We start from the raw sequence: 57,671 nt of genomic DNA, 5'->3' as shown, positions 1-57,671 counted from the left end.
CTATCGCGTCGAGACGATCGAGGAAGGTCTGACCGCACGGGTTGTCGCCAGGCGCATCGGCTTGCGGGCCGCGACTGCGTGGCAGGGTATCCTGCCGCCGGTCCATACGTCGCCGAAGCTGCCGGGACCGCCGGAGGCGATCTGGCTCGACCTGCCGATGGGACCAAACGCGGAGGCTGCCGAAACCCGCCTGCGGATCGCGGCCGTAGCGCGACCGTGGCGAAGCCAGCTCGTCTTCGCTTCGCCCGATGTCGCGGGCTTCGACCTGCGCGCGCAGATCGACAGGCCGGCGACGATGGGCCGGCTGGAGGAGCCTGCGCAGCCTGGCCGCAGCGGCGTAATCGACCGCGTGACGCGCATTCGCGTGCGGCTGCATGGCGGCTCGCTGCAATCGGTGGCGGTTGCGGACATGCTCAACGGCGCCAACGCCGCTGCGATCGAAACCGCGGTCGGTTGGGAAGTTCTCCAGTTCGCCGGTGCAGAGGAAATCGCGCCGGGACTGTGGGAGGTCGGGGACTTGTTGCGCGGGCAACTCGGCACCGAGGATGCGCTGGCATCCGGGGCCCCGGCAGGCGCGCGGTTCGTGCTTCTCGACCGGGCGGTCGTGGCGGCGGGTTTGCAGTCGAGCGAGATCGGCCGCGAACTCAACTGGCGATGCGTGCCCGCCGGATACGATTTGTCCGACCGCTACGCGACAAGCGCCATCGTCAGCGGCGGAATGCGGGCGCTGTTGCCGCTTTCGCCCTGCCATTTGCGCTGCGAGCGGGCGGGCGAGGTGGTGACCTTCGCCTGGACGCGGCGCGGGCGGATCGATGCCGATAGCTGGCTGGCTGCGGACATCCCGCTTGGCGAGGCCGAAGAACGCTATCTGGCGACGCTTCTGGACGGAAGCGAGGTCGTCGGCGAGGCCGAGACGGTGCTGCCGCGCTGGCCGGTCGATGCGTCATTGGTCGAGGGACGCTCCCTGCTTCGGTTGCGCGTCAGCCAGATCAGCCTTGTGGCCGGTCCCGGCATGGTCGCGACACGCGATTTTCACTTCAACACGTAGAGGATGGAAAAGATGGACTTCGAAAAACCCTGGTACTCTTCGCGCACGAACTGGGCCTCGATCATCACCGTGGCGAGCGCCGGTGCGGCAGCCCTTGGCGTGCCGGTCGATGCGGTCGACAGCGCCGCGCTTACCGACACGGTCCTGCTGGCGGTGGCAGCGATCTCGGGACTGGTCGCCATCTTCGGCCGGCTTGCGGCGACGACCCGCATCAGATGAGCTGAAACCTAGGGCCGCGTTGTTCATTTGATGTTCAGCCCGTCTGTAATAGAACGTCACACATGAAGAACATTCGCTTCCCGACCCTGGCATTGGCAGCATCGATGGCGCTTGGCGCAGTCTTGCCGGCATCCGCGCTGCCGATGTCGTCCGCCGCCCCTGCGACACCGCAGCGCATTCTGCTCGTCCAGGGCGATTGCTACGCGGTCGGCCAGCAGATCGCGGCCGAAAACGGCGGAACGCTCGCCAAGGCGACGCCCGAGGACCGCGGCGGCCAGCAGGTGTGCGTGATCGTGGTGCTGGTGCCCGGTCAGGACGGGCAGCGACCCCGTCGTGCCGAATTCGTCGTGCCGATGTAGTCTGCGGCTGCGATTCGTCAAAAATCGGACCAAGGGACGGGACTGAACCATGCGCATTCTGGTCGTCGAGGACGATAAGGACCTCAACCGGCAGGTCAGCGACGCGCTGGTCGACGCCGGCTATGTGGTCGACCGTGCATTCGACGGCGAGGAGGGGCATTTCCTCGGCGATACCGAACCTTATGACGCGGTCATCCTCGATATCGGCCTGCCGCAGATGGACGGAATCTCGGTCGTCGAGCGCTGGCGTCGCGACGGGCGCAAGATGCCCGTCCTGATGCTGACGGCGCGCGACCGCTGGAGCGACAAGGTGGCCGGCATCGATGCCGGCGCCGACGACTACGTCGCAAAGCCTTTCCATATCGAGGAAGTCCTGGCGCGATTGCGCGCGCTCATTCGCCGTGCGGCAGGGCATGCCTCGTCGGAAATTTCGTGCGGACCGTTGCGCCTCGATACCAAGTCGTCAAAGGCCGATCTCGGCGGTGTGCCTCTGCGCCTGACATCGCACGAATTCCGGCTGCTCGCCTATCTCATGCACCATATGGGCGACGTCGTCTCGCGCACCGAACTGGTCGAGCATCTCTACGACCAGGATTTCGACCGCGACTCCAATACGATCGAGGTGTTCGTCGGACGTCTGCGGAAGAAGCTCGGCGTCGACATGATCGAGACGGTCCGCGGGATGGGCTACCGCATGCGCGAGCCCGCGCCATGAGGCGTCGCGGATCACCGCGCCCATGATGTCAAGGCGGCTGCGCTTCGGTTCGCTGACCGTCCGCGTCATCGCATTTTCGACGCTCTGGGCGCTGCTGACGCTCGTCATCATCGCGACCGTGATCTCGACCCTTTTCCGGCAGGCGAGCGAGCGCGGGTTTGAAAGCCTTCTGTCCGCGCACCTGTTCAACCTCATCAGCACGGTCAGCGTTACCGAGGATGGCTGGCTGCAGGGCAATCCGAATCTCGGCGACCTGCGGTTCACGATCCCGCGCTCGGGCTGGTACTGGTCTGTCGAGCCCGTATCCGAGGGCTTGCGCGGGTCGCTGCGCTCGATCTCGATGGTCGAGACGGTCGAGACACCGTCGACCGACGAGGTGCCGTTCGATTCCGAATTCCAGCGTCGCTATGTCGAGATGGGGCTCGACGAGGAATTCGTCGACGTCTTCGAGAGCGAATTCGTGCTCGACGATGCCGAGCGTGTCGCGCGTTTTCGGGTGATGGGCAACCGGTCGGACCTCGAGGCGGAGATCGCCGATTTCGAGCGGCAGCTCTACATCTATCTGGCCCTTTTCGGTTTCGGCATGATCGCGATCAACGCGATCGCCATTTGGCTCGGCCTGCGACCGCTCTCGCGGGTGCGTCGCGCTCTCGCCGAAATCCGTTCCGGCAGCGCGCAAAGGCTGGACGGCAGCTTCCCGGCCGAGATCGCGCCGCTTGCCGACGAAACCAACGCGCTGATCGAAAGCAATCGTCGCATCGTCGAACGATCGCGAACGCAGGTCGGCAATCTGGCTCATTCGCTGAAGACGCCCCTGGCGGTCCTTCTCAACGAAGGCGCGGCGATGGGCGGGCAAAAGGGCGGGCTCATCGTCGACCAGGCAACCGCGATGCAGTCCCAGGTCGAGCACTATCTGCAGCGCGCGCGCGTCGCCGCACAACGTGACAGCGTGCTTTTCCGGACCCCGGTCGTGGCGACGCTCGAACGCCTCGTTCGGGTTCTCTCCAAGCTCAACCGGCATCTCGACATCTCCCTCGACGCTCCCGACGACGAAATCGTCTTCAGCGGCGAGAAGGAGGATTTCGAGGAACTGGTCGGCAATCTTCTCGAAAACGCTACCAAGTGGGGGCGTTCCGCTGTGACGGTTTCCGTGCGGCGCGATGGCGACGACAGGAAGCCGGGCTTCGTGCTGACGATCGAGGATGACGGGCCGGGCATTCCCGAGGACCAGGCGCGGCTTGCGATGAAGCGGGGGCAGCGGCTCGACGAAACCAAGCCCGGCACAGGGCTCGGCCTGGCGATCGTGGCCGATCTCGTCAAGGAGTATGGCGGTTCGTTCGAGCTTGGGCGATCCGGGGAAGGGGGGCTGCGGGCAGTGATCCGTTTGCAACGCCAGCGCGACGAACTTGCCGATTGAAAGCCCTGCCGATGACAAAGTTCGGCCAAGACCCTAGCTTAGGTCTCGCTCTGAATCGACGCGGACTTCGCGTTCAGCATGGGACGTTTCAGCTTAAATGATCATCAGGTTCGCAGGAATTTTGGCCGCAGGACTTTTGGTGTCGGGGTGCATGTCGGCGCCCTCGACCGGCGGTTCGGCGCTGATCGGAGCGTTTGCCGGCCCGACGGGCGCGGGCAGCGCGCAGCCGATGTCGGCAAGCATCGCCGAGGCGATGGCGGGAGGATTGATCGGTCGAACCCTCGGCGAGGACCTCGACCGCGCCGACCGCCAGCGGGCACTCGAGGCCGAATATCGCGCGCTCGAATACACCGCATCCGGCCAGCCGGTCGCCTGGCAGGGCGGCGCACGCCTGTCAGGACAGGTGGTCGCGGCGCCGCCGTACCGGGTCGGCTCGCAGAACTGCCGGCAATACACCCATACGGTCGTTCAAAATGGCGCCGAGCGCGTTGGTCGCGGCACGGCGTGCCGGAACGAAAACGGAAGCTGGACGCCGCTCGCCTGACCGGGCGATACGAAAGGCCGCATCCCGGCGCGATTGGCAATCGACCTGACTGCCGATAGGAACGGGCATGGTTTTCTGGATCACCGCCGCAGCGTTGACCTTCGGGGTATGCCTCGTGCTGCTCGCGCCGCTGGCGCGCGGCCGAACCGATGCGGCTGACAGCCGCGTCCACGAGATCGAGGTCTACAAGGACCAGCTTCTCGAAATCGAACGCGACATGGCGCGCGGACTGATCACTTCGGGCGAAGCGGAACTGGCGCGCGCGGAGATCGGCCGCAAGATCATCCGCCTCTCCGATGCGCGCGACGCCGGCGTGGTGGGAGGAAAGCCCCGGGCGGTCGGAAGCTGGATTGGGGCGATCGCCATCCTGTCGCTGCCCCTCGTCAGTTGGGGGCTATATGCCGCCACCGGTTCGCCGGGCTATCCCGGCCAGCCATTGCAGGCGCGTCTCCAGTCCGACCCGACGCAGGCGTCCGTCGATGAGCTGATCGCGCGGGCCGAAGCGCACCTGGCCGCCAATCCGGACGACGCGCGTGGCTGGGACGTGCTGGCGCCGATCTACATGCGGCTCGGCCGCTATGGCGATGCGGCGACCGCGTTTGCCAGTGCCTCGCGCCTCGACGAGCCGACGGCGGCGCGTCTTGCCGGAGAAGGCGAGGCGCTTGCGGCATCGGCCGGAGGACAGATCACGGCCGATGCGCTGGAACGGTTCGAACGGGCGCTGGCGCTTTCGCCGGACGATGTGCGCAGCCGCTATTTCGTCGCGCTGGCCGCCGATCAGGCCGGCAATGGCGAGCAAGCCCGGCAGATGTGGCAGGACATGCGCGCAGACCTCCCGCAGGAATCCCCCTGGCACGGGGTCATCGTCGCGGCGATCGAAAATGAGGGAACGGACGCTTCGCCCGGCGCCGAGGCCGAGGCGATCGAAACCATGGTCGCAGGCCTTGCAGCCCGGCTCGAGGCCAACGCGAACGATGTCGACGGATGGCAGCAACTGATCCGCTCCTACATGGTACTGGAAAGGCCGCAGGACGCGCAGGCGGCGCTCGATCGCGCGCGCGCGGCGTTCGGACCCGGGTCGCCCGAGGCCGGTCACCTGGTGGCCTACGGCCTGTCGCTCGGCCTCGAAGTGGAGCAGTGAGATGGCGATCACGCGCAAGCAGAAACGACTGGCGGTAATCGGCGGCGCGTTCGGGTTCCTCGCGCTGGCGACGACGCTGACCTTCGTCGCGCTCGGCTCGAAGGCTTCCTACTTCTACACGCCCGCGGACGTGGCCGAAAAGGGCGTGGCCGCCGGCGAGCGCATCCGGCTCGGCGGCCTCGTCGCAACGGGCTCGATCGCCCGGGATGGCGGCACCGACGTCAGTTTCGCGGTGACCGACCGGATCGAAACGGTGACCGTTTCCTATAGCGGCATCCTTCCCGACCTGTTCCGCGAGGAGCAGGGCGTCATCGCCGAGGGCGCGTTCGACGCATCCGGGCACTTTGTTGCCGACACCGTGCTCGCGCGCCACGACGAGAACTACATGCCGCGCGAAGTCGCCGACAGCATGAAGGCGCGCGGCATTTGGCAGGACGGGGAGTAGGCGCGACATGATCGTCGAGATCGGACATTTCGCACTCGTCCTCGCCTTCGCGCTGTCGCTCGTGCTCTCGGTCGCGCCGCTGGTCGGAGCGAGGATCGGCGACGCGCGGCTGATGGGCATTGCCGAGCCAGCATCGATCTCGATCCTGGCGCTGATAGCTTTGTCGTTTGCCGCACTGACCGTGGCCTATGTCCAGTCCGACTTCTCGGTCGCGAATGTCTGGGAGAATTCGCACTCGGCCAAGCCGATGCTCTACAAGATCACCGGGGTGTGGGGGAACCACGAAGGCTCGATGCTGCTGTGGATCCTGATCCTCGCGGCATTCGCGGCGCTGGTCGCGATTTTCGGGCGGAACCTTCCCGCAACACTCCGCGCCAATGTCCTTGCCGTCCAGGGCATGATCGCAGCCGCTTTCCTGCTCTTCGTCCTGGCAAGCTCCAACCCGTTCGAGCGGATCAATCCGCCGCCGATCGAAGGGCAGGACCTGAATCCGATCCTTCAGGACATCGGCCTCGCGATCCATCCGCCGCTGCTCTATCTCGGCTATGTCGGCTTTTCGATCTGCTTCTCCTTCGCGGTCGCCGCCCTCATCGAGGGGCGCATCGACGCGGCCTGGGCACGCTGGGTACGACCGTGGACGCTGGCCGCGTGGGCGGCGCTGACCGGCGGCATCGCGATGGGCTCCTACTGGGCGTATTATGAGCTCGGCTGGGGCGGCTACTGGTTCTGGGACCCGGTGGAGAATGCCTCGTTCCTGCCCTGGCTCTCCGGCACCGCCTTGCTGCACTCGGCCATCGTCATGGAAAAGCGTTCGGCGCTGAAAATCTGGACGGTGCTGCTCGCCATCCTCACCTTCTCGCTCTCGCTTCTCGGCACCTTCCTCGTTCGATCGGGCGTGCTGACTTCCGTACATGCTTTCGCGACCGACCCGACGCGCGGCGTCTTCATCCTGATGATCCTGATCGCCTTCATCGGCGGTTCGCTGGCGCTTTTCGCATTTCGGGCCTCTACGCTCACCGCCGGCGGCGTCTTTCATCCGATCTCGCGGGAAGGGGGGCTGGTTCTCAACAATCTCTTCCTGACCACCGCAGCGGCGACCGTCCTGGTCGGCACGCTCTGGCCGCTCCTCGTCGAGGCCGTTTCGGGCGAGAAGATTTCCGTGGGCGCACCGTTCTTCAACATGACCTTCGGCCCCTTGATCGTGCCGCTCCTGTTGGCCGTGCCCTTCGGTCCGCTCCTCGCCTGGAAACGCGGGGATCTCCTCGCGGTCAGCCAACGCCTGTTCGCCGCCTTCGGCGTGTCGCTGGCCATCGCCCTTGCCACCTTCTTCATCGTCGACCGCGTCAGCGCGCTTGCGGCCTTCGGCATCGCGGTGGCGTTCTGGCTGGTCTTCGGCGCGATCACCGATCTGGCGCTGAAATCGGGCGTCGGCAAGGTGTCCGCCCCCGTCGCGCTGCGCCGCTTCATCGGATTGCCGCGCTCGGTCTTCGGGACCGCGCTCGCCCATGCGGGTCTTGGGCTGACGACGCTCGGCATCGTTGCGGTAAGCGCGCTGGAGGTCGAGCGGATCGCGGTCATGCAGCCAGGGGACGCAATGGACGTCGCCGGCTACGAACTGCGCTTCGACGGCATTTTTCCGTTCGAGGGGCCGAACTACACGGAAGAGCAGGGCCGCTTCACCTATTCGGACCGATCGGGCCGCGAGCGCGGCGAGATCGTCTCGGCCAAGCGCTTCTATCCGGCGCGCCAGATGCCGACGACGGAGGCCGGCATCGCCTCGCGCGGCTTCAGCCAGCTTTACGTCGCGCTCGGCGACCGGGCGCCCGATGGCGGCATCGTCGTCAGGGCATGGTGGAAACCGCAGGTGCTGTTCATCTGGATCGGCTGCGTCGCGATGATGCTGGGCGGCGCGATCTCGCTGCTCGACCGGCGCTTGCGTGTCGGCGCACCCGCCGCGCGCCGTGCCACGCCGGCCCGACCCGCCGTCGAGCCGGCAGAATGATCGCGCGCCTCCTCGTCATCCTCTGGCTGGCGCTCGGGACGGTCGCCGCACATGCGGTGCTCGCGCCCAACGAGATGCTCGACGATCCCGCACTCGAGGCGCGCGCGCGTGCGCTCTCGGCCGAACTTCGCTGCATGGTCTGCCAGAACCAGTCGATCGACGATTCGGATGCCGAACTGGCGCGCGATCTGCGGGTGCTGGTGCGCGAGCGCATTGCCGCCGGCGACAGCGACGAGGCGGTAATGGAATACGTCGTCTCGCGCTACGGCGAGTTCGTCCTGCTGCGGCCGACCTTCACGGCGCGCAATGCGCTGCTTTGGGGAATGCCGGTGATCCTGCTCGTTGCCGGCGGGGCATTCCTGATCCTTTCGTCGCGCCGGCGCCGGATCTCGACGCCCGGCCTCAGCGAGGAAGAAAGCCGCAAGCTCGACGGCATCCTCGGCCGCCAGGACTGACATTACGAAAGTTTCATGCCGGGGAAATGGCGCCGTAATGTCGCCGGGCCTATCTCTTGTCCATCAGGCGCAATCGCGCTGTTCTCGCTTCACGAGGCTCATCATGGACACCAATCGACCTTCTCCGATCAAGACCCGCAAGCGCCGGCTCTTCGCCACCGCCGCTTCGCTCGCGCTCGCCGGCGCCATCGGCTTCGGCGCCGTGACCACCGGTACGCTGCCCGTTAGTGCCGAAGCTGTGCGCGTCGAGACCACGCAGCAGAATCCCGGCTTCGCCGATGTCGTCGAGCGCGTTTCGCCGGCCGTCGTTTCCGTGCGCGTCGATTCGCAGGCTGCGCCGGTTTCCGATCGCGGCCAGGGAATGCCTTTCAGCGCGCCAGGCTTCGAGGACCTTCCCCAGGATCACCCGCTCAACCGCTTCTTCCGCGAATTCCGCGGCGAGGACGGTCGCTCGGAGGGCCGTCGCAGCGGTCCGCGCGATCGTGCCGAGCGCGCCCGTCCCTCCTCGCAGGGTTCCGGGTTCTTCATCTCGGCCGACGGCTATCTCGTAACCAACAATCACGTCATTCGCGGCGGGTCGGCCTATACGGTCGTGCTTGACGACGGGACCGAGCTTTCCGCCGAACTCGTCGGCTCCGATCCGCGCACCGACCTTGCCGTGCTGAAGGTCGATGAAGATCGCGAGTTCACCTACGTTGCCTTCGCCGACGACAACGATGTTCGCGTGGGCGAATGGGTCGTCGCGGTCGGCAATCCGTTCGGGCTGGGCGGCTCCGTGACGGCCGGCATCGTCTCGGCGCGTGGCCGCGACATCGGCGCCGGCCCCTATGACGATTTCCTGCAGATCGACGCCGCCGTCAATCGCGGCAACTCCGGTGGACCGGCCTTCAACCTCAATGGCGAGGTCGTCGGCATCAACACCGCGATCTTCTCGCCCTCGGGCGGCAATGTCGGCATTGCGTTCGCCATTCCCTCGTCGACGGCCGAGACCGTCGTTTCGAGCCTCATCGAAAACGGTGCCGTGACGCGCGGCTGGCTCGGCGTGCAGATTCAGCCCGTCACCGACGAGATCGCCGAATCGCTCGGCCTCGAGAATGCGACCGGCGCGCTGATCAGCCAGCCGCAGGCCGATGGTCCCGCCGTCGCCGCCGGCATCCAGTCCGGCGATGTCGTGACGGCCGTCAACGGTCAGGCGGTCGCATCGCCGCGCGAACTCGCCCGCCTCGTCGGCAACCTGACGCCCGGCAACACCGTGACCGTGGACATCTGGCGCAATGGCGAGACCCAGCAGGTCGAGGTTGAACTCGGCACCCTGCCTGGCGACGACCAGCTCGCCGCGGCGACGCCTTCCGGCGAAGCTCCGACAGGCGACGTCGCACTGACGGATTTCGGCCTGACGGTCATTCCGTCGGAAGACGGCAACGGGCTTCTGGTCACCGATGTCGATCCCGATAGCGCAGCCGCCGAGCGCGGCATCGAGCCGGGCGACGTGATTGCCGCCGTTAACTCGCAGCCCGTCAAGTCGTCGCGGGATGTCGCCAGCGCCGTTTCGTCGGCCGAACAGGCAGGGCGCAGTGCCGTTCTCCTTCAGGTCAGCCGCGACAATTCCAACCGCTTCGTCGCGCTGCCCATCTCGCAGGGCTGATCCGCGCGAAGACCAGGTCCAAGCCAAAGCGCCGCTTCAAATGCTCCGAGGCGACGCGATGGCTGGACGTCGGGCCGGTTGACGTCCAAGACTGGCGGCCGGTTCCGGCGGCGGCGGGTCCCCATCACCCGCCGCCGCTTTCTTATCTGGAGTGATGCGTGCCGATGAAACTTCTGGTTATCGAGGACGATCGCGAAGCGGCCGAATATCTGGAGAAGGCATTCGATGAAGCCGGCCATCTCGCCCACATCGCCGCCGATGGCGAGACCGGCTACACGCTGGCGAGTTCGGGCGAATACGACGTGCTCGTCGTCGATCGGATGCTGCCGCGCCGCGATGGCCTGTCCGTCGTCGCCGCATTGCGCGCGCGCGGGAACGATACCCCGGTCCTGATCCTGTCGGCGCTGGGGGAGGTCGATGACCGAGTGACGGGCCTTAGGGCCGGCGGCGACGACTATTTGACCAAGCCCTACGCCTTTTCCGAACTCCTCGCCCGGGTGGAAGTCCTGAAGAAGCGCGGCGGCTCGAAGGATGTCGAGACGGTCTACCGCGTCGGCGATCTGGAGCTCGACCGCCTGTCCCACTCGGTCAAGCGCGCAGGCAAGGAGATCGTGCTCCAGCCGCGCGAATTCCGGCTGCTCGAATATCTGATGCGCCATGCCGGACAGGTCGTGACGCGCACCATGCTGCTCGAAAATGTCTGGGACTATCATTTCGATCCGCAGACCAATGTCATCGACGTTCACATCTCGCGCCTCCGCTCGAAGATCGAGAAGGAATTCGATACCCCCGTCCTGCACACGGTGCGCGGCGCCGGCTATATGCTGAAAGCCTGATGCTGGGCTCGATCTCCGCGCTGATGAAGACGACGGCGGCGCGGCTTTCCGCGCTCTATCTTCTGCTGTTCGCGATCTGCGCGGTCGGCCTGGTGTTTTACATGGGCTCGCTGACGATGCGCATGCTGACGGGCCAGATCCAGGACACGGTCTCCGAAGAGGTGCTGAGCCTCGGGCGCGCCTACCAGCGCGGCGGGCTGACGACGCTGGTGCGCGTGGTGGAAGGCAGGTCGCGCCAGCCCGGCGCCTATCTCTACATCATAGCGGACCCGACCGGCCGTATCCTCGGCGGCAACGTGCAGAGCCTCGAGCCGCAGGTGCTCGGCGCGGAAGGCTGGACCGAGCGGCCCTTTTCCTATGAGCGCTACGGCGAGCCCGAAACGCGCACGGCCGACGTGCCCACCGCCCGAGAGGGCCCGCACATGGCAATGGCCGTCGTGGTGCGCCTGCCCAACCAGATGATCCTGCTGGTCGGTCGCGATCTCGGCGAACCCGAGCGCTTCGGCAATGTGATCCGCCGGGCGCTGATCGTCGCCTTCGGCATGATGGGCCTCGGCGCGCTCGCCATCTGGTTCCTCGTCGGCCGGCGCGCTTTGAAGCGGATCGACAACATTTCCGATGCGAGCCGGCGCATCATGGGCGGCGACCTGTCCGGCCGCCTGCCGGTGGCCGGCGCAGGCGACGAGTTCGACCGGCTGTCGCAGAACCTGAACGAGATGCTGGCCCGGATCGGCGCGCTCAACGAGGGGCTGAAACAGGTTTCCGACAATATCGCGCACGATCTGAAGACGCCGCTGACGCGCCTGCGCAACCGGGCCGAGGCGGCGCTTGCCAGGGGCAACGAGCCACAGCATCGCGCAGCGCTGGAAGCGACGATCGCCGAATCCGACCAACTCATCCGCACCTTCAACGCGATCCTGATGATCAGCCGGCTGGAATCGGGCTACTCGGCCGAGAATACGGCCGTGATCGACCTGTCGGCGATCGTCGCCGACGTCGTGGAACTCTACGAGCCGGCCGCCGACGAAGTGGGCGTCGCGCTCGCTGCCGACGCACCCGCCGGCTTGGTCATTTCCGGCAATCGCGAACTCATCGGCCAGTCGCTGTCGAACATCGTCGACAATGCGATCAAATACTCCGCAGGGTTCGGCGAACATCCTCGCGTGCGCGTGGCGGCGAAGCGCAGCGGAGGCGAGATCGTCGTTTCGATTTGCGACACGGGACCGGGCATTCCGCCCGAGGACCGCGCAAGGGCGACGGAGCGTTTCGTCCGTCTGGAGCAGAGCCGTTCCCAGCCCGGCTCGGGTCTCGGCCTCAGCCTAGCCAAGGCCGTCATGACCTTTCACGGCGGACGGCTTGAATTGTCGGGCGAAAACCCTGGATTATGCGTCTCCATGATCTTCCCGGCAGGCGATTCCCCAGCTCCATGACAAAAAACGACGCAAACGGCCCGACCACACTCCAGGCATTCGGGCGCGCGTCGCTGAAACCGCTTCGCCCCGACAATGCCGCCGAACTGGTCGCGGACTTCATCGAGACGGCGCGCCAGGACGAATGTGCAGCGCTGGCCGATGCGCTCGAGGCCGACAAGGATGTGTCCGCCTTCCTCGGCGCAGCGTTCGACCTCTCGCCATTCTTGCGCGACGCGGCGCGCCGTCGGCCCGCGATCCTCCAGAGCCTCGTCACCACACCGCTCGACAAACGGCTGGCGGCGATCATCGAGGAAATCGGCGCGTCGGCCTCGCTGGCGGACAATGAGACGACGCTGATGAAGGCGCTGCGGCTTCTGAAAAGCGAGGCGCATGCCCTGCTTGCGCTGGCCGCCCTTGCCGGCATCCATTCCGCCGAGACGACGGTGGCGCAGCTCAGCGATCTGGCCGATGCCTGCATCGGCGCGGCGATCGACTTCCTTCTGGTCGAGACGCATGACCGCGGCGCGATCAAATTGCCGGACCGGACGAAACCGGGCAGAGGGTCGGGCCTCGTCGTTCTCGGCATGGGCAAGCTCGGCGCGCACGAGCTGAACTTCTCGTCGGACATCGATTTGATCCTGTTCGTCGATGTCGAAGCCGAGGCGATTCTCGATCCGCTCGATGCGACGGATCTTTTCTCGCGGCTCGCGCGCCGGCTCGTACGGATATTGCAGGACAGAACCGAGCACGGATACGTCTTCCGCACCGACCTGCGGCTGCGCCCCGATCCGGGCTCGACGCCGCTTGCGATCCCGACCGAGGCGGCGCTGAACTACTATGAGGGACGCGGTCAGAATTGGGAGCGCGCGGCGATGATCAAGGCACGCCCGCTCGCCGGCGACATCGCGGCGGGCGAGGCCTTCCTTGCCGAGCTGACCCCCTATATCTGGCGCAAATACATGGACTTTGCGGCGATTGCCGACGTCCATTCGATCAAGCGCCAGATCCACGCGCACAAGGGTCATGGCGAGATCGCGGTCAAGGGTCACAACGTCAAGCTGGGGCGCGGCGGCATTCGCGAGATCGAATTCTTCGTCCAGACCCAGCAATTGATCGCCGGCGGACGGTTCCAGGAACTGCGCGGCCGCCAGACGGTGGCGATGCTCGCCGTCCTCGCCGAGCGCGGCTGGATCGGCGCGGAGGCGCGCGATGCGCTCGCGAAACAATACTGGTTCCTGCGCGACGTGGAGCACGCGATCCAGATGGTCGCCGACGAGCAGAGCCATGTGCTGCCCGAAGACGATGACGGTCTGCGCCGCATCGCGCTGATGCTCGGCTTCGAAGACGAGACGAAATTTTCCGAGACGTTCCGCGCCTCGCTGCAACTCGTCGAAAAGCACTATGCGGCCTTGTTCGAAACCGCGCCGCAACTGTCGCGCGGGGTCGGCAATCTGGTCTTCACCGGAGATGTCGACGATCCCGACACGCTGCAGACGCTTTCCGAACTGGGTTTCGAGCGGCCGAGCGACATTGCGCGGCTGATCCGCACCTGGCATTTCGGCCGCTATCGCGCAACGCAATCGGCCGAGGCGCGTGAGCGCCTGACGGAGCTGACGCCGGCGCTGCTGGAAGCTTTCGGGCAGACCAAGCGCGCCGACGAGGCGATCCTGCGTTTCGACGAGTTCCTGAAGGGGCTGCCCGCCGGCATCCAGCTCTTCTCGCTGTTCCAGTCGAACCCGTCGCTCCTGAAGCTGCTGGCGACGATCATGGGCGCCGCGCCGCGCCTCGCCCAGATCATCACCCGCCGTCCGCACGTCTTCGACGGGCTGCTCGATCCGGGGCTCCTCTCCGAACTGCCCAACAAGGCCTATCTCGCCGAGCGCCTGGACGGGTTCCTGACGGGCGTCGAACTGCATGAGGAGCTGCTCGACCGTCTGCGCATCTTCGCGGCAGAGCAGAAATTCCTGATCGGCATCCGGCTTCTCTCCGGCGCCATCGACCATCGCCGCGCCGGCAAGGCCTTTTCCGACCTCGCCGACCTGACGATCGGCAGTGCGCTGGAGGCGGTGCAGGCGGAATTCGCGATCCGGCACGGCGCGATGGCCGGCGGCAAGGTCTGCATCGTCGGCATGGGCAAGCTCGGCAGCCGGGAGCTGACGGCAGGCTCCGACGTCGACCTGATCCTGCTCTACGACCATGACGAAGACGCCGAGGAATCCGATGGCGAAAAGCCGCTTGCGCCGGCGCATTACTTTACCCGGCTGACTCAGCGCCTGATCGCAGCCGTCTCGGCGCCCACCGCGGAAGGGGTGCTTTACGAGCTCGACTTGCGCCTGCGCCCCTCCGGAAACAAAGGGCCGGTCGCAACCCATATCGACGCTTTCGCGAAATATCAGCGCGAGGAAGCATGGACCTGGGAGCACATGGCGCTGACGCGGGCCCGCGCCGTCGCCGGCGACCCGGACCTGATCGCCGTCGCCAACGCGCATGTCGCGGACGTGCTGGCGACGAAGCACGATGCCGGCAAGGTCCGCGCGGACGCGGGCGAGATGCGCAAGCTCATCGCCAGCGAAAAGCCGCCGCGCGACGTCTGGGATGTGAAGCTGGTTTCGGGCGGGCTGATCGACCTCGAATTCATTGCGCAGGTGGCCACGCTGACCGGCCGCGTGGATGGCGATGAGCACACGGCTTCGACCGTCGAGACGTTGCAGCGCCTGTCACCGGATTTTTGCGATCCGACCGCACGCGACGAACTCGTCGCCGCCCACGAGCTCTACGCGTCGCTGACGCAGATATTGCGGCTGTGCCTGACCGGTCCGTTCGAGCCGGACGACGTGCCGCCGGGCCTCGCCGACCTTCTGCTCCGCACCACCGACCTGCCGGACCTGAAGGTGCTGGAGGCGCATCTGAAGGACACGTCGAAGACGGTGTCTGGGCATTTCAGGAAGCTGATCGGGAAATGATCGGATCGTCGGTGGCGTAGCGGCGGAACTGGACGGACCTGGACCTCTGTGACAAGCACAGACGTGACGGCCGCAATGGATAGACCAACTCGACTTCCGATCGTGTGCTACGTCTCCACCGTCACCTCTGTGCTTGTCACAGAGGTCCAGGCCTCGACATCTCCACCGCGCAATGTCGCGTCACCTTACGCCGCCTGCTTGACCGGCACCTGCTCGCGGGCAGGGATGCGGACCGAGACGATGGTGCCGACGCCCTCGTTCGAGCGGATCTTCAGCGCGCCGCCATGAAGTTCGGCCAGCGAGCGCGAGATGGCGAGGCCGAGGCCGGAACCGGTGTGGTTCTTGGAGAACTGGTTCTGCACCTGCTCGAACGGGCGGCCGAGCTTCTTCAGCGCGTCCTTGGGGATGCCGCAGCCCGTATCCTCGATGCTGATGACGACCGAATTGCCGATCTTGCGGGCGCGCATCGAGATGTTGCCGCCTTCGCCGGTGAACTTCACGGCGTTGGACAGAAGATTGAGCATGATCTGCTTGACCGCGCGGCGATCGGCGAAGAGCTCCATCGTGTTGGAGATCTTGGTCTCGACATTGATCTGCTTTTTCGCTGCCTGCAGCGCGACGACGCGGATCGCCTCGTCGATGAGCGGGTTGAGTTCGATGCCTTCGCGGTCGATCGAGAACTGGCCGGCTTCGATCTTGGACATGTCGAGAATGTCGTTAATGACGCCGAGGAGGTAGGTGCCCGATCCGTGGATGTCGCGGATGTACTCCTCGTACTTGTCGGAGCCCAGCGGGCCGAAGAGGCGCGTCGACATCAGTTCGGAGAAGCCGATGATGGCGTTGAGCGGCGTGCGCAATTCGTGCGACATGTTGGCAAGGAATTCGGACTTGGCGCGGTTGGCGGCCTCGGCGCGTTCCGTTTCCTTCATGTATTCGCGGTTGAGCTCGACGAGTTCGCGCGTGCGCTCGCCTTCGGCCTTTCGGGCAAGCGACAGGTCGTGGATCGTCGCCATCAGGCGACGCTCGGAATCGACCAGCTTTTCCTGGTTCTGCTTGATCGGCGTAATGTCGGTGCCGACCGAAACTGTGCCGCCGTCGCGGGTGCGCAGTTCGTTGACCTGCAGCCAGCGCCCATCGCCGAGCTGGCGCTCATAGGTCGCGCCGCCGGCAAGGCCGCTGGAATTGGCAAGCTTGCGCTCATGCGCGAAGGCCGTCATGCGCTTGGCGATCGTCTCGCGGCTGGTGCCGGGGAAGACGTCGGCATCCGACAAACCGTGATCCTTCTGGAACTTCGAGTTGCACATGATGAGATGCTGGTTGGCATCCCACAGGACGAAGGATTCGTTGATGTTCTCGATGGCGGTGCGCAGGCGAAGATCGGCCGTTTCCGAACGCTGGGCGAGGTGCCGCTGCTCGGTGATGTCGACGGCGATGCCGACGAGGTGGATATCGGCGGCGTCGGGATCGTTGACCTGCGCCTTCGCCCTGATCCAGACCCAGCCGCCGCTGGCATGGCGCATGCGGAAGATCTGGTCGAACTGGTCGGTTTCGCCTTCGGCGACGCGCTGCGCGATCGCCATCAGGTCGCCGTCCTCGGGATGGATGATCTCGGAAATGGAGCCGAAGGACAGCATGCCTTCGCAGGGCTCATAGCCCAGCATCTCGTACATCGAGCGCGACCAGTGCATGCGCCCGCGGGCGAGGTCCCAGTCCCAAATGCCACAACGCCCGCGCGTCAGCGCCATGTCGTTGCGAAGATTGGCTTCCTCATAGATGCGGTCGGCAGCTTCCGCGCGCGCGGCCTGCGTGAAATAGGCGTAGAGGACGACGAGAAGGACGCCGGCCGTCAGCACGAACAGCGTTACGTTGAGCGCCAGCGACTTGCGCCATTCCTCAAGTACGGTGTCGCGCGAGATGAGGGCGAATGCCGCGCCGGTGCGCCCTTCGAGAAGCTCGGCGGCGGCGAACCAGCTTTCCCCGGCGACGGTGACTTCCAGCACGCCGGCGCGCTGGCCGAACATGAAGAGTGGCTGGCCGTCGACGACCAGATTTTCGAGCGACTGGCCGACGAGCTGCTGCTGGCCGGTCGTGGCAACGATCTCGAACTCGGCATCCGTGATCATCAGAACCTGTTCGTCGGCGATGACGGAGTGGCGCGTCGTATCGCGCAGCACGGCTTCCGAGATCAGCTTGTCCGGCGCGCTCTCGCCATGGCTGGTCCGCATCGCGTGATAGACCTGGCTGGCGGTGAGGCCCAGAAGGCCCTTCGACGTCGCTTCGAGGTCTTCCTTCCAGGCAAAGAGCGACAGCGAGCGCATCGCCGCGATGAGGAGCAGGAAGCAGATGACGAGGGTGGGGATCGAACGGCGCAGATAGGGTTCGGCGGCCAGAAGCCGCTTATAGGCCGGCGCGGCAATGAAGCGCGCATGACCCGCGAGGCGAACCTTCTTCTGGCGCGGCCTGCGCCAGGTAAAGAGTTGCCCTGCGGCCGCGCCCCACGCGTCCGTTAGTGCCATTGATGGCTCCCCGAATTTCGAACCTTGCGAATCGATCCGGCAACGCCGCACTTCCGAATCGTCTATAAGGAATCAGAGCCGATTCGCGCTGTCCAGAGCATCGGACCAAATCTTGCTGAAATGTTGACGGATCGCACGACGCTGCGTCCTTTTGGACTCAATCGCCGGCCGCGCCTCTATCCGAGCGTGCGTTCGACGATGTCCTTCAAATCCGTCGAGAGGCCGGGAACCGCAGCGATGCGCGCGAGTTCGGCGCGGGCATGACCTTGCCGGCCAGGCTCGAGCGAGCGCCATGAGCGAAAGGCGGTCGCAAGCCGCGCAGCAACTTGCGGATTGCGCTTTTCGACCTCGATGATGCGGTCGGCGAAGAAGCGGTAGCCGGCGCCGTCGGCCCGGTGGAAGCCGGTCTGGTTGGAACTGGCGAAGGTGCCGATGAGGGAACGGACGCGATTGGGGTTGCCGATCGAGAAGGCACCGTGCGCCGTCAGTCCCTCGACGCGGGACAGCGCGGCCTCGCCCGGAATGGTCGCCTGGATCTGGAACCACTTGTCGAGCACCAGCGGGTTGTCGCCGTAGCGCGCTTCGAAATCGGCGAGCGCGGCCACGGTCTGCGTTTCCGTCGGGAAGCGATGCGCGAGGACGGCAAGCGCCGCGGCGCGTTCGGTCATGTTGGTCGCATCGCGATACTGGCTGGCCGCCAGTTCGGGCGTGCCCTGCGCTGCCGAGGCGTAGTCGAGGAGGACATTCCGCAGGGCGCGCCGGCCGGCGCTTTCCGCGTCCGGCGAGAATGAATCATCGCCTTGAAGATCGCCGTAAAGTGCCTCGAATGCTTCACGATTTGCCGCCGCGATGATGTCGACGAGTGTGTTGCGTGCGACATGGATCGCGTCGGGATCGATGTTCGAGCCGATCTCTCGGGCAACATCCGCCTCGCTCGGCGGCGTCAGCGCAAGCGCGCGATAGGCGGGCTCAAGGGCGTCGTCGGCCGCGATGGCGCCAAGCACTTCGGCAAGCCGACCGGCCATGTTGCTTTGCGGGGCGGGGGCTTTGCTCGTCTCGATCAAATGATCGGACAGGAGACCGTTCAGCGCCTGCCAGCGCGCGACGAGGTCGCTGTCGTGCCGGGCAAGAAACAGCCGGTCCTCGACGCTCTGCTCGCTCGCCAGCGTGATCGGTGCGGAAAAACCGCGGTTGAGAGAAATTGCGGGGCGCTCGGAAAGGCCGGTGAAACGGACCGTCTGCCGCCGCTTCTTCAGGTGGATCACGCCGTCGGCAAAGCTCGTCGCATCGACGGGTGCAGCATCGAGGTCGCTGCCATCCTTTCCGACGAGGCCGATGGCGAGCGGAATGTGCATGACGCGCTTGCGGCTTTCCAGCGGCGTCGGCGGAACCGACTGCTCGATGTCGAGCGAAAGTTCCCCGCGCGTCTCGTCATAGGCGGTGGAGACGCTAACATGCGGCGTGCCGGCCTGGTGATACCAGAGCGCGAACTGCGAGAGGTCGCGGCCCGAGACGTCCTCGAACACTTTGAGAAAATCCTCGATCGTCGCCGCGTCGCCGTCATGGCGTTCGAAATAGAGGTCCATGCCTTTTCGGAACGTCTCCGCGCCGAGGATGGTGCGGATCATCCGCACGACTTCCGAACCTTTTTCGTAGACGGTCGCCGTGTAGAAATTGTTGATCTCGCGGTAGCGGCGCGGGCGCACCGGATGGGCGAGCGGACCCTGGTCCTCGGGAAACTGCAGCGACTTCAGCGTGCGCACCTCGGCGATGCGCTTGACCGCGCGCGAGCGCATGTCGGAGGAGAATTCATGGTCGCGGAAAACGGTCAGCCCTTCCTTGAGGCAGAGCTGGAACCAGTCGCGGCAAGTGATTCTGTTGCCGGTCCAATTGTGGAAATATTCATGCGCGATGATCGCCTCGATATTGGCGAAATCGGCGTCGGTCGCGGTCTCCTCGTCGGCAAGGACGTATTTGTCGTTGAATATGTTGAGACCCTTGTTCTCCATCGCGCCCATATTGAAATCGGAGACGGCGACGATGTTGAAGACGTCGAGATCATATTCGAGGCCGAAGACTTCCTCGTCCCACGACATCGAGCGCTTGAGCGCGTCCATCGCGTAGGTCGCGCGCGCTTCCTTGCCCTTCTCGACATAGATGCCGAGCTCGACGGTGCGGCCCGAACGGGTGGTGAAACTGTCCGTGATGCGCCCCAGATCGCCGGCGACGAGCGCGAACAGATAGGACGGCTTGAGATGCGGGTCGTGCCAGACGGCATAGTGCCAGCCATCGGCAAGTTCGCCGCCTTCGACCGGATTGCCGTTAGAAAGAAGGATCGGCGCGGATGACTTTGGCGCCTCCACGCGCACCGTATAGACGGACATGACGTCCGGCCGGTCGAGAAAATAGGTGATGCGGCGAAATCCTTCCGCCTCGCATTGCGTGCAATAGACGCCGTTCGACAGGTAAAGCCCCATCAGCGCCGAATTGGCCTCGGGAGCGAGTTCCGTCTCGATGACGAGCGAAAACGATCCTTTCGGCAAGCGGGCGATGGTCAGACGGTCGGGCGTCGCCTCGAAACCTCCCGCCGGCAGTTGCGTGCCGTCCAGCGTCAACGACAGAAGCTTCAGCCCGTCGCCGTCGAGCACGAGCGGCGCGTCGAGCGCGGCATCCTCGCGCCGTTCGATGGAAAGCGTGACTGTCACGAGCGTGTGGTGTGGGTCGAGCCGGAAGGTGAGGTCGGTCGCGCGGATGGCGTAGTCGCTCGGGCGATAGTCCTCGAGACGGTAGACCTTGCCGGTGTCGATCGTCATGCTTTGCCCCTGGATGCGCGGAAACGGATTGCCGCACTCCGCGAGAATTGATCTGCTGGCCGGTCTTTACACGATGCTGGCCCTCGACAAAACTGTCGGTCCGCGCCAGTTCACTGGCATTCTCCCAAACGATCCGGAAAGTTTTCAATGAACGTGATGACGCCGAAGTTCGGAATGGGTGCGCCCGTCCGTCGCCTCGAGGACGATGCCTTCATCCGGGGGCAGGGCCGCTATACCGACGATTTGACGCGCGACGGCGTGCTGCATGGATATGTCCTCCGCTCGCCGATTGCCCGGGGCAGGTTCACCATTGCCTCGACGGAGGCGGCGCTCGGCGGCGACGGCGTCAGGCTTGTGCTGACCGGCGCGGATGTCGCCCATCTCGGCGCGCTGAAGTCCGGCGCCATGCAGAAGCAGCCCGACGGCACGCGCGCGCCGACCCGCGACATCCCGATCCTGTGCGCTGATGAAGTCGCCTATGTCGGCGATGCCGTCGCTTTCATCGTTGCGGACAGCCGTGCGCAGGCGCAGGACGCGGCCGATCTCTTGGAAGTCGATTTCGAGCCGGAGGATGCCGTCGCCGACATCGCGGCCGCCCTAGCGGATGATGCCCCGCAGGTCTGGAGCGAGCGCGGAGGCAACGTCGCCTTCGAATACAGGCTGGGCGAGGCCGATGCAGCCGATGCCGCCTTCGCGAAGGCCGCCAACGTCTCGCGGATCGAGTTCCGCAACAATCGCCTGGTTTCCAACTACATGGAACCGCGCTCGGCGCTGGGCGAATGGGTGGAAGGCGAGGATCGCTTCACGCTGACGACGGGATCGCAGGGCGTCCATTCGATGCGCCGGGTGCTGTGCGACCAGGTCTTCAACATCGGCCATGACAAGCTGCGCGTGGTCACGCCCGATGTCGGTGGCGGTTTCGGCACCAAGATGTTCACCTACCGCGAATATGCGCTGGTTCTGGAGGCGGCCAAGCGTCTCGGTCGCCCGGTCAAGTGGACCAGCGACCGGACCGAACATTTCCTGACCGACGCCCATGGCCGCGACAATCTCGCCGTCGCCGAGATGGCGATGGACGGGGAAGGACGCTTCCTGGCCCTGCGCGTGAAGACCGAGGCCAATATCGGTGCCTATTGCTCACAGGTCGGCCCATTCATCCCCTGGGTCGGCGCCACGATGTCGACGGGCGTCTACGACATCCGGGCGCTCGACGTGGTCATCCAGGGCATCTACACGAATACCACGCCCGTCGACGCCTATCGCGGCGCAGGCCGCCCCGAGGCGGCATTCCAGCTCGAAAAGCTCGTCGACCAGTGCGCGCGCGACCTGAAGCTGTCGGCGCCCGAAATCCGCCGGCGCAATTTCATCCGCCCCGAACAGTTCCCTTACACCACGCCGACGGGGCGCAAATACGATGTCGGCGAGTTCGATGGTCATCTGACGACCGCGCTGGAGCGTGCCGAATGGGACGGTTTCGACGCCCGCAACGAGGAGGCGAAGACGAAGGGCCGCATTCGCGGAATCGGTCTTGCGACCTATGTCGAGGCCTGTGCCTTCGCCGGCTCCGAGCCCGCTCATGTCGAACTCGACGCGGATGGAAACGTCACGCTTTCGATCGGCACCCAGTCGAACGGGCAGGGCCACGCGACGGCCTATGCGCAGTTCGTCGCCGAAAAGCTCAACGTCGACATTTCGCGGATCACGGTTCATCAGGGCGACACGGACCGGCTGGAGAAGGGCGGCGGCACGGGCGGCTCGCGCTCGATCCCGCTCGGCGGTGTCTCGGCCGCACGTGCCGGTGAGGACCTTGCCGAAAAGCTGAAGCGCATCGCGGCCGACGAACTCGAAGCCTCGCCCGCCGATATCGAGCTCGTCGACGGCACCGCGAAGATCGTCGGAACGGACCGGGTGATCGACTTCGCGGGCATCGCGCGCGCGGCGAAAAACGAGTCCGATCTCAAGGGCTTCGGCGAGTTCGTTCAGGACGAGGCGACCTATCCCAACGGCAGCCATGTCTGCGAGGTCGAGATCGACCCGGAGACCGGCGCGACGCAGGTCGTGCGCTACACGATCGTCGACGATTTTGGCGCGACCGTGAACCCGATCCTGCTGGCCGGCCAGGTCCATGGCGGCGTCGTGCAGGGGATCGGCCAGGCACTGTGCGAAGAGGCGGTCTATGGCGAGGACGGCCAGCTCGTCACGGCCAGCTTCATGGACTACGCCGTGCCGCGCGCCGACGATTTCCCGAACTTCCACTTCGAGACGCGCAACGTACCCTCGACCACCAACGCGCTCGGGATCAAGGGCGCGGGCGAGGCGGGGACGATCGGCGCCACGCCGGCCGCGCTGAATGCGGTGACGGACGCACTCTGGCGCGCCTACGGAATCGGACACATCGAGATGCCTGCTACGCCACAGCGTGTATGGCAGGCGATTCAGGACACGAAATAGGTTAACTGGATAATCGATTTCCGAATCGGCGCGGCGGCAACGTCGCCGCGCATTTTTATGGCAAGCGGGCGGATGAACAGACAAGAGGTGGAAGCCCTTTACGCGGACAGGAATCCGCTGACCGGCATTCTGCTCAAGGTCATCTCCGTCGCAACCTTCGTGGCGATGGCCTCGCTGATAAAGGCGGCGGGGCGGGTGCCGGCGGGCGAGATCGTCTTCTTCCGGTCCGCTTTCGCCATCCTTCCGATCCTGATCCTGCTTGCCTGGCGGCACGAACTGCGCTCGGCACTGAAGACCACGCGCCCCGTAAGCCACGTCGCGCGCGGTCTGGTGGGCGTGACGTCGATGGGGCTCGGCTTCTTCGCACTGACGCGATTGCCGCTGCCCGAGGCGATCACGCTCAACTATGCGCAGCCGCTTCTGGTCGTCGTCTTCTCGGCCCTTTTCATGGGCGAAGTCGTGCGCCTGTTCCGCTGGAGCGCCGTCGTCGTCGGGCTGATCGGCGTCGTCATCATCTCCTGGCCGAAGCTGACGCTCTTCACCGACGGTTCAACGATGGGCAATGACGAGGCGCTGGGCGTCACGGCGGCCTTGCTGGCGGCGGGCGTCTCGGCCATCGCCATGCTTCTGGTTCGCCGCCTCGTCCATACCGAGAAGACCGCGACGATCGTCCTCTGGTTCTCGCTGACGTCGACGGTCGCCGCGCTCGGCACCATTCCGTTCGGCTGGGTTCCGCTGACCGGCGGACAGGCGGCTTGTCTCATCGGCTCCGGCATTTGCGGCGGCGTCGGCCAGATCCTGATGACCGAAAGCTATCGCCACGCGCCGATGTCGACGATCGCGCCTTTCGAATACACGTCCATGATCCTCGGCATCGCCGTCGGCTTCTTCATCTTCGGCGATCTGCCGACGATCTACACGCTGGTCGGGGGCACCATCGTCGTCGGCGCCGGGCTCTTCATCATCTGGCGCGAGCAGCGGCTCGGTCTCAAGCGCGGCCAGGCCCGCAAGGTCACCCCGCCGGCCTGACGCCGTCAGCGCGGCGACACTTCCCCAAGCTTTGCCTTGATCTCCAGAAGATCGCGCCAGGCGAGCTTCTTGTGCGGCGGATTGCGCAGGAGATAATCGGGATCGAAAGTCGACAGTGCCGTGATCGATCCCTCGCCGATCTTGCACTGCCACCATTTGCCCCTGACCCGCACGATGCTTTCGGGCGAGCGCGACATGACCTTCGTCGCCAGATCGCCGAGCGGAACCAGCAGCTTCGGCTGGACGAGTTCGATCTGCCGTTCGAGAAACGGGCGGCAGATTTCGATCTCGATGGCCGTCGGCGCGCGATTTCCCGGCGGACGCCACGGAATGACATGCGCGAGATAGGCATTGGAGCGGTCGAGCCCGATCGCGGCCATCATGCGGTCGAGCAATTGCCCAGACCGCCCGACATAGGGCCGGCCCTCGATGTCCTCGTCGCGACCGGGTGCGTCTCCGATGAAGAGGATGTCGGCGGCAACGTCGCCTTCGCCGAAAACGAGGCTCTTGGCCGTCAGCGCCAGATTGCAGCCGTCGAAGCCCTGCATTGTCTCGCGAAGCGCCTCCAATGACATGGCTTCGCGGGCAAGAAGCCGCGCGCGTTCGCTCTGTCCCTCGTCGGGAACGCTCGTTTGTGCGCGGGAGGGTGCGGCAGGCGTGGGGCGGTCAGCCGCACGCGCAGCGCGCAGTTGAGGCGCCGAAACTTCGGTCGCGCTTGCTGGAATGACCGGCTGCTCGGTCGCCGCAAAGCGGTCCACGGCCTCGTCCATCAATGCGTCGTCCACGCCGCTGTCGGCATAGAAGAGCAGGAGCTCGCGCAGGTTGATCGTGTCGGCCATGCCTTCTCTATACCGATCGGCAGGCAGGTGGCCAAGCGCGCGATTATTTGACGTTTACGTCAACGGAATATAGATTGCGCGCTACGGCCTGTCGCATGGCGTGAGTTATGGTTTCGCTTAGGAAACCGATGCGATAAGCACGCATTATGACATCAGGCAGCGTCGCGGACGACGCAACCGACGGACAAGCGGGTGGGAGATCGACATGAGTGAAGTTGAACGCGAGAGCATGGAATTCGACGTCGTGATCGTGGGCGCCGGCCCCGCCGGTCTCGCCGCTTCGATCCGCTTGAAGCAGCTCAATCCCGATCTTTCCGTCGTCGTCCTGGAGAAGGGCGCCGAGGTCGGCGCGCATATCCTCTCGGGCGCCGTGGTCGACCCGATCGGCATCGACAGGCTCCTGCCCGAATGGCGTGCGGAAAGCGATCATCCGTTCAAGACGCCGGTGACGGACGACCAGTTCCTCCTGCTCGGCCCGGCAGGTTCGATCCGCATCCCGAATTTCCTGATGCCGCCCCTGATGAACAATCACGGCAACTACGCGGTCTCGCTCGGCAATGTCTGCCGCTGGCTCGCCGGCCACGCCGAGGCGCTGGGTGTCGAAATCTATCCGGGCTTCGCCGCTGCCGACCTCATCTACAATGACGAAGGCGCCGTCACCGGCGTCCTCACCGGCGACATGGGCGTCGAGCGTGACGGCACGCATGGCCCGTCCTACGCGCCCGGCATGGCGCTCCTCGGCAAATACGTTCTGATCGGCGAGGGCGTGCGCGGTTCGCTGGCCAAGAAGCTGATCGAGAAATTCGAGCTTTCGAAGGACGCGCAGCCGCAGAAATTCGGCATCGGCCTGAAGGAACTCTGGCAGGTTGCGCCGGAAAAGCACAAGCCCGGCCTCGTCCAGCACTCCTTCGGCTGGCCGCTGAACTCGAAGACGGGCGGCGGCTCGTTCCTTTATCACCTCGAGGACAACCAGGTCGCAGTCGGCTTCGTGGTTCACCTGAACTACAAGAACCCGTATCTCTCGCCCTTCGAGGAATTCCAGCGCTTCAAGACGCATCCGGCGATCCGCGACACGTTCGACGGCGCCAAGCGCGTCTCCTACGGCGCGCGCGCGATCACCGAGGGTGGCTACCAGTCGGTGCCGAAGCTGACCTTCCCGGGCGGCGCGCTGATCGGCTGCTCGGCCGGCTTCGTCAACGTGCCGCGCATCAAGGGTTCGCACAATGCGGTTCTGTCGGGCATGCTCGCGGCCGAAAAGGTCGCGGAGGCGCTTGCCGGCGGCCGCTCCCATGACGAGATCGCTGCCTACGAGGCCGAATGGCGTGGTAGCGACATCGGCAAGGATCTGAAACGGGTGCGCAACGTCAAGCCGCTCTGGTCGAAGTTCGGCACCTGGATCGGCGTCGGCCTCGGCGGGCTCGACATGTGGACGAACCAGCTCTTCGGCTTCTCCTTCTTCGGCACGCAGTCGCACGGCAAGCCGGACTATGCGGCGCTGGAGCCGGCCGACAAGCACACGCCGATCGCCTATCCCAAGCCCGACGGCGTCCTCACCTTCGACCGCCTGTCCTCGGTGTTCCTGTCGAACACCAACCACGAGGAAAGCCAGCCGATCCACCTCCAGGTGAAGGACCCGGAACTGCAGAAGCGTTCGGAATACATGGTCTTTTCCGGCCCCTCGACGCGCTACTGCCCGGCCGGTGTCTATGAATGGGTCGACGCGGACGGCAACGGCCTGACCGGCGGCCCGGCCTCGCCGACCAAGGGCGGTGAAGTCTCGCATTCGGAGCCCGACGCGCGCTTCGTCATCAACGCGCAGAACTGCGTCCACTGCAAGACCTGCGACATCAAGGACCCCAACCAGAACATCAACTGGGTGCCCCCGCAGGGCGGTGAGGGGCCGGTCTATCCGAATATGTGAGCAGGGAGTGAATGGTGAATGGTGAATAGTGAATGGGAGTTGATCGGCTTTTGGCCTTGACGTTGCCGAGTAGCCGAAACGACTACATTCACCATTCACCATTCACCATTCACCATTCACCATTCACCGCCATGCCTGCAACACCTCCGCCTCCGGCTCCTGCGACAGGATGGAAAACTCCACCAGCACCGGTAGGTGATCCGATCCGACCGCCGGCAGCGCTTGCGCCTTACCGACGACCACGCCGCCCTTGGCCATGATCTGGTCGATCGGGAGCCCGATCCAGGGCCGCAAGGCATCCGGCAATCGCCGGTCGAGATAGGTGGGGCCGATGCCGCGCACGATGTGAAGCCCGCCGAGTTCGGCGGTGCGGCGCACAGTCTGGCTCCACGGCACGGCGTTGAAGTCGCCGGCGAGGATCGCGCTGTCGGCAAGGTTCGGCAGATCGTCCTCGATGCGCGACAGGTGCCAGGACTGGCCGAACGGCCACGGCCAGCCGAGATGCATCGCGACGACGCTTGCGCGCCGCCCCGCGAAATCGACCTCGACATTGGCGAACGACCCGCGATCGCCGCAGGCGTCGGCCGGGTTGGAGACGAATGGCCGGCGCGACAGGATGGCCACGCCGCCGATATGCGTCGGCGGCGGGCAGACGATGCGGTGGGGATAGGTGGCGTCGAGAACCGACAAACGCTCGGCCCAAAGGTCCGAGACCTCGGTGAGCGTCACGATATCGGGCCGGTGCTCCCCGATCGCGGAAAGCACGAGCTCGGGCCTGTCATTGTCATAGCGAAGGTTGAGATGCATCAGCCGGAAGACGGGCATCGACGCTGAGTCGAGATCGGCGACCAGTCCCGCCTTGCGTGCCGATGCGTCCGAAAAGCCGCCGAGCGTCGTCCAGATCGCGCCAATGCCGAGCAGCAACGCGAAAGCCGCTTCCGGCCAGTAACGCAGGGCGGTCAGCGGCAGGATTCCCATGATCAGCAAGGCCGCAAGGTGAATGCGGAAATGCGAGAAGGAATCGAACGCCGGATGAAGGCGTCCCAGAAAGCCGAAGATCAGCGCCCCCGCAATGCCGAGGACGCTGCCGAGCGCGACGAGCCTGAGAAGAAGCGACCAGTCGATCCGCATGTCCTTCCTACTGGAACGCCGTCTCGGAAAAACTGCGCAGCTTGCGCGAATGAAGCTTTTCCGGTGCCATCTCGGCGAGCTTTTCGAGTGCCCGGATGCCGATCGTCAGATGCTGGGCGACCTGGCGCTTGTAGAAATCGGTCGCCATGCCGGGCAGCTTCAGTTCACCATGCAGCGGCTTGTCGGAGACGCACAGCAGCGTCCCGTAGGGCACGCGGAAGCGGAAGCCGTTCGCCGCGATCGTCGCCGATTCCATGTCGAGCGCGATGGCGCGGCTTTGCGACAGGCGCTGCACCGGACCGCGCTGTTCGCGCAGTTCCCAGTTGCGGTTGTCGATCGTGGCGACGGTGCCGGTGCGCATGATGCGCTTCAGCTCATAGCCGGACAGCCCGGTCACTTCCGCAACGGCTTCCTGCAGCGCGACCTGGATTTCGGCAAGCGCCGGGATCGGCACCCAGACGGGAAGGTCGTCGTCGAGCACGTGATCCTCGCGCACATAGGCGTGGGCGAGGACGTAGTCCCCCAGCGCCTGCGTGTTGCGAAGGCCCGCGCAATGGCCGAGCATCAGCCAGGCATGGGGCCGCAGAACCGCGATGTGGTCGGTGATCGTCTTGGCGTTGGACGGGCCGACGCCGATATTGACCATCGTGATGCCGCCATGGCCTTCGCGGGTCAGGTGATAAGCCGGCATCTGCGGCATGCGTGTCGGGCTCGCACCGTCATGCGGCATGGTCTCGCCGGCCTTGGTGACGACGTTGCCCGGCTCGACGAAGCTCGTATAGCCGCCGCCGCCATCGGCCATCAGGTTGCGGGCATGGACGCAGAACTCGTCGATGTAGAACTGGTAGTTGGTGAAGAGCACATAGTTCTGGAAATATTGCGGGCTGGTCGCGGTGTAGTGCGTCATCCGGTGCAGCGAATAGTCGATGCGCTGCGCGGTGAACGGCGCCAGCGGCATCGGGTCGCCGGCCAGCGGCTCGTAGGTGCCGTTGGCGATGTGGTCGTCGGTGGCGTTCAGGTCCGGCACGTCGAACAGATCGCGCAGCGGGCGCTTGATCCGGTCGGCGACCGATGCCTCGACATAGGTGCCTTCGAGAAAGGCGAAATGCAATGGGATCGGCGTCTCGGATTCGGACACCGTGATCGGCACGCCGTGATTGCGCATCAGGAGCGTCAACTGGTCCAGCAGGTAGCTGTCGAAGAGGTCCGGCCGCGTGATCGTCGTGGTGTAATGGCCCGGCTGCGGCATGTGGCCATAGGCAAGGCGGCTGTCGACGAGGCTGAAGGAGGAGGTGGTGACGCCGACTTCCGGGTAATAGGCACGGAACCGCTTATGCTCGATCTCGCCCTCGGCGAGGCTTGCGAAGCTGTCGCGCAGGAACTGCGTGTTGCGCTCGTAAAGCGCTTTCAGCGCTTCGATCGCCTCGCGGGCATCCATGAAGCTTTTCGGCTGGAAGGGCGGGGGGCTCGATACGTGCTCGATGGCGGCGGGGTAGATTCTCTTTTCCATGACCCATTATAGGGGGTCGTGATGTCGGTTGCGAGACGCTCGCATGGCTCCATGCAACGACTTTTCGTCTCAGCCGGTTCGCTGCAGGCTCATCAGTAGCACGAAACCGACGCCGCCGCCCTGGCTGGACGTGTCTTCGATGAAGGCGGGCCCCGATGCCGACCCCTGCGTTGCATAGCCGAGCGGTGTCGAAAGGGCCGCAATGACGAGGAGGACGCGCGACGCCATCTTGAAGCCGTTTCGGATCGTGATGCGGTCGCGCGACATAGGCATTCTCCTCGTCTATCTCGATTGGACGTCGCCGCAGGACGGCGCGCGGTCGAAAAGGCAGTTGGTCGGCGATTTCAGATCGAGCACGCGGGCGGGCCGGCTGGCTTCGGCAACGAGAATGGAAAGGCCCATTCCGAAGAACATCATCATCATGCAGACGATGGAAAACCTGCGCGCCAACATCTTCGATCCCTCGCTCGAGCGTTGCCTTGTCGAATGTTGGCTGGATCATGGCGGGCAGGCGCTGAACTTGGCCTGAGAGGGCCGTTCATCCGCGCTTCATCTAGATTGAAAATTCGTAATGGCGAAAATCGGTGCCGATTCCACGGCAATTCCAACGCAGCTTCAAACGCTCGTTCAATCGCGGCGTCTCTAGAACGGTTCATGACGATCAGACGGACGTGATTTCCGGATTGTCCAAACCGCCCGTCAAGCAGCGAGAACAGCCGCAGCGGGTCAAACCAAAAAAGATGGGATTCATCCAATGAAAACGACACATGTCATGCTGAGCACGTTTGCGGTCGCGGCCGCGCTGATGACCTCCACCGGGTGGGCGCAGGAATCGCCCCCGATCCTGGTGTGGGACGACAACGGAGTCCTGTTGAGCGAAAACGGCTACCAGTCGATGGCGCCGGCCTTCGCCGCGCAGGAAGAACCGTCGATGGCAGCCGAGGAACGCACTTTCGCGATGTCGCCGCTGACGACCGGCAGCATCGACGATGGGCAGTGGTCCTTCGACGACCATCCGTTCGGAAACTACGCCGCGAATGTCCGCCTCGACGACCTTCGCGGGCAATAAATGACGAGGGGGCGAGCGCCGCCGGCAGATTGCTGGCGGCGCATTGTTAGACGGACCCGTTCGAGAGTGGTAAACTGGTCCCTGGCGCGGGCATCGTCCGAACCGTGGGACCGGTTCCATGTCATCCCCACTCAGCATCGCCGTACTCGGCGAATTGCGGGTCGCCAGCGGCTCGCTCACCCATTCCCTTCCTGCCTCGCGCAAGACGCGTGCTCTGCGGGCCTATCTCGCGCTCACCGGCCGCCCGCACCGGCGCGAACGCCTCTGCGAATTGTTCTGGGACCTGCCGGACGACCCGCGTGGCTCGCTGCGCTGGTCGTTGAGCAAGATTCGCGGCGTGATCAATGGTCAGGACGGCGCCCGCCTCCTGGCGGACAGGGAGCGGATATCGCTCGAGGTCGACGACGATACGATCGATTTCCGGAAAGCGCGCCGCCTCGTAGATGCAAGTCTCGACCAGGTTCCACTCGCCCGCCTGCACGAAATGGCTGACGCCCTTGCGCAGCCGCTTCTGGAAGGCCTCGACCTGCCCAATTGCGACGGCTATCAGCGCTGGCTGGCGGGCGAGCGCGAGGAGGCGTTGCGGCTGCGCCTGGCGGTGCTTCAACGCATCACGCTCCACAAGGAGACGAGCGACCAGGAAGCGGTGCGCTGGGTGCGGGACTGGCACGCCTCCGATCCGCTCTCGCCGGAGGCTGCCGGCATCCTGGCCCGGACGCTGAAGAAGATTGGCCGACCGGAGGAAGGCGATCTTGTCGCCGCGCGCTTTCGGCGCGCTCGTCTCGAAGCGGGATTGCCGCCCGGGCCGGACCTTCTGGCCGAGCCCCCGGCCTCCAGCGAGGCGATCAAGGTCGGAAAGATGCTGCGTCAGCAGACGATCCGCTTTTGCGAATCCTCGGACGGCGTGCGCCTCGCCTATGCTTCGGTCGGGGCCGGGCCGGCGGTGGTGAAGGCCGCGAACTGGCTCAACCATCTCGAACTCGACTGGCAAAGCCCCATCTGGTCGAAAACCTTCCAGGCCTTGTCCGACCATCGCACCTTCATCCGCTATGATGAACGCGGCAACGGGCTGTCGGACTGGGACGTGGCCGATATCGGCTTCGAGGCCTTCGTCAGCGATCTGGAGACAGTCGTCGACGCGATCGGGCTGGAGAGCTTTCCGCTGATCGGCATGTCGCAGGGCTGTGCGGTTTCCATTGCCTATGCGGTGCGTCATCCCGAGCGCGTCACCGCGCTGGTGCTGATCGGCGGCTACGCGGCCGGCTGGCGCATCGGCGCTTCGTCAGAGGAGCGAGAGCGGCGCGAGGCGGTGATGACGCTGACCCGGCTTGGCTGGGGCACCAACAACGCCGCCTACCGCCACATCTTCTCGCAGACCTTCATGCCGGACGGCAATCCGGAGGAACTGGCATGGTTCGACGAGTTCCAGCGTCAGACGACATCGCCCGAAAACGCCGTCCGGTTCCAGCACGCATTCGGCGATATCGACGTGCGCAACATGCTGGGAGATGTCCGCGCGCCCGCGCTCGTGCTCCACGCCCAGCACGACCAGCGCATCACGCTCGAACAGGGCCGTGAACTGGCGATCGGCATCCCCGGCGCGCGGTTCGTGCCGCTCGAAAGCCGCAGCCACATCGTCCTCGGCCACGAGCCGGCATGGACCGTGCTGATGCGCGAGGTGGACGCGTTTCTGACCGAGCACGAGGCACGATAGAACGAGAAAAGCCGCTGCGGCGCGTGGCGGCAGCGGCTTCTTGCGTCGCAGAAAGCTTACTGACGGGTCAGATCTTCGCCGCGGCAGATCAGGCCCCCCATGACGCAGCCGCTCATCTTCATCGTATTTCCGTTGACGGAAGCCTTGCCGTTATAGGTCTTGCCTTCGTCGAGCACGTTGACCGTGCCCTTGTAGTTGGCGCCCGAGCCGGCCATCGTGCCGATCGGCTGGCCGTTATACTGGCCGGACCGCACGGTGCCGCAGAACCCGCCGGAGCAGGGCGCGAACTCGATCAGCGTACCGTTGCCGCGTACCCACATGCCCTCGATCGGCTCGGCCGCGAATGCGGGTGCCGAAACGAGAGCGCAAGCAGCCAAGGCTGCCCAGAACTGAACCTTCATCAACTTCCTCCCAAAACGCGCAGCGTGCCGAAAGCTTACGCAAACGTAAACGTAATCGAGTTTCACGCGGTTGGGAAGTGGCCGGCGAAGCAGAATCCAACGTCGGTTTTCGGCGTTGGGGACGACTTTCTTGCCAGGCCGATCGGAAAAGGCGGGATTCAAGGTTAGCGCCGGGTAAACGGCAAATGTGGCAATTGTCTTGAAGTTCTCTAAACGGCCGCGCAATTGCGGGCTTTCCATGCTTAACGAATTGGGCGGTTTACTGAAAATTTGAGCTTTGTTTGAACCTCGTTAAGCACGCCTTTTTACGGCGGATTCAAGCCTGCCGGGCATTCTTTCCCCATCACACAGCAACAAGGGACGCACGGAAATATCCGGCTCTCGGGATGTAACAGGGGACTTGAAATGGCACGCTACGAAATGATCGAAGCCGGCATCGGCTCCACTGCACAGGCCGACATTCTCTTCGAACTGGGCATGATGTACGCCACCGGCCGCGACTGCGACGTCGATGTCGTCGCCGCCCACAAATGGTTCAACATCGCAGCCATCAAGGGCAGCGACCGCGCGGTGCAGCTTCGCCAGGAACTGTCTTCCGCCATGACCAAGACCGACATCGCCAAGGCGCTGCGCGAAGCGCGCGAATGGATGACGACGCACTGATCGGAATTACCGGACGACCGGCAACAGAGCGGGAAGACCCGCCGGGCGATACAGGGAAAGCGCAGACAACGACGAAGGGCCGCCTCCATTGGGAAGCGGCCCTTTTGTTTGCGTTGAGATGCCTCTGATTGGCTATCCGTATGTCTGCGTTGAGATTCTTCGCGCCCCCCTCTGTCCTGCCGAGTTCTGTCCCGAAAGGGGATCGCTCAAGCGATCACACCGAAGCCATACAGCCTCCCGTCAATCGGAATAGGCGCGGTCGAGCAGTTCCATCGTGATGTCGGCGCAGGCTCGGGCGTCCTCGCGCGGGCCGCATTTGACCTCGACCTTGACCCCGCCATCGTCGTCGATCTCGACCTTGAACTCCGGCCCCTGTGCGCGCCGCATGCCGCGTCCGCCATGGTGGCGCGGGCCGTCGCCGCGCATGTGATGGCGCGGACCGCCATGACGTCCCATCCGGTCCGGACCGCCGCGCCGTTCGTGCATCGCCGCACCACCTTCGGGGCCGTCGACCAGTTCGTCATCGACCTCGGGGTTCGGCGGCGGGGGTGGCGGCGCTGCGGGCTGTTCGGCTGTCGGCGCGTCGCTGCCGGGTGGCGGCGGGGCAGGGGGCGTCTGCGCGAAGGCGACCGAACTCGAAAGAGCGATCGCGGAAAGGGTGAGGAGCAGTGAACGCATGGAATCCTCCGTTGGGGTTGCCATTCCCAACGGCTGGCGATTCCGGCTGTTCCTTGACTAGCGACAGCCTGCGATCACGATTTCGCGTCAGCCGGCCATGGCGGGCGCGGGTGCTTCCTCGAACCGCACCAGCACCGTACCGTCCGTCACCTGAGCGCCTTCAGTGACGATGTCGGCGATCGTGCCGTCATGCGGCGCGGCGATCGTGTGCTCCATCTTCATCGCTTCGAGCACCAGCAGCGCCTGACCTTTCTGGACCGCGTCGCCGGGCTGTACGCGCACCATCTTGACGAGGCCGGGCATCGGCGCGCGCAGCGCATCGCCGCCGCCCGACGCTTCCTCGGCCCGCGCGAACGGGTCGTCGAGCGTGAAATCATGGCTGCCGGTCTCGTCGAAGACCGTGACATGGCCCTTCCACGAAGCCGCCTTGCCCCGATCGGCTTCGGAAAGCACAAAGGTCTCGCCGTCGATTTCGGTCTCGTATCGCCCGTCGGGGCGCGGTCGCACCCGTCCGGTCCGCTTGTTTTCCCCGGCCGCGAGCACAACCGATTTCGCCAGACCGCCGAAATGCCCGTATCCGACAAGGTCGGACCACGGATCGCCATCGCGCGGCGACGAGGAACCGGCGGCGGCGAGTGCGGCGATGGCAGCAGCACGCGACGTCGCCTTGCCGGGACGGGTGAGTTCGGGCTGCTTGCGTGCGATCAGGCCCGTATCGACATTGCCGGATGCAAAATCGGCGTCCGAGGCGAGGGCCGACAGGAAGCGCGCATTGACCGTCGAACCGGCCACCTGCGTCGCATCGAGAGCCTCGACCAGTCCCGAAAGCGCCGCCGAGCGGTCGTCCGCGTGGACGATGACCTTGGCGATCATCGGATCGTAGAAGGGAGAGATGGTGTCGCCGGAGCGCACGCCGGTATCGATACGCAATTCGGCGCCGGACTGAAGCGCGTCGGGGAACCGCAGATGATGGAGCGTGCCGATCGCCGGCAGGAAGTCGCGGGCGGCATCTTCCGCGTAAAGACGCGCTTCGACGGCATGTCCGTCGATGCCGATCCCCTCTTGTCGCAACGGGATCGCTTCGCCCGCCGCGACCCGCAATTGCCATTCGACGAGATCGACGCCGGTGATCATCTCGGTCACCGGATGCTCGACCTGAAGCCGCGTGTTCATTTCCATGAACCAGAAGCGGTCCGGGCGGAGCCCGTCCGACGCATCGACGATGAACTCGATCGTGCCTGCGCCCGAATAGCGGATCGCCTGCGCGGCCTTGACGGCAGCGGACGTCATCGCCGCGCGCATCGCCTGGTCCATGCCGGGGGCGGGGGCCTCCTCGATCACCTTCTGGTGGCGACGCTGCGCCGAGCAGTCGCGCTCGTAGAGGTGGACGACATTGCCGTGATTGTCGCCGAAGACCTGCACCTCGATGTGGCGCGGCTTGGAGACGTATTTCTCGACCAGGACCCGGTCGTCGCCGAACGAGGCCTTGGCTTCGCGTCGCGCGGCGGCGAGCGCCTCGGGAAACGCGTCCTGATCCTCGACGAGGCGCATGCCCTTGCCGCCGCCGCCGGCCCGCGCCTTGATGAGGACGGGAAAGCCGATCTCCTTCGCCTTCGAGGAAAGAACCACCAGTTCCTGCGCTTCGCCGTGATAGCCGGGCACCACCGGAACGCCGGCCTTTTCCATCAGCCGTTTGGCGGCATCCTTGAGGCCCATGGCGCGGATCGAGGCGGAGGAGGGACCGATGAAGACGAGACCGGCCGCCACGACCTGGTCGACGAAACCGGGATTTTCGGAGAGGAAGCCGTAGCCCGGATGGATCGCCTGCGCGCCGGTCGCCTTTGCGGCCTCGATGATGCGCTCGCCCTTGAGATAGCTCTCGCCGACCGGAGACGCGCCGATATGCACCGCCTCGTCGGCGAGCGCGACGTGCATCGCGTTGCGGTCGGCGTCGGAATAGACGGCCACGGTCGCGATCCCCATGCGCCGCGCCGTCTTGATGACGCGAGAGGCGATTTCACCGCGATTGGCGATCAGGATTTTCTTGAACATGGGTCCTCCGGAAACGAAAAGGCGGCGAAGCGTCTCGTGCTTCGCCGCCTTATAGCCGCCCGGTGATGGGGCGTCACCTCATTGCGAGGGTGAAGCCGCGCCCAGCCGGTATGCGATGATGTGGTCACCGGCGCGCGTTCCGGTCGAGCCGTGCCCTCCCGCGACGACGACGAGATACTGGTTGCCGTCCGCGCCGCGATAGGTCGAAGGCGTTGCCTGTCCGCCGGCCGGCAGGCGGTCCTGCCAGATTTCCTCGCCGGTCTGCAAGTCGTATGCACGCACGAAATAGTCGAGCGTGCCCGACAGAAACGCGACGCCGCCCTTGGTGACGATCGGCCCGCCAATGCCCGGCACGCCCATCTTGATCGGCAGCGGGATCGGCGAAAGATCACGCACCGTGCCGTTCACCCGCTGGTAGATCGTCTCGCCCGTCGTCAGGTCGACGGCGGCGATGTAGCCCCAAGACGGCTCCTGGCAGGGTGTGCCGATCGGCGACAGGAACGGCCCCATCTCGACCGCGTACGGCGCGCCGAAATTCTCGTTGAAGACCGGATCGCCTTCGCTGGTGACGACGCGCGTTTCCTGATCCTCGCGGGGGATCATCTTGGACGTGAAGGCGAGATAGACCGGCATGCCGAACATGATCTGCCGCTCGGGATCGACGGCGACCGAACCCCAGTTGAAGGTGCCGAAATTGCCCGGATAGACGATCGTGCCCTGTTCCGATGGCGGCGTATATGCGCCCTCATAGCGCATCTGGCGAAAGGCGATGCGGCAGGCGGCCTGATCGATCGGCGTCAGCCCCCACATGTCGCGCTCGCGCAGCGCCTCGGGACGAAAGCTCACCGCCGAGGCCGGTTGCGTCGGCGCCGTCCAGTCTCCCTCGACGGCACCTTGCGGCGCGGCGACTTCCTCGACCGGATGAACCGGCTCGCCGGTTTCGCGATTGAGGACGAAGACGTCGCCCTGCTTGGTCGGAACGACGAGCGAGGGCACCGTGTCACCGTCGATCGTCAGATCGATCAGCGCGGGCTGCGCGGGCACGTCGTAGTCCCAGAGGTCGTGATGGACGGTCTGGAACACCCATGCGACTTCGCCTGTGGAGGCGTTGAGCGCCGTCACGGACGAGGCGAAACGCTCGGTGTTCTCGCCGCGCTCGCCGCCATACTGGTCGGGCGATTCGTTGCCCATCGGCAGATAGACGAGGTCGAGGTCGGGATCGTAGCTCGCCACGCTCCACATGTTGGGCGAGTTGTTCTGATAGGTCTCGCCCTCGGCGATCGGCTGGGTCGCCTCGGGGTTCTTGCTGTCGAAGTTCCAGAGGAGTTCGCCGGTCCACACGTCGTAGCCACGGATGACGCCCGATGGAGATGTCGTGGAATCATTGTCGTTGACGGCGCCACCGACGATCACGACCGACGCGGTGACGACCGGCGGCGAGGTCGTGTAGACCGAGCCTGGCGTGATGTTCGGCATGTTGTGCCAAAGATTGATCGTACCGTCCTCGCCGCCGAAGCCGGCGCAGATTTCGCCTGTCTCGGCGCTGATCGAGATCAGCCGGCCATCGGAGGTCGGCGCGAACAGGCGGCGCTGGCACGCCTCTTCCTCATTGATGTAGCCGTCGCTGTCGCTGCGCGGCACGAGAGGATTTTGCGCGTCGGGCTCGGCCTGTCCGGTCACGACGTTCTGGTAGACCCCGGCAGCCTGCAGCGTGACGGATTCGACGCTCAATGCGAGACGCTGCTCGTTGGTCAGGTCCTCGCGAGGACCGGTTTCCTCAGTCTGTTCTGCCTGTTCGACCGGTGCGTCGCCGGATTCGGTCTCGGCGGCTTCCGTTTCGTCGTCTGGAGTGGCGGCTTCGCCTTCTGCCGGGGCGGCCGGCTGGGCTTCTGCCGGCGCCTGCTGCTGCTCAGCCACAGCGGGCGGGTTCGCGGCTCCGTCGAAATAGGAAACGCCGCGACAGGTCATGTGCTGCGTCGTCGGCGTCGGCGGCTGCTGAAGGTCCGGGTCAAAGCGCCAGCGCTCCTGACCGGTCACCGGATCGAGCGCGATCACCGTGCCGAACGGCGTGCACACATACATCATGTCCTGGATGACGAGCGGCGTGACCTGATAGGTCGTTTCCTGCGGATCGTCGGAGCTGCGCTCTTCGCCGGTCCGATAGGTCCAGGCGACTTCGAGATCGGCCACATTGTCCGGGGTGATGTCGGCGAGCGGGGAATAGCGCTGGCCCGCGGCCGTGCGGCCATAGGCGACCCACTCGCCCTCGTCGACGGTGCTCTCATACGTCGCGAGGCCCGCCATCTGTTCTGCCGGGAACGTCCCGCGCGCGATATCGCGCGGCTCCTGCCAGATCGCGAAGGCGGCGATGAGGCCGCTGACCAGAATCGCACCGGCGAGCGTCGCGCTGTTGGGACCGTAGACCGCCTTGGGCTGGCCCGGCTGGTGCATCGCGCGGATCATCGGCGGCAGAAGAAGCAGGATGCCGAGCGCGACGATGAGGCTGCCACGCGCCGAAAGCGCCCACCAGTCGAAGCCCGATTCCCAGATCGCCCAGACAAGCGTGACGAGCAACGTCAGCGCATAGACGGTAAGGCCGGACGGACGACGGTCCCACAGGAGGCCTGCCGAAATGATCAGGCCGACACCCATGACGACGTAGAACCACGAGCCGCCGAGCGATGCGAGCCAGGCGCCCTGGCCGGCAAGCGCAACGCCGATCAGGAGGATGATTGCGGATAGAATGATGCGGTACATTGCCGGCCCCGGTGAGCAATGAGAATTCAAGCCCACGTGGATGCGTCGGCTCCCCTGCGGCCGTCAAATGATGGCCGGCCTGCGCTCCGGATGGAGGGCACGCGAGGGCTGAACGTGCGAATGCGTGTCAGGTTCCCACGAAATGAACCGATTACATCCGGAAAACGCCGAATTTCGTCTCGGGAATCGGCGCGTTCAGCGCGGCCGACAGCGACAGCGCCAGAACCTCGCGCGTCTTCGCCGGGTCGATGATGCCGTCGTCCCACATACGGGCCGAGGAATAGAGCGGGTGGCCTTCATGCTCGAACTTGTCGAGGATGGGTTTCTTGAACGCCGCTTCCTCTTCCGCGCTCCATGAACCGCCGCGTCGCTCGATACCCTCGCGCTTGACGATGGAAAGCACGGTGGCCGCCTGTTCGCCGCCCATGACGGAAATGCGGGCGTTCGGCCACATCCAAAGGAAGCGGGGCGAATAGGCGCGGCCGCACATGCCGTAATTGCCCGCGCCGAACGAGCCGCCGATGATCATCGTCACCTTCGGAACCTTGGCGGTCGCAACCGCCGTCACAAGCTTGGCGCCGTCCTTGGCGATGCCGCCGGCCTCATATTTGCGCCCGACCATGAAGCCGGTGATGTTTTGCAGGAAGATCAGCGGGATCTTCCGCTGGCAGCACAACTCGATGAAATGCGCGCCCTTGACCGCGCTTTCGGAGAAGAGAACGCCATTGTTGGCGATGATGCCGACCGGCATCCCATAGAGATGCGCAAAACCGGTGATCAGCGTCGTGCCGTAGTTCGCCTTGAACTCGTCGAACTCGGAACCATCGACCACGCGGGCGATCACTTCGCGCACGTCGTAGGGCTGGCGCGTGTCCTGCGGGATGATGCCGTAAATCTCTTCCGGTGCGTGAACGGGCGGAATCGGCTCCCGAATATCCAGCGCCAAGTGCTTCTTGCGATTGAGGTTTCGAACGATCCTGCGAACGATGGCCAGGGCATGCTCGTCGTCGACGGCGTAGTGGTCGGCCACGCCGGATTCGCGGGTGTGGAGATCGGCGCCGCCAAGGTCTTCGGCCGAGACGACTTCGCCGGTCGCCGCCTTCACCAGCGGCGGGCCGCCGAGGAAGATCGTCGCCTGCTTCTTTACCATGACGGTCTCGTCCGACATCGCCGGCACATAGGCGCCGCCCGCCGTGCACGAACCCATGACGCAGGAGATCTGCGGAATGCCGGCGGCCGACATGTTCGCCTGATTGTAAAAGATGCGGCCGAAATGATCGCGGTCGGGGAAGACCTCGTCCTGGTTCGGCAGGTTCGCGCCGCCTGAATCGACGAGATAGATGCAGGGCAGATTGTTCTCGAGCGCGATCTCCTGCGCCCTAAGATGCTTTTTCACCGTCAGCGGATAATAGGTGCCACCCTTCACCGTGGCATCGTTGACGACCACCATCACCTCACGTCCCTCGACGCGGCCGATGCCGGCGATCAGGCCGGCTGACGCGATCTCGCCGCCATACATGTCGCTTGCCGCGAACTGTCCGATCTCGAGGAAGGGCGCGCCGGTGTCGAGAAGCTGCGCCAGCCGGTCGCGGGGGAGGAGCTTGCCGCGCGAGACGTGACGCTCGCGCGCTTCCTGCGGACCGCCGGCGCAAACCGTCTCGGCCTTTTCGCGCATCTGGTCGACCAGCCCGCGCATCGTCGCTTCATTGGCCTTGAAGGCGTCGGAGGAGGTCGAGATCTGGGATTGGATGGCGGGCATGTCCGTCTCTGTCGTTCGAAGAAAAGGCTGATCGGGCAAATCAGCCGAAGCCGCGCGACTATCGCAGCTTCGGCCAATCGCGTCGATGCGATCGCGTCAGTTGCTGTCGCCGACGATCTCGCGGCCGATCAGCCAGCGGCGGATTTCGCTGGTGCCGGCACCGATCTCGTAGAGCTTGGCGTCACGCAGCAGGCGGCCGGTCGGGTATTCGTTGATGTAGCCATTGCCGCCAAGGAGTTGCAGCGCGTCGAGCGCGGACTGCGTCGCCTTTTCGGCCGCAAACAGCACACAGCCTGCGGCGTCCTTGCGGGTGACCTCACCCCGGTCGCAGGCTTGTGCAACGGCGTAAACGTAAGCGCGGGCGGCGTTCATGTTCGCGTACATGTCGGCAAGCTTGGCCTGGACGAGCTGGAATTCGCCGATCGGCTGGCCGAACTGCTTGCGTTCGTGAACGTATGGAACGGCGACGTCCATGCAGGCGGCCATCAGGCCAAGCGGCCCGCCGGCGAGCACGGCGCGCTCATAGTCGAGGCCGGACATCAGCACCTCGACGCCGCGACCTTCCTCGCCGAGCACGTTTTCGAACGGCACCTCGACATTCTCGAACACGAGCTCACCGGTGTTGGAGCCGCGCATGCCCAGCTTGTCGAGCTTCTGCGCGACCGAAAAGCCCTGGAATTCGCGTTCGACGATGAAGGCCGTGATGCCGCGCGAGTGGCGCTCCGGATCGGTCTTGGCGTAGATGACCATGGTGTTGGCGTCGGGGCCGTTGGTGATCCACATCTTGGTGCCGTTCAACACATAGCGATCGTTGCGCTTTTCGGCACGCAGCCGCATCGAGACGACGTCCGAGCCGGAGCCGGATTCCGACATGGCAAGCGCGCCCACCGCTTCGCCCGAGCAGAGCGCGGGCAGGTACTTCGCCTTCTGTTCAGCGTTGCCCCAGCGATTGATCTGGTTGACGCACAGGTTCGAGTGCGCTCCGTACGAAAGGCCAACGGAAGCCGACGCGCGGCTGATTTCCTCGAGCGCCACGACATGGGCGAGATAGCCCATTCCGGAGCCGCCGAAGTCGGGATCGGCGGTGATGCCGAGAAGGCCGAGCGCGCCCATCTCCTGCCACAGATGGTTCGGGAATTCGTTCGACGAGTCGATCTCGGAGGCGATCGGCGCGATCCGGTCCTGCGCAAAGCGCCGCACGGTCTCGCGCAGCGCGTCGATGTCCTCGCCATGGCCGAACTTCATCGTCTGGTCGTACATGCTGGTCTCCCTGGTCAGGTCTTGTTGGCGCCGGCGAGGCGCAGGGTCATGGTCAGATAGCGTTCGGTCACGTCGTCGATGCTCAGCCGCTCGTCGGGGCGGAACCAGACGATGACGCCGGTGATCATCTGAATGATCGCGATGGCGACGAGCGCGGCGTCCTCGACATCGAAAACGCGCGCGTCGGCGCCGCGTTGCAGGATGGCGCGCAGCTCTTTCTCATAAGCCTCGCGCAGGGCGACGATCCGGCGCAGGCGCTCCGGTGCAAGGCTGCGAAGCTCCAGATTGTTCACATGGGTCGAGCTGCGCCGCGCCAGATGAAAGGCGATGTGGTTGCGCACGAAAGCGGAAAGCTGGTCGCGCGGATCGGCTTCGGCATCGGAGAGCTCGGCCCAGCTCGCGACCAATTCTTCCATGTGCTCGCGCATCAATGTGAACAGCAGGTCTTCCTTGGTTGGGAAGTAGCGATAGAGCGCGGCCGCCTGCACGCCCACCTCGTCGGCGAGCCTGCGCATCGACACGGCCTCGTAGCCGTGGCGCGCGATGAGCCGCAGCGCCGCATCGCGCAATGCGGCTTCCGTGCGCTCTCCGTCCGATCCGATGGTGCGGGCCATAAATCCTCCGGTCGCTTTAATAAAACGAACGTTCAATTAATTCAAGACGTCCTCGATAATATTGACATAAACATATCTTTATGTGAGCAATCGACTGCTGATGAAGGAGAGCAGGATGACCGCCGCCAATCTGGACGATCTCTTCGGACCGATCCGCGAAGGGGAGGACGTCGCCGAACTGCTTCGCAAGGCTGCGTCCGAGCGTATCCTCATTCTCGACGGCGCGATGGGAACGCAGATTCAGGGGCTCGGCTTCGACGAGGATCATTTTCGCGGGCAACGCTTTGGCGGCTGCGAGTGCCACCAGCAGGGCAACAACGATCTCCTGACGCTGACCCAGCCTGCCGCGATCGAGGACATCCACTACCGCTACGCCATCGCCGGCGCGGACATTCTGGAGACGAACACCTTCTCCTCGACCTCGATCGCGCAGGCCGATTACGGCATGGAAGGCGAGGTCTACGACCTCAACCGCGACGGCGCCCGCCTCGCCAAACGCGCCGCGATCCGCGCCGAGCAGAAGGACGGCAAGTGCCGCTTCGTCGCGGGCGCTCTGGGACCCACCAACCGCACGGCGTCGATCTCGCCCGACGTCAACAATCCCGGCTACCGCGCAGTCACCTTCGACGATCTGCGCATCGCCTATGGCGAGCAGTTGCGCGGCCTGATCGACGGCGGTTCGGACCTGATCCTGATCGAGACGATCTTCGACACGCTCAACGCCAAGGCGGCCATCTTCGCCTGCCGCGAAATCTTCGCGGAGAAGGGCGTCGACCTGCCGGTCATGATCTCCGGCACGATCACCGACCTTTCCGGCCGCACGCTGTCCGGCCAGACGCCGACGGCTTTCTGGCATTCGGTACGCCATGCCGATCCGTTCTCCATCGGCCTCAACTGCGCGCTCGGCGCCGACCAGATGCGCGCGCATCTGGCCGAAATTTCCGGCGCGGCAGATACGCTCGTTTGCGCCTACCCGAATGCGGGCCTGCCGAACGAATTCGGCCAGTATGACGAGACGCCGGAACAGATGGCGGCGCAGATCGGCCGGTTCGCGAAGGAGGGGCTGGTCAACATCGTCGGCGGCTGCTGCGGCTCGACTCCCGAGCACATCGCGGCGATCGCGGCCGAGGTCGCAAAATACCCGCCGCGCGAAATCCCGGAAAAGGCGCCGCTGATGCGGCTTTCGGGCCTCGAGCCCTTCGTGCTCACCGACGACATCCCCTTCGTCAATGTCGGCGAGCGCACCAACGTCACCGGCTCGGCTAAATTCCGCAAGCTGATCACCAATGGCGACTTCGCGACCGCGCTCGACATCGCCCGCGACCAGGTCGAGAACGGTGCGCAGATCATCGACGTCAACATGGACGAGGGCCTGATCGATTCGAAGGCGGCGATGGTCGACTTCCTTAACCTCATCGCTGCCGAGCCCGACATTGCCCGCGTGCCGGTGATGATCGACAGTTCCAAATGGGAGATCATCGAGGCGGGCCTGAAATGCGTTCAGGGCAAGGCCGTCGTGAACTCGATTTCGATGAAGGAGGGCGAGGCGGCCTTCCTCGAGCAAGCGCGTCTGTGCCGCGCCTATGGCGCCGCCGTCGTCGTCATGGCCTTCGACGAGCAGGGCCAGGCCGACAGCCGCGAGCGCAAGGTCGAGATTTGCACCCGCGCCTACAAGCTCCTGACCGAACAGGCCGAATTTGCGGGCGAGGACATCATCTTCGACCCCAACATCTTTGCCGTCGCGACCGGCATCGAGGAGCACAATGACTACGGCAACGCCTTCATTCAGGCCGCCAGGGAACTGACCCAAACCCTTCCCGGGATTCACATTTCGGGCGGCGTCTCGAACCTCTCCTTCTCGTTCCGTGGCAACGAGCCGGTGCGCGAGGCGATGCATGCGGTCTTCCTCTACCATGCCATTCAGGCCGGTATGGACATGGGCATCGTCAATGCGGGCCAGCTTGCCGTCTACGAGACGATCGACCCGGAACTGCGCGAGGCCTGCGAGGATGTTGTCCTCAACCGCCGCGATGACGCCACCGAACGCCTGCTCGACCTTGCCGAGCGCTACAAGGGCGCGGGCGGTCGCGAGGCGCGCGAGAAGGATCTGGCGTGGCGGGAATGGCCGGTCGAAAAGCGCCTGGAGCATGCGCTCGTCAACGGCATCACCGAATATATCGACGCCGATACCGAGGAAGCGCGACAGGCGGCGGAGCGGCCGCTGCACGTCATCGAAGGCCCGCTGATGGCCGGAATGAACGTCGTCGGCGACCTCTTCGGGGCCGGCAAGATGTTCCTGCCGCAGGTGGTGAAGTCCGCCCGCGTCATGAAGCAGGCCGTCGCCGTTCTGCTGCCCTACATGGAAGCCGAAAAGCTCGCCAATGGCGGCGGCGACCGCAAGACGGCCGGCACGATCCTGATGGCGACGGTCAAGGGTGACGTGCACGACATCGGCAAGAACATCGTCGGCGTCGTCCTCGCCTGCAACAATTACGAGGTCATCGACCTCGGCGTCATGGTGCCGGCGACGAAGATTTTGCAGACGGCGCGCGAAAGGAATGTCGACATCATCGGCCTCTCCGGCCTCATCACGCCCTCGCTGGACGAGATGGTGCATGTCGCCGGCGAGATGGAGCGCGAGGGTTTCGACATCCCGCTGCTGATCGGTGGCGCGACGACGAGCAAGGTTCATACGGCCGTCAAGATCCACCCGCGCTACGACCGGGGACAGGCGTTCTACGTGACTGACGCCAGCCGCGCCGTCGGCGTCGTGTCGGCTCTCCTGTCGGACCGGCAGAAGCCCGATTTCGTTGCCGAAACGCAGACCGAATACGCCAAGGTCGCGGACGCCCATGCCCGCCGCGAACTGGAAAAGCAGCGCCTCCCGATCGCGGCCGCCCGGGCCAATGCAGTGAAGATCGACTGGCCGGCTTATGAGGCGGTCAAGCCGTCTTTCCTCGGCACAAAGATTTTCGACAATTGGGACGTCGGAGAACTCGCCCGCTACATCGACTGGACGCCCTTCTTCCAGACCTGGGAACTGAAGGGCCGTTATCCCGCGATCCTCGACGACGAAAAGCAGGGCGAGGCGGCGCGCAGCCTGTTTGCGGACGCGCAGGCGATGCTGAAGCAGATCATCGCCGAGAACTGGTTCCGCCCGCGCGCGGTCATCGGCTTCTGGCCGGCCAATCAGGTCGGCGACGACATCCGCCTCTTCACGGACGACGTGCGCAGTGAAGAACTCGCGACCTTCTTCACGCTGCGCCAGCAACTCTCCAAGCGCGATGGACGTCCTAATGTCGCGCTCTCCGACTTCGTCGCGCCGCAGGGCCAGCCGGACTATGTCGGCGGTTTCGTCGTGACGGCCGGCATCGAGGAGGTCGCCATCGCAGAACGGTTCGAGCGCGCCAATGACGACTACTCGTCCATCATGGTGAAAGCGCTCGCCGACCGTATCGCCGAGGCCTTCGCCGAGCGGATGCACGAGAAGGTGCGCACGGACTACTGGGGCTATGCGCCGGGAGAGAACTTCCGCAACGACGAACTCGTCGCTGAAGCCTATGCTGGTATCCGCCCCGCGCCGGGCTATCCTGCCCAACCGGACCACACCGAGAAGGCGACGCTTTTCCGCCTGCTCGACGCGGAGAACGCTGCCGGCGTGAAGCTGACGGAAAGCTATGCGATGTGGCCCGGCTCATCCGTCTCGGGCCTCTACATCGCGCACCCCGACAGCTACTATTTCGGCGTCGCCAAGGTCGAGCGGGACCAGGCTGCCGATTATGCGCAGCGCAAGAACATGCGTCTCGAAGAAGTCGAGCGCTGGCTCTCGCCGATCCTGAACTACGTGCCGATGGAACTGGCCGAGGCGGCGGAGTAATCCGCGACCGCCGCGGCAAGCTTCGCCAGATCGGCGCGCAGCGGCTCGAATCCGGCGCTGCGTTCCAGCGTCTCTAAGTCCATGTAGAGCTTGCGGTTGATCTCGATCTGCAGGCTGTGGACGCCCTTGTCCGGCGCGCCGTAGCGCTCGACGATCAGCGCGCCCTTATAGGGGGCGTTGACTGCGACGGAATAGCCGAGTGCTTCCAGCGTCCCGGCGACGAGCCTTGTGAAACCGGGCTCGCAGGTCGTGCCGTCGAGATCGCCGAGGACGAAGTCCACCCGGTCCTGTCCGGGGTCCGGCGCCAATTCGTTGCCGACCGGCATCATCGAATGACAGTCGAGATGGTAGCAGACGCCGAAGCGCGCGACCGTCCGATCGATCATGGCGGCGAGACACTCGTGATAAGGCCGCCAATAGTTCTCGATCCGATTGGTGATGTCGGCCGCGCTCAGGCGTCGGTCATAGATCGACGTCCCGTTGCCGATCAGCCGGAAGACGAGCCCGACGCCGCGCTCGCTCATGATCGTCGGCTCGGGCGTCTCGTGCCAGTCGCCGTCGAGCAGCACGGTGTCGATGTCCGACAGGCGCCGGTTCGGATCAATATAGGTGCGGGCGAAATTGGCGACGACATAGGTTGCGCCATGATCGGGCGCGTCGGCAAAGAGTTCGTCGACGAAGCGGTCTTCACCGCCCTTGAGCAGTTCGATATCCGCCACATGCCCGAAATCCTCCGGATAGTGCCTGCCGCTGTGCGGCGCATCGAAAACCATCGGCGCCGGCCGGCCACTCGGCTCGAAAACGCTGACCGGCTCGGGCGGCGCCGTCCGTTCCATCGGTTCGACGGATAGCTTCTCATGGTCCTTGATGGATTGTGCGTTCTGTTCCTGGGTCATGGTCGGCCAACGCGAGAGCGATCATGCCGTTCCGTCTGATGCAGGGGCGCAAAGCTGTTCGGCCACACGCAGGGGTCGTTTGACACTCCCCCTGCGGAATGGTTCGATACCAAACTAGTTTAGGCATCAAACATTCGGACCACGCATTTCATGGACCAGACCTCTTCCAGACAGAAGCCGGCCAAACGCCTGCGCTCGCGTATCACCATGGAAGGGCTCGACCGCACGCCGCATCGCGCCTTCATGCGTGGCCTCGGGCATGACGACAAGGACATCGCCCAGCCCTTCGTCGGTATCGTCGGACCGTCGTCGGAGGTGACGCCCTGCAACCTCACCATCGCGCGGCAGATGGAGCAGGCCAAGGCCGGCGTGCGCGAGGCGCAGGGCACGCCCATCGCGTTCAACACGATCTCTGTGTCCGACGGGTTCTCGATGAACCACCAGGGCATGAAGTTTTCGCTGATCTCGCGCGAGATCATTGCCGATTCCATCGAGGCCGTGGTGCGCGCCCATTGCTACGACGCGCTGGTCGGTTTCGGTGGCTGCGACAAGACTTCGCCCGGCGTCATCATGGGCCTGACGCGGCTCAACATTCCCTCCGTGTTCCTCTATGGCGGTTCGGCGATGCCGGGGCGGTTCAAGGGCCGCGACGTGACCATGCTCGACGCTTACGAGGCGGTCGGCGGCGTGATGGCGGGGACGTGGACGCAGGAAGACCTCGACCGGATGGAGCAGGTATGCCTGCCGACGGCCGGCGCCTGCGGCGGCCAGTTCACGGCGAACACGATGGGCATGGTCTCCGAGGTGCTGGGCTTCGCCCCGCTCGGCTCGTCCATGGTGCCGGCGGTCTATTCGGAGCGCGATGCGCTCGCGCGGCGGGTCGGCCGGCTGGTCATGCAGGTCCTGGCGAACGACGGGCCGCTGCCGCGCGATCTCGTCACCCGCAAGAGCCTCGAAAACGCCGCCGCGCTCGTCGCTGCCACCGGCGGCTCGACCAATCTCGGTCTGCATATCCCGGCGATCGGCCACGAGGCCGGCATCAGGTTCACCCTCGACGACGTGGCGGACGTCTTCGCCCGCACGCCGCTCATCGCTGATTTGAAGCCCGGCGGTCGCTTCGTCGCCAAGGACGTCTACGAGATCGGCGGCGTGCCGATCATCATGAAGGCGCTGCTCGATGGCGGACATCTTCACGGCGACTGCCTGACGATCGAGGGCACGACGCTGGAGGAGGCGCTGAAGGATTACGGCGCGCCGGACGGCGAGGTCGTGCGCGAGAAGGGCCGCGAGATCATGGCGACCGGAGGCGTGGTCGTCCTGCGCGGCAATCTCTGCCCGGACGGCGCGCTGTTGAAGGTCGCGGGCCTGAAATCGCTCGTCTTCGAAGGCCCGGCCCATGTCTTCGAGAACGAGGAAGACTGCATGAAGGTCGTGCGCGACCGGTCCTACAGGGAAGGCTCGGTCATCATCATCCGCAACGAAGGTCCGCGTGGCGGGCCGGGCATGCGCGAGATGCTGGGCGTCACCGCCCTGATCTACGGGCAGGGCATGGGCGAGAAGGTCGCGCTCATTACCGACGGGCGGTTCTCGGGCGCGACGCGCGGCATGTGCATCGGCTATGCCGGGCCGGAAGCCGCCGTCGGCGGACCGATCGCGCTGGTCAAGGATGGCGACGTGATCCGCATCGATGGAGCGAAGCAGACCATCGATCTCCTCGTCGACGAGGCCGAGCTCGAAACGCGCCGCGCGGCATGGGTCGCGCCGGACGCACGCCGGCTCGGCGGCCTTTTCGAGAAATACGCCGCGGTCGTCGGTCCCGCCAAAGAGGGCGCGGTGACCCATTCCGGCGGCGTCGAATGGGTGCCGGAGTAGCGTCATGACCGGGGAGGGGGAGGATTTGGAACTCGGCTATATCGGCATCGGCCTGATGGGCGAGCCGATGACCATGCGCCTTTTGAAGGCAGGGCGCAGCGTGGCGGTCTGGAACCGCAGCCGCGAGAAATTGCGCGGCGTCGTCGAAGCAGGGGCCGTCGAAGCGAAAAGCGCCAGCGATCTCGCGGGCCGATGCGATATCGTCATGATGTGCCTGACCGACACGAAGGCGGTCGAACATGTCGTCTTCGGCGAAAACGGAATCGCGGGTGCGGTACGACCCGGCTCCATCCTCGTCGATTTCTCGTCGATGGACCCGGATTCGACGCGCCGCTTCGCCGCCCGCTTGCGCGAGGAAGCCGGTATGGGCTGGATCGATGCGCCTGTGTCGGGCGGCGTTCCCGGCGCCCGGGACGGCACGCTCGCCATCATGGCCGGCGGCGAGGCGGGCGAGATCGAGCGCGTCCGCCCGGTGATCGCCCTGATGGCGCAGCGCTTTACCCATATGGGGCCGAGCGGCGCCGGCCAGACGACGAAGCTTTGCAACCAGATCATCGTCGGCTGCCAGTTGGCTGCGATCGCCGAGGCGGTCCGACTTGCCGAAGAGGCCGGCGTCGATGCGAAGATGCTGCCGGAGGCGCTGAAAGGCGGCTTCGCGGACTCCATTCCGCTGCAGCTTTTTGCCCCGCGCATGGCCGCCCGCGCCTTCGAGCCGCCACTCGGTGCCATCCACACGATGCTGAAGGATCTCGACAATGCAGGCGAAGCGGCGCGTCAGGCGGGCGCGCCCTTGCCGATGGCTTCGACGGCGCGCGAATTGCTGCGCCAGATGGCGGCGCGCGGGCAGTCGGAGGCTTGCGCGACCGCGCTCATTCAACTCTATGATAGCGTCCAACGATAAAGCCCAAGGGGAACGGATATGCTGCATTGGAAGAGCATGACACTGGCCGCGGCCATCGCGGTCGTGGGATCGACCGGCGCGAGTTTCGCGCAGGAGACGAAGACCATTCGCGTCGGAAACTGGCTGCCGATGCACCATCTGATCATCAAGGGCATCGTAGAACCCTGGGCGGCGGCGATCGAGGCCGAGACCAACGGTTCGCTGCAGTTCGACGTCATGGAAACCGCGCTCGGCCGTCCGCCGGCCTATTTCGACCTGGTGCTCGACGGATCGATCGATGTCGGGTTCGGCGTGTCGGGCCACAATCCTGGCCGTTTCACCATGACGCAGATCATGGACCTACCCTTCATGTCGCCCGATCCGTGGGCGGGTGCGGCCGCCGCGTGGGCGACCTATGAACGCTACGGCGCCGATTATGGCGAGCATGATGGCGCCAAGGTCGTCGGCCTTTGGGTGCATTCCGAGCCCTACATCTTCATGCGCGAAGGGCAGGAAGTGACGTCGCTCGCCGAACTCGCCGGCAAGAAGATCCGCGTCGGCGGCAACGTCACCGGGGAGATCATGCAGACGCTCGGCGCGACGCCGGTCCAGCTTCCGCCCACCGAGGCGCAGCAGGCCATGTCGCGCGGCGTCGCCGACGGCATCACCTTCCCGACCGAATCCATCGAGTTCTTCAAGATCACGCCTTCGGTGGCAAGCTCGACGCGCATTCCCGGAGGCCTCTATACCGATACGTTCTGGCTCGCTTTCAACCAGGCGACATGGGACGGCCTGTCGGACGAGGAGAAGGCGGCGGTCGAGAAACATTCGGGCATGGCGATCGCGACGCTGGCAGGCTGGGCCTGGACCAATGGCGACACGCTCGGCCGTGCCGCGCTCGACGCCAACGACATGGTCTGGAACGAGATTCCCGAGGCCGACGTCGAGGAAGTGAAGTCGCGCCTTGCCGTGCTGGAGGAGCGCTGGATCGAGGCCGCCAATGCCAAGGGCCTGCCGGCGGAGGAAATCCTTGAATACGCCCGCGCACAGGCCGAAGCGTACAAGGCCGAAAAGGTGGTCAACGTACCGTGAGCGAAGAACACCCAGGCGACCAGGCGGCACGCGGCCCGGTCGCCTGGGTCTTTCGGGGATTCTCCGTCGCGGCCGGCATCATGGTCGCCGCGATGATGTTCATCACCACCTTCGATGTCATCGGCCGCTACTTCTTCGGCCGGCCCCTCTTCGCCGCCTTCGAAGTGACGGAAATACTGATGGGGCTGATTATCTTCGCGGGCTTGCCGCTTGCGACTGCGGCGCGTGAAAACATCACGATCTCGATCCTCGTCGAACGCATGTCGCAAAAGGCGCAGGACTTCGGTGTACGGCTGTTCGAAATCGTCTGTGCGGCGATCTGCTTTGCCATGGGGTGGCGCATGTGGGTCTATGGCGCGCGGCTCTGGCGCACGGGCGACCAGACGCTGGAACTGCGCGTGCCGCTCGGGCTGCTCGCGCAGGTCATGGCGGCGCTGGTCGTGCTGGCAGGCATCGCCTTCCTGATCAATGCTGCGCGCGGCAGGCAATTGCTGCCGGCCGCCAACAGTTCCATCGAATAACGGCGGCGGAATATGGGTGTCTGGGAAACGTCGCTGATCGGTTTTGCGAGCCTCCTCGGCCTGATGATGGCGGGAATGCCGCTCGCCTTCGCGATGATCCTCGTCGGCGCGGCGGGCATCGTTGCCGTCGTCGGCTGGACGCCGGCGCTGGGAATGCTCGGCCAGGTGCCGGTTTCCGATACGATGCGATACGAATTGTCGGTCGTGCCGATGTTCGTCCTGATGGGCATGCTGGTCGATCGTGCCGGAATGTCGCGCGATCTCTACCATGCGTGCCATGGCTTTCTGGGCCACAGGCGCGGCGGGCTGGCAATGGCGACGATCGTCGCCTGCGCCGGATTTGCCGCCGTTTCGGGCTCGTCTCTCGCGACCGCGGCCACGATGGGGCGCGTCTCGATGCCCTCGATGCGCCGCTACGGCTATTCCGACGAACTGGCCTCGGGCTCCATCGCAGCCGGCGGAACGCTCGGCATCCTCATTCCGCCTTCGGTCATCCTGGTGCTCTACGGCATCATGACCGGGACGGATATCGGGCTCCTCTTCATCGCGGGCGTTCTGCCCGGCTTCGTCGCGGTGCTCTTCTACATCGGCACGATCATGGTCGTGACGCGCCTCAGGCCCGAGGCAGGCCCGCGCACCGAACGCGTTGCCATGCGCGAGCGCTTTGCGCGGCTGACCTCGGTCGGGCCGATCCTGCTGCTGTTCATCCTCATCATCGGGGGCATCTATCTGGGCGTCTTCACGCCGACGGAGGCGGCAGGCGTCGGCGCTTTCGGCGCATTCCTGTTCTGTCTGTGGCGGCGCGTGCTGACGCCGGCCATATTCCTGGAATGCGTCGTCGCGACCGCGCGGATGACCGCGATCCTGTTCATCCTGCTTGTCGGTGCGCTTCTCTTTTCAAATTTCGTCAATCTGGCGGGCCTGCCCTCGGCCTTGCAGCAACTCGTCGCCGGCTATGGCCTGTCGCCGCTCGGCGTGATCATTTTTCTGATGGCCATCTATATCGTGCTCGGCTGCTTCCTCGAGTCGCTTTCGATGGTGCTGCTGACGGTGCCGATCTTCTTTCCGCTGGTCATGTCGCTCGGCTACGACCCGATCTGGTTCGGCATCATCGTGGTAATGGTGACGGAACTGTCGCTGATCACGCCGCCGGTCGGCCTGAACCTCTTCATTTTGAAGAGCACGATCGGCAATATCAGCCTCGGCAAGATCTATCGGGGCATCATGCCTTTCGTCGCGGCGGACATATTGCGCCTTGCGCTGATGATCGCGTTTCCGGCCATCATCCTGATCCTTCCCCAGCTTGCGAGATGATATGAACGACAAACGCAAATTCGCCGTCGTCACCGCCGGCGGCTCCGGCATCGGCGCCGTCGTGGCGCGGGAACTGGTCAAGGCCGGGTACGATGTCGCGATCACCGACGTCAATTTGCAGGCCGGCGAGGAGACCGCTGCCGGAACCGGCGCCACATTCCATGCCTGCGACATGGGCGATGCTGCTGCAATCGAAACGCTGTTCGCGCGCTTTGCGACCGTCGATCTCCTCGTCAACAATGCCGGCGTCGCGGGGCCGACCCTGCCGGTCGTGGAGACGCCGGTGGACGAATGGAAGCGCGCGGTCGACATCAACATCACCAGCCATTTCGTCGCCGCGCGCGCGGTGCTGCCGGGCATGATCGCGCAGAAGAGCGGCGTGATCGTCAACATGGCCTCGGTCGCGGCGAAGATCGCCTATCCGAACCGCGCGGTCTACGCGGCTACCAAATGGGCGGTGCTCGGGTTCACCGGCTCGCTGGCCCATGAGGTCGGCCAGATGGGCATCCGCGTCAATGCGATATTGCCGGCGTCGGTGCGCGGCGAGCGGATCGAAAGCGTCGTGTCCGAATATGCGCGCGCGAACGCGATGGATGTGAAGGATGCCGAGGCGCACTATCTCGGCCGCCAGGCGACGCGATCCTTCATCGAGCCCGAGGAGATCGCGGCGACGATCCTGTTCCTCGCCTCAGACGCCGCGCGGTCGATCACCGGTCAGTTCATCGGTGTCGATGGCGGCTTCCAGTAGCCGGACGCGACCGATGCCGCGCTTTTCGATCAACGTTTCCATGATGCTCCACGAATTCGCATTCCTGGATCGGTTCCAGGCGGCAGCGGATCTGGGCTTTGCAGGCGTGGACATCCAGTTTCCGTATGATTTCCCTGCCGATGCGTTGGCAAAGGCCGCGCGTCGCGCCGGTGTCGAGATCGTGCTGATCAACGTGCCCGCCGGCGACCTCACGTCTGGCGGCGATGGTTTGGCCTGTGTGCCGGGCCGCGAGAAAGCATTTGCGCGCGCAGTCGAAGAGGCCGCCGACTATGCGTTCGTTCTCGGCGTGAAACGCGTGAACGTTCTGTCCGGGCGCGTGTCGGAAGGCGTGGCGCGGGATGCAGCCTTTGCAACCTTGGTCGGCAACCTCCAACTCGCCGCCGACCGCTTCGCCCCGCTTGGCGTTACGGTGATGGCGGAGCCTTGCAACGGACGCGACGTGCCGCGCTACCTCGTTCAGCGCACCGCCGACGCGATCGATGCGATCGACGCCGCGTCGCGCCGGAACCTTGCGGTTCAGTTCGACTTCTATCACCGGCAGATCGTCGAGGGCGACCTCATCGGAGGGTTCCGCGCGGCCTTGCCGCGAATTGCCCATGTGCAGTTCGCCGATACGCCCGGCCGTCACGAACCGGGAACCGGTGAAATCAACCACCGCTCTTTGTTCGCAGCCATCGATGCGTCGGGCTATTCGGGCTGGGTCGGTGCCGAATACCGGCCGACCGGCACGACTGCCGCATCGCTGACATGGCGCGACAATTTATGAGTGAAGCGGTTGGTCCGGATCGCGGCGATCGTCCATTTCGAGGGGCCGCAGCCCGAGAGCGGCCAGCACCAGATCGACCTTCTCGGCGACGATGGCCTGTCCGCCGACATGCGTGATCTTGGTGCGCTCGCCATAGGCCTGAACGCTCGCGACATGCTCGGTGTTGAGAGCGATCGGCTGTCCGTTGACTTCGGTAAGTTGAATCCACATGAGCGTTCTCCCGTTGGGAGAAGCTCTGCAAGCGGCGTGCCGACGACAAACGCCCGTCCGGCCAGCCGCCATGTGCCAAATTGATACGGGAGGCATCCGTCTGCCCCGATTTGACCGTCTCCAACTGACCTTCAGCGAAGTCTCAACTGGAGCGCATCGCCCATCTGGCGGATATCGGCGATCTTCGTCGCGAATGCCGACCAGTCGTCGGCTTCGGCGATGGGAGCCCAGATCGCTTCCACGTCGTCGATCAGCATCGTGCAGGGCTGGGAGCGCTTGAAATAGGGATGAGCGAAATCGAGCCCGGCCTGCGCGGAAAACGGCTCGAATGCCTGCCGGAACGTGTCGAATGCCTCGCCGGAATAAGGTTCGCCCCCGGGCAGCGTGCGCCCCGACCGCAATCCGCCGAACATGTCGAAGAAAAAGCGCTCGAAGGGCATTTGCGAGACGGCGAGAAAGCGCCAGCCGGCGGCGACGAGCTGGTTGTCCGCCTCGAGCCCGGCGCTCGTCACGCCGAGGCGTTTGAGAAAGGCGCTGCGGAATTCTTCCTGCACGAGCGCCGGGAAGGCCCGCAGGACTATCTCCAGATCGGTCTGCGGCGCGAAGTCGAGCAGGCATTCGGCCAGCCGCGTGAGGTTCCAGAACATCGTGTCGGGCTGGCGGCCGAAGGCGTAAAGGCCGGTCTGGTCGAAATAGGCGGCGGTGAAGGCGGGATCGAGCGTTGGCAGGAATCGCCACGGACCGTAGTCGAAGCTTTCGCCGGTGATGTTGATGTTGTCGGTGTTGAGGACGCCATGGACGAAACCCGCGACCATCCAGGCGGCGGTCGTCTTCGCCAACCGGCGGCCGACCGCGTCGAGAAAGGCCAGCGCACGGCCCGGATCGAGCCTGGCGCCGACCTCGTGCAGGTAATGCGAAATCGAATGATCGATGAGCCGGGAAATTTCCTCGGTCTTGTCGAGGAAGCGCAGCCGCTGGAACGTGCCGATCCGAATGTGCGAGTGGCTGAGCCGCACCAGGACGGCCGAGCGCGTGGGCGAGGGCTCGTCGTTTCGCGCCAGCGCCTCGCCGGTTTCGATGAGGCTGAAGCTCTTCGACGTGTCGACGCCGAGCGCTTCCAGCATCTCCGTCGCCAGAACCTCGCGCACTCCGCCCTTGAGCGTCAGCCGCCCGTCGCCGCCGCGCGACCAGGGCGTCGTCCCGGAACCTTTCGTGCCAAGATCGAGAAGGCGGCCGGTATCGTCGTGGAGCTGGGCGAAGAGAAAGCCCCGGCCGTCGCCCAGATCCGGGTTGTACGAGCGGAACTGGTGGCCGTGGTATCGCAGCGCCAGAGGCTCGGGAAAACTGCCGGGTAAAGGCGCGAAACGTCCGAAATGATCGGCCCAATCGGGGTTCGACAAGCCATCCAGTCCGACGCGGCGTGCCCAGTCCTGATTGCGATACCGGACGACGTGGTCCGGAAACTTTGCGGCAGCAACCTCGTCGAAGAACTCGGCGCCAAGGTCGGCGTGCGCGGTGGAGGGGCGATAGGCTTCAGGAAATGGCATGTCCGTTCCGAAACGCGAGGAGGCGCCGAACGATCCACGCCCGGCGCCTCCAGCATACTGAAAAAATTCGTCCGGTCAGGTCATGCGTTTTCAGCCACCGGCACCGCCGGCACCACCACTGCCACCCGCACCGCCGCCGCCGCCGTCACCACCGCTTCCGCCGTCGCCGCCGCCTGCTCCGCCACCACCATCGCCGCCGCCGTCACCGCTGCCAGCATCGCCGCCACTTCCGCCGTCACCGCCGCTTCCGCCTGAACCACCACCGGCGTCGCTACCACCGGCGGAGCCACCGCCACCACCGGAGCCGCCACCACCACCGGACCACCACCGGAGCCGCCACGGAGCCGCCACCACCACCGGAGCCGCCGCCTGAACCGCCACCACCGGAACCACCTCCGCCAGAGCCGCCACCGCCGCCAGAGCCACCGCCACCAGAGCCACCGCCGCCGGAACCACCGCCACCAGAGCCGCCGCCACCAGAGCCACCACCGCCGGAGCCACCCCCACCGGAGCCGCCGCCACCAGAGCCACCACCGCCAGAGCCGCCACCACCGGAACCACCGCCACCGCCGGAGCCGCCGCCTGAGCCACCACCAGAGCCGCCCGAGCCGCCGCTGCCTTCACCGGGCGCGAAGCCAACCGGGAAGCCCGCGCCTTCGTTGCTCAGCACCGAGCGGATCAGCGCGGTGGTCAGAGGCGGGCATTGCTCGCGTTGGGCGCGCGTCAGTAACGAATCGCGATTTGCAGCGATGCAGCACAGCACGTAGTTTGCCTCGGTCATCGGCTGACAGATAGCCGCGGACAAAATCGGGCGCGCTTCCTGAGCAGTGGCCGCAGCAGAACCGCCGACCAAGGCGGCAGCGCCGACTGCGATTGTCTGTGTGAGTGCAAGAGTTCTTTTACGCAACATCTCCGCCCCTCCCGTCGATGGGGATTCTGGGGCTGACTGTTACTTTGCCCCCAAGTCAAGCGAAGTATGACACCTGCTTTAAACCTGTGAACCTGGACGTATTAACTATTGATTAACGACTTTGGCCTAAATAGTACGATTGGCATCGGAGAATATTCGTCATGCTGAGAGTGCTCGTTCTACCTTTCCTGGCAGTCGCGGTTGCCTCCTGCACGCAGACGACGGCGTCGATCTCCTCCACCGCTGCCATTGCGCCGGTTGCCTTCGCGGCCGAGCCGCAACTCATGGCCGGCTCCGGCCCTGCCTTCGCCCCGCCGGCCTTTTACGCGTTCTGCGCCGAACGGCCCGATTTGTGCGCGTCGACGGGCAATATGCGCAAGATGATGATGACACCCGCCCGCCAGCGGGAATTGCGCGAGGTCAATCTGCTGGTGAACCGGCAGATTCGCGAAGTCAGCGATATGGAAAAGCACGGCCAGGAAGATATCTGGGGCGTTCCCAGCACCGCCGGCGACTGCGAGGATTTCGCGATCCTGAAGAAAAAGGAACTTATGAAGCGCGGCTGGCCCGCCTCGACCTTGCTGCTGACGGTCGTCACCGTGGGCGGGGAGGGGCATGTCGTTCTCACGGCCAGCACGG

47 protein-coding genes (2 of these 47 cut by a window edge) are annotated in these 57,671 nt (G+C 65.1%); 30 read left to right on the top strand and 17 right to left on the bottom strand.

All coding sequences use genetic code 11. The features are described from left to right. The 14 genes from ALII_RS0106060 to ALII_RS0105995 form a co-directional block, all read left to right on the top strand. Window positions 1–1,048 carry the end of a glycoside hydrolase/phage tail family protein gene (locus tag ALII_RS0106060; protein WP_024586432.1) on the top strand. It extends 2,807 nt beyond the left edge of the window, so the window shows 1,048 of its 3,855 coding nt (coding positions 2,808–3,855); its start codon lies beyond the left edge, outside the window; the stop codon is at window positions 1,046–1,048. A 12-nt stretch (window positions 1,049–1,060) separates the two neighbouring features. Further along, a complete protein-coding gene (locus ALII_RS0106055; RefSeq protein WP_024586431.1) occupies window positions 1,061–1,267 on the top strand; it encodes a hypothetical protein in 207 nt (68 codons plus the stop codon). Window positions 1,268–1,371: 104 nt separating this feature from the next. Next, window positions 1,372–1,626, top strand: coding sequence for a hypothetical protein (locus ALII_RS22655; RefSeq protein WP_244437332.1), 255 nt, complete (start codon window positions 1,372–1,374; stop codon window positions 1,624–1,626). A gap of 49 nt (window positions 1,627–1,675) precedes the next feature. Continuing rightward, window positions 1,676–2,341: a response regulator transcription factor gene (locus tag ALII_RS0106045; RefSeq protein WP_024586429.1), complete on the top strand. Its 666-nt coding sequence runs from the start codon at window positions 1,676–1,678 to the stop codon at window positions 2,339–2,341. 22 nt (window positions 2,342–2,363) lie between these two features. Continuing rightward, complete coding sequence (locus ALII_RS0106040) at window positions 2,364–3,758, top strand: ATP-binding protein (protein ID WP_152529545.1); 1,395 nt, start codon at window positions 2,364–2,366, stop codon at window positions 3,756–3,758. A gap of 151 nt (window positions 3,759–3,909) precedes the next feature. Beyond that, window positions 3,910–4,302, top strand: coding sequence for a hypothetical protein (locus ALII_RS0106035; protein ID WP_244437329.1), 393 nt, complete (start codon window positions 3,910–3,912; stop codon window positions 4,300–4,302). A 67-nt stretch (window positions 4,303–4,369) separates the two neighbouring features. After that, the gene (gene ccmI / locus ALII_RS0106030) at window positions 4,370–5,443 is read left to right on the top strand and encodes a c-type cytochrome biogenesis protein CcmI (RefSeq protein WP_024586426.1); all 1,074 of its coding nucleotides are present in this window, start codon (window positions 4,370–4,372) and stop codon (window positions 5,441–5,443) included. Between the two features lie 7 nt (window positions 5,444–5,450). Next, on the top strand, window positions 5,451–5,888 hold the full coding sequence (ccmE, locus tag ALII_RS0106025) for a cytochrome c maturation protein CcmE (RefSeq protein WP_024586425.1): 438 nt from the start codon (window positions 5,451–5,453) through the stop codon (window positions 5,886–5,888). Window positions 5,889–5,895: 7 nt separating this feature from the next. Beyond that, complete coding sequence (locus ALII_RS0106020) at window positions 5,896–7,890, top strand: heme lyase CcmF/NrfE family subunit (RefSeq protein ID WP_029660257.1); 1,995 nt, start codon at window positions 5,896–5,898, stop codon at window positions 7,888–7,890. Then, entirely contained in the window at window positions 7,887–8,345 is a 459-nt protein-coding gene (locus ALII_RS0106015) for a cytochrome c-type biogenesis protein (RefSeq protein ID WP_024586423.1), read from the top strand. Before ALII_RS0106020 ends, ALII_RS0106015 begins: the two co-directional genes overlap by 4 nt. Before the next feature lie 103 nt (window positions 8,346–8,448). Continuing rightward, entirely contained in the window at window positions 8,449–9,990 is a 1,542-nt protein-coding gene (locus ALII_RS0106010) for a Do family serine endopeptidase (protein ID WP_024586422.1), read from the top strand. 164 nt (window positions 9,991–10,154) lie between these two features. Beyond that, window positions 10,155–10,826 (top strand): response regulator transcription factor, encoded by a 672-nt coding sequence (locus tag ALII_RS0106005; protein WP_024586421.1) that lies wholly within the window; start codon window positions 10,155–10,157, stop codon window positions 10,824–10,826. Further along, window positions 10,826–12,256, top strand: coding sequence for a HAMP domain-containing sensor histidine kinase (locus ALII_RS0106000; protein WP_024586420.1), 1,431 nt, complete (start codon window positions 10,826–10,828; stop codon window positions 12,254–12,256). Before ALII_RS0106005 ends, ALII_RS0106000 begins: the two co-directional genes overlap by 1 nt. Then, window positions 12,253–15,201, top strand: a complete 2,949-nt coding sequence (locus tag ALII_RS0105995; protein ID WP_024586419.1) for a bifunctional [glutamine synthetase] adenylyltransferase/[glutamine synthetase]-adenylyl-L-tyrosine phosphorylase — start codon at window positions 12,253–12,255, stop codon at window positions 15,199–15,201. Before ALII_RS0106000 ends, ALII_RS0105995 begins: the two co-directional genes overlap by 4 nt. Before the next feature lie 185 nt (window positions 15,202–15,386). Here the strand turns inward: ALII_RS0105995 and ALII_RS0105990 are convergent, their stop codons facing one another. Both ALII_RS0105990 and pepN read right to left on the bottom strand, forming a co-directional pair. Then, on the bottom strand, window positions 15,387–17,717 hold the full coding sequence (locus ALII_RS0105990; RefSeq protein ID WP_024586418.1) for a PAS domain-containing sensor histidine kinase: 2,331 nt from the start codon (window positions 17,715–17,717) through the stop codon (window positions 15,387–15,389). Window positions 17,718–17,893: 176 nt separating this feature from the next. Further along, window positions 17,894–20,530 carry an aminopeptidase N gene (pepN, locus tag ALII_RS0105985; protein ID WP_024586417.1) on the bottom strand — a complete coding sequence of 879 codons (2,637 nt, stop codon included), beginning with the start codon at window positions 20,528–20,530 and terminating at the stop codon, window positions 17,894–17,896. A gap of 147 nt (window positions 20,531–20,677) precedes the next feature. On the opposite strand from pepN, the gene ALII_RS0105980 reads away from it, so the two are divergent. Next, window positions 20,678–22,981 carry a xanthine dehydrogenase family protein molybdopterin-binding subunit gene (locus ALII_RS0105980; RefSeq protein WP_024586416.1) on the top strand — a complete coding sequence of 768 codons (2,304 nt, stop codon included), beginning with the start codon at window positions 20,678–20,680 and terminating at the stop codon, window positions 22,979–22,981. A gap of 72 nt (window positions 22,982–23,053) precedes the next feature. After that, on the top strand, window positions 23,054–24,010 hold the full coding sequence (locus tag ALII_RS0105975) for a DMT family transporter (RefSeq protein ID WP_024586415.1): 957 nt from the start codon (window positions 23,054–23,056) through the stop codon (window positions 24,008–24,010). A 5-nt stretch (window positions 24,011–24,015) separates the two neighbouring features. Here the strand turns inward: ALII_RS0105975 and ALII_RS0105970 are convergent, their stop codons facing one another. Then, a complete protein-coding gene (locus tag ALII_RS0105970) occupies window positions 24,016–24,849 on the bottom strand; it encodes a uracil-DNA glycosylase (RefSeq protein WP_024586414.1) in 834 nt (277 codons plus the stop codon). Between the two features lie 205 nt (window positions 24,850–25,054). On the opposite strand from ALII_RS0105970, the gene ALII_RS0105965 reads away from it, so the two are divergent. After that, complete coding sequence (locus ALII_RS0105965) at window positions 25,055–26,770, top strand: electron transfer flavoprotein-ubiquinone oxidoreductase (protein WP_024586413.1); 1,716 nt, start codon at window positions 25,055–25,057, stop codon at window positions 26,768–26,770. Between the two features lie 123 nt (window positions 26,771–26,893). On the opposite strand, the gene ALII_RS0105960 is transcribed toward ALII_RS0105965, so the two are convergent. The 3 genes from ALII_RS0105960 to ALII_RS0105950 form a co-directional block, all read right to left on the bottom strand. Beyond that, window positions 26,894–27,901, bottom strand: coding sequence for an endonuclease/exonuclease/phosphatase family protein (locus tag ALII_RS0105960; RefSeq protein ID WP_024586412.1), 1,008 nt, complete (start codon window positions 27,899–27,901; stop codon window positions 26,894–26,896). A gap of 7 nt (window positions 27,902–27,908) precedes the next feature. Continuing rightward, on the bottom strand, window positions 27,909–29,411 hold the full coding sequence (locus tag ALII_RS0105955) for an AMP nucleosidase (RefSeq protein WP_024586411.1): 1,503 nt from the start codon (window positions 29,409–29,411) through the stop codon (window positions 27,909–27,911). Between the two features lie 69 nt (window positions 29,412–29,480). Beyond that, the gene (locus ALII_RS0105950; protein ID WP_024586410.1) at window positions 29,481–29,678 is read right to left on the bottom strand and encodes a hypothetical protein; all 198 of its coding nucleotides are present in this window, start codon (window positions 29,676–29,678) and stop codon (window positions 29,481–29,483) included. Window positions 29,679–29,799: 121 nt separating this feature from the next. Between ALII_RS0105950 and ALII_RS22650 the strand changes: the two genes are divergently transcribed. The 3 genes from ALII_RS22650 (at window position 29,800) to ALII_RS21050 (ending at window position 32,194) form a co-directional block, all read left to right on the top strand. Then, complete coding sequence (locus ALII_RS22650; RefSeq protein WP_161632240.1) at window positions 29,800–29,940, top strand: hypothetical protein; 141 nt, start codon at window positions 29,800–29,802, stop codon at window positions 29,938–29,940. Between the two features lie 225 nt (window positions 29,941–30,165). After that, window positions 30,166–30,480, top strand: coding sequence for a hypothetical protein (locus tag ALII_RS0105940; protein WP_024586408.1), 315 nt, complete (start codon window positions 30,166–30,168; stop codon window positions 30,478–30,480). 118 nt (window positions 30,481–30,598) lie between these two features. Next, window positions 30,599–32,194, top strand: coding sequence for an alpha/beta hydrolase (locus ALII_RS21050; protein WP_024586407.1), 1,596 nt, complete (start codon window positions 30,599–30,601; stop codon window positions 32,192–32,194). 56 nt (window positions 32,195–32,250) lie between these two features. On the opposite strand, the gene ALII_RS0105930 is transcribed toward ALII_RS21050, so the two are convergent. Continuing rightward, window positions 32,251–32,595: a DUF2147 domain-containing protein gene (locus tag ALII_RS0105930; RefSeq protein ID WP_024586406.1), complete on the bottom strand. Its 345-nt coding sequence runs from the start codon at window positions 32,593–32,595 to the stop codon at window positions 32,251–32,253. 405 nt (window positions 32,596–33,000) lie between these two features. On the opposite strand from ALII_RS0105930, the gene ALII_RS0105925 reads away from it, so the two are divergent. Next, complete coding sequence (locus tag ALII_RS0105925) at window positions 33,001–33,258, top strand: sel1 repeat family protein (protein ID WP_024586405.1); 258 nt, start codon at window positions 33,001–33,003, stop codon at window positions 33,256–33,258. A 240-nt stretch (window positions 33,259–33,498) separates the two neighbouring features. On the opposite strand, the gene ALII_RS0105920 is transcribed toward ALII_RS0105925, so the two are convergent. From ALII_RS0105920 to ALII_RS0105895, 6 genes are all read right to left on the bottom strand, one after another. Beyond that, the gene (locus ALII_RS0105920; RefSeq protein WP_024586404.1) at window positions 33,499–33,936 is read right to left on the bottom strand and encodes a hypothetical protein; all 438 of its coding nucleotides are present in this window, start codon (window positions 33,934–33,936) and stop codon (window positions 33,499–33,501) included. Window positions 33,937–34,023: 87 nt separating this feature from the next. Beyond that, window positions 34,024–35,988 carry an acetyl/propionyl/methylcrotonyl-CoA carboxylase subunit alpha gene (locus ALII_RS0105915; RefSeq protein ID WP_024586403.1) on the bottom strand — a complete coding sequence of 655 codons (1,965 nt, stop codon included), beginning with the start codon at window positions 35,986–35,988 and terminating at the stop codon, window positions 34,024–34,026. Window positions 35,989–36,066: 78 nt separating this feature from the next. Continuing rightward, complete coding sequence (locus ALII_RS0105910) at window positions 36,067–38,745, bottom strand: PQQ-binding-like beta-propeller repeat protein (protein ID WP_024586402.1); 2,679 nt, start codon at window positions 38,743–38,745, stop codon at window positions 36,067–36,069. Window positions 38,746–38,896: 151 nt separating this feature from the next. After that, a complete protein-coding gene (locus ALII_RS0105905; RefSeq protein WP_024586401.1) occupies window positions 38,897–40,504 on the bottom strand; it encodes a carboxyl transferase domain-containing protein in 1,608 nt (535 codons plus the stop codon). Between the two features lie 96 nt (window positions 40,505–40,600). Then, complete coding sequence (locus ALII_RS0105900) at window positions 40,601–41,764, bottom strand: isovaleryl-CoA dehydrogenase (protein WP_024586400.1); 1,164 nt, start codon at window positions 41,762–41,764, stop codon at window positions 40,601–40,603. 14 nt (window positions 41,765–41,778) lie between these two features. Continuing rightward, window positions 41,779–42,378: a TetR/AcrR family transcriptional regulator gene (locus tag ALII_RS0105895; protein ID WP_024586399.1), complete on the bottom strand. Its 600-nt coding sequence runs from the start codon at window positions 42,376–42,378 to the stop codon at window positions 41,779–41,781. A gap of 115 nt (window positions 42,379–42,493) precedes the next feature. On the opposite strand from ALII_RS0105895, the gene metH reads away from it, so the two are divergent. Continuing rightward, complete coding sequence (metH, locus tag ALII_RS0105890) at window positions 42,494–46,255, top strand: methionine synthase (protein WP_024586398.1); 3,762 nt, start codon at window positions 42,494–42,496, stop codon at window positions 46,253–46,255. Here metH and ALII_RS0105885 read toward each other — a convergent pair. After that, entirely contained in the window at window positions 46,219–47,151 is a 933-nt protein-coding gene (locus tag ALII_RS0105885; RefSeq protein WP_024586397.1) for an N-formylglutamate amidohydrolase, read from the bottom strand. The two genes, metH and ALII_RS0105885, sit on opposite strands and share 37 nt — an antisense overlap. 150 nt (window positions 47,152–47,301) lie before the next feature. Here ALII_RS0105885 and ilvD point away from each other — a divergent pair, with 150 nt between their 5' ends. From ilvD to ALII_RS0105850, 7 genes are read left to right on the top strand one after another with little or no spacing between them, the layout of a single operon-like run. Beyond that, window positions 47,302–49,023: a dihydroxy-acid dehydratase gene (gene ilvD, locus ALII_RS0105880; protein WP_081718906.1), complete on the top strand. Its 1,722-nt coding sequence runs from the start codon at window positions 47,302–47,304 to the stop codon at window positions 49,021–49,023. Window positions 49,024–49,027: 4 nt separating this feature from the next. Further along, the gene (locus ALII_RS0105875; RefSeq protein WP_029660251.1) at window positions 49,028–49,924 is read left to right on the top strand and encodes an NAD(P)-dependent oxidoreductase; all 897 of its coding nucleotides are present in this window, start codon (window positions 49,028–49,030) and stop codon (window positions 49,922–49,924) included. A gap of 18 nt (window positions 49,925–49,942) precedes the next feature. Continuing rightward, window positions 49,943–50,995, top strand: coding sequence for a TRAP transporter substrate-binding protein (locus tag ALII_RS0105870; RefSeq protein WP_081718905.1), 1,053 nt, complete (start codon window positions 49,943–49,945; stop codon window positions 50,993–50,995). Next, complete coding sequence (locus ALII_RS0105865; RefSeq protein ID WP_024586393.1) at window positions 50,992–51,516, top strand: TRAP transporter small permease; 525 nt, start codon at window positions 50,992–50,994, stop codon at window positions 51,514–51,516. Before ALII_RS0105870 ends, ALII_RS0105865 begins: the two co-directional genes overlap by 4 nt. A 12-nt stretch (window positions 51,517–51,528) precedes the next feature. After that, complete coding sequence (locus ALII_RS0105860) at window positions 51,529–52,830, top strand: TRAP transporter large permease (protein WP_024586392.1); 1,302 nt, start codon at window positions 51,529–51,531, stop codon at window positions 52,828–52,830. A gap of 1 nt (window position 52,831) precedes the next feature. After that, window positions 52,832–53,578: an SDR family oxidoreductase gene (locus tag ALII_RS0105855; RefSeq protein ID WP_024586391.1), complete on the top strand. Its 747-nt coding sequence runs from the start codon at window positions 52,832–52,834 to the stop codon at window positions 53,576–53,578. 13 nt (window positions 53,579–53,591) lie between these two features. Continuing rightward, on the top strand, window positions 53,592–54,365 hold the full coding sequence (locus ALII_RS0105850; RefSeq protein ID WP_024586390.1) for a TIM barrel protein: 774 nt from the start codon (window positions 53,592–53,594) through the stop codon (window positions 54,363–54,365). On the opposite strand, the gene ALII_RS0105845 is transcribed toward ALII_RS0105850, so the two are convergent. The 3 genes from ALII_RS0105845 to ALII_RS22300 all read right to left on the bottom strand — a co-directional run bounded on the left by ALII_RS0105845 (window position 54,360) and on the right by ALII_RS22300 (window position 56,400). Continuing rightward, complete coding sequence (locus tag ALII_RS0105845) at window positions 54,360–54,575, bottom strand: flagellar FlbD family protein (RefSeq protein ID WP_024586389.1); 216 nt, start codon at window positions 54,573–54,575, stop codon at window positions 54,360–54,362. The two genes, ALII_RS0105850 and ALII_RS0105845, sit on opposite strands and share 6 nt — an antisense overlap. Window positions 54,576–54,706: 131 nt before the next feature. Then, window positions 54,707–56,122, bottom strand: coding sequence for a protein adenylyltransferase SelO (locus ALII_RS0105840; RefSeq protein WP_024586388.1), 1,416 nt, complete (start codon window positions 56,120–56,122; stop codon window positions 54,707–54,709). 80 nt (window positions 56,123–56,202) lie between these two features. Beyond that, window positions 56,203–56,400 carry a hypothetical protein gene (locus ALII_RS22300; RefSeq protein WP_161632239.1) on the bottom strand — a complete coding sequence of 66 codons (198 nt, stop codon included), beginning with the start codon at window positions 56,398–56,400 and terminating at the stop codon, window positions 56,203–56,205. A gap of 793 nt (window positions 56,401–57,193) precedes the next feature. Between ALII_RS22300 and ALII_RS0105830 the strand changes: the two genes are divergently transcribed. Further along, window positions 57,194–57,671, top strand: the 5' portion of a protein-coding gene (locus tag ALII_RS0105830) for a transglutaminase-like cysteine peptidase (RefSeq protein WP_024586386.1). The gene runs 134 nt beyond the window's last position; only the first 478 of its 612 coding nucleotides appear in the window; its start codon is at window positions 57,194–57,196; its stop codon lies off the right edge, out of view.

It is taken from the genome of Aliihoeflea sp. 2WW, assembly GCF_000497755.1.
GTDB lineage: Bacteria > Pseudomonadota > Alphaproteobacteria > Rhizobiales > Rhizobiaceae > Aliihoeflea.
This window is presented reverse-complemented; position numbering and strand designations above follow the sequence as displayed.

Excerpts from the sequence above, each read along its gene's own strand:
- ALII_RS0106055 (WP_024586431.1), top strand. The coding sequence starts at position 1,061 with ATGGACTTCGAAAAACCCTGGTACTCTTCGCGCACGAACTGGGCCTCG.
- ALII_RS22655 (WP_244437332.1), top strand. The coding sequence starts at position 1,372 with ATGGCGCTTGGCGCAGTCTTGCCGGCATCCGCGCTGCCGATGTCGTCC.
- ALII_RS0106045 (WP_024586429.1), top strand. The coding sequence starts at position 1,676 with ATGCGCATTCTGGTCGTCGAGGACGATAAGGACCTCAACCGGCAGGTC.
- ALII_RS0106040 (WP_152529545.1), top strand. The coding sequence starts at position 2,364 with ATGATGTCAAGGCGGCTGCGCTTCGGTTCGCTGACCGTCCGCGTCATC.
- ALII_RS0106035 (WP_244437329.1), top strand. The coding sequence starts at position 3,910 with ATGTCGGCGCCCTCGACCGGCGGTTCGGCGCTGATCGGAGCGTTTGCC.
- ccmI (WP_024586426.1), top strand. The coding sequence starts at position 4,370 with ATGGTTTTCTGGATCACCGCCGCAGCGTTGACCTTCGGGGTATGCCTC.
- ALII_RS0106020 (WP_029660257.1), top strand. The coding sequence starts at position 5,896 with ATGATCGTCGAGATCGGACATTTCGCACTCGTCCTCGCCTTCGCGCTG.
- ALII_RS0106015 (WP_024586423.1), top strand. The coding sequence starts at position 7,887 with ATGATCGCGCGCCTCCTCGTCATCCTCTGGCTGGCGCTCGGGACGGTC.
- ALII_RS0106010 (WP_024586422.1), top strand. The coding sequence starts at position 8,449 with ATGGACACCAATCGACCTTCTCCGATCAAGACCCGCAAGCGCCGGCTC.
- ALII_RS0106005 (WP_024586421.1), top strand. The coding sequence starts at position 10,155 with ATGAAACTTCTGGTTATCGAGGACGATCGCGAAGCGGCCGAATATCTG.
- ALII_RS0106000 (WP_024586420.1), top strand. The coding sequence starts at position 10,826 with ATGCTGGGCTCGATCTCCGCGCTGATGAAGACGACGGCGGCGCGGCTT.
- ALII_RS0105995 (WP_024586419.1), top strand. The coding sequence starts at position 12,253 with ATGACAAAAAACGACGCAAACGGCCCGACCACACTCCAGGCATTCGGG.
- ALII_RS0105990 (WP_024586418.1), bottom strand. The coding sequence starts at position 17,717 with ATGGCACTAACGGACGCGTGGGGCGCGGCCGCAGGGCAACTCTTTACC.
- pepN (WP_024586417.1), bottom strand. The coding sequence starts at position 20,530 with ATGACGATCGACACCGGCAAGGTCTACCGTCTCGAGGACTATCGCCCG.
- ALII_RS0105980 (WP_024586416.1), top strand. The coding sequence starts at position 20,678 with ATGAACGTGATGACGCCGAAGTTCGGAATGGGTGCGCCCGTCCGTCGC.
- ALII_RS0105975 (WP_024586415.1), top strand. The coding sequence starts at position 23,054 with ATGAACAGACAAGAGGTGGAAGCCCTTTACGCGGACAGGAATCCGCTG.
- ALII_RS0105970 (WP_024586414.1), bottom strand. The coding sequence starts at position 24,849 with ATGGCCGACACGATCAACCTGCGCGAGCTCCTGCTCTTCTATGCCGAC.
- ALII_RS0105965 (WP_024586413.1), top strand. The coding sequence starts at position 25,055 with ATGAGTGAAGTTGAACGCGAGAGCATGGAATTCGACGTCGTGATCGTG.
- ALII_RS0105960 (WP_024586412.1), bottom strand. The coding sequence starts at position 27,901 with ATGCGGATCGACTGGTCGCTTCTTCTCAGGCTCGTCGCGCTCGGCAGC.
- ALII_RS0105955 (WP_024586411.1), bottom strand. The coding sequence starts at position 29,411 with ATGGAAAAGAGAATCTACCCCGCCGCCATCGAGCACGTATCGAGCCCC.
- ALII_RS0105950 (WP_024586410.1), bottom strand. The coding sequence starts at position 29,678 with ATGTCGCGCGACCGCATCACGATCCGAAACGGCTTCAAGATGGCGTCG.
- ALII_RS22650 (WP_161632240.1), top strand. The coding sequence starts at position 29,800 with ATGGAAAGGCCCATTCCGAAGAACATCATCATCATGCAGACGATGGAA.
- ALII_RS0105940 (WP_024586408.1), top strand. The coding sequence starts at position 30,166 with ATGAAAACGACACATGTCATGCTGAGCACGTTTGCGGTCGCGGCCGCG.
- ALII_RS21050 (WP_024586407.1), top strand. The coding sequence starts at position 30,599 with ATGTCATCCCCACTCAGCATCGCCGTACTCGGCGAATTGCGGGTCGCC.
- ALII_RS0105930 (WP_024586406.1), bottom strand. The coding sequence starts at position 32,595 with ATGAAGGTTCAGTTCTGGGCAGCCTTGGCTGCTTGCGCTCTCGTTTCG.
- ALII_RS0105925 (WP_024586405.1), top strand. The coding sequence starts at position 33,001 with ATGGCACGCTACGAAATGATCGAAGCCGGCATCGGCTCCACTGCACAG.
- ALII_RS0105920 (WP_024586404.1), bottom strand. The coding sequence starts at position 33,936 with ATGCGTTCACTGCTCCTCACCCTTTCCGCGATCGCTCTTTCGAGTTCG.
- ALII_RS0105915 (WP_024586403.1), bottom strand. The coding sequence starts at position 35,988 with ATGTTCAAGAAAATCCTGATCGCCAATCGCGGTGAAATCGCCTCTCGC.
- ALII_RS0105910 (WP_024586402.1), bottom strand. The coding sequence starts at position 38,745 with ATGTACCGCATCATTCTATCCGCAATCATCCTCCTGATCGGCGTTGCG.
- ALII_RS0105905 (WP_024586401.1), bottom strand. The coding sequence starts at position 40,504 with ATGCCCGCCATCCAATCCCAGATCTCGACCTCCTCCGACGCCTTCAAG.
- ALII_RS0105900 (WP_024586400.1), bottom strand. The coding sequence starts at position 41,764 with ATGTACGACCAGACGATGAAGTTCGGCCATGGCGAGGACATCGACGCG.
- ALII_RS0105895 (WP_024586399.1), bottom strand. The coding sequence starts at position 42,378 with ATGGCCCGCACCATCGGATCGGACGGAGAGCGCACGGAAGCCGCATTG.
- metH (WP_024586398.1), top strand. The coding sequence starts at position 42,494 with ATGACCGCCGCCAATCTGGACGATCTCTTCGGACCGATCCGCGAAGGG.
- ALII_RS0105885 (WP_024586397.1), bottom strand. The coding sequence starts at position 47,151 with ATGACCCAGGAACAGAACGCACAATCCATCAAGGACCATGAGAAGCTA.
- ilvD (WP_081718906.1), top strand. The coding sequence starts at position 47,302 with ATGGACCAGACCTCTTCCAGACAGAAGCCGGCCAAACGCCTGCGCTCG.
- ALII_RS0105875 (WP_029660251.1), top strand. The coding sequence starts at position 49,028 with ATGACCGGGGAGGGGGAGGATTTGGAACTCGGCTATATCGGCATCGGC.
- ALII_RS0105870 (WP_081718905.1), top strand. The coding sequence starts at position 49,943 with ATGCTGCATTGGAAGAGCATGACACTGGCCGCGGCCATCGCGGTCGTG.
- ALII_RS0105860 (WP_024586392.1), top strand. The coding sequence starts at position 51,529 with ATGGGTGTCTGGGAAACGTCGCTGATCGGTTTTGCGAGCCTCCTCGGC.
- ALII_RS0105855 (WP_024586391.1), top strand. The coding sequence starts at position 52,832 with ATGAACGACAAACGCAAATTCGCCGTCGTCACCGCCGGCGGCTCCGGC.
- ALII_RS0105850 (WP_024586390.1), top strand. The coding sequence starts at position 53,592 with ATGCCGCGCTTTTCGATCAACGTTTCCATGATGCTCCACGAATTCGCA.
- ALII_RS0105845 (WP_024586389.1), bottom strand. The coding sequence starts at position 54,575 with ATGTGGATTCAACTTACCGAAGTCAACGGACAGCCGATCGCTCTCAAC.
- ALII_RS0105840 (WP_024586388.1), bottom strand. The coding sequence starts at position 56,122 with ATGCCATTTCCTGAAGCCTATCGCCCCTCCACCGCGCACGCCGACCTT.